45 protein-coding genes are annotated in these 53,864 nt (G+C 36.2%); 23 read left to right on the top strand and 22 right to left on the bottom strand.

Features of this window, described 5'->3' with window-relative positions:
* Positions 1-157: 157 nt before the first annotated feature.
* The 3 genes from J8281_RS18240 to J8281_RS18230 form a co-directional block, all read right to left on the bottom strand.
* Positions 158-343 (bottom strand): hypothetical protein, encoded by a 186-nt coding sequence (locus J8281_RS18240; RefSeq protein ID WP_210199101.1) that lies wholly within the window; start codon positions 341-343, stop codon positions 158-160.
* Between the two features lie 14 nt (positions 344-357).
* Positions 358-582: an endonuclease domain-containing protein gene (locus J8281_RS18235; protein ID WP_210199100.1), complete on the bottom strand. Its 225-nt coding sequence runs from the start codon at positions 580-582 to the stop codon at positions 358-360.
* Positions 583-658: 76 nt separating this feature from the next.
* The gene (locus tag J8281_RS18230) at positions 659-2,161 is read right to left on the bottom strand and encodes a carboxypeptidase-like regulatory domain-containing protein (RefSeq protein ID WP_210199099.1); all 1,503 of its coding nucleotides are present in this window, start codon (positions 2,159-2,161) and stop codon (positions 659-661) included.
* A 217-nt stretch (positions 2,162-2,378) separates the two neighbouring features.
* Between J8281_RS18230 and hemB the strand changes: the two genes are divergently transcribed.
* The 6 genes from hemB (at position 2,379) to J8281_RS18200 (ending at position 7,486) form a co-directional block, all read left to right on the top strand.
* The gene (gene hemB, locus J8281_RS18225) at positions 2,379-3,353 is read left to right on the top strand and encodes a porphobilinogen synthase (protein WP_210199098.1); all 975 of its coding nucleotides are present in this window, start codon (positions 2,379-2,381) and stop codon (positions 3,351-3,353) included.
* Between the two features lie 52 nt (positions 3,354-3,405).
* Positions 3,406-3,795 carry a c-type cytochrome gene (locus J8281_RS18220; protein ID WP_210199097.1) on the top strand — a complete coding sequence of 130 codons (390 nt, stop codon included), beginning with the start codon at positions 3,406-3,408 and terminating at the stop codon, positions 3,793-3,795.
* Between the two features lie 51 nt (positions 3,796-3,846).
* Entirely contained in the window at positions 3,847-4,935 is a 1,089-nt protein-coding gene (locus J8281_RS18215; RefSeq protein ID WP_210199096.1) for a CNNM domain-containing protein, read from the top strand.
* Positions 4,916-5,407, top strand: coding sequence for a methylated-DNA--[protein]-cysteine S-methyltransferase (locus J8281_RS18210; protein ID WP_246849161.1), 492 nt, complete (start codon positions 4,916-4,918; stop codon positions 5,405-5,407). Before J8281_RS18215 ends, J8281_RS18210 begins: the two co-directional genes overlap by 20 nt.
* Before the next feature lie 236 nt (positions 5,408-5,643).
* On the top strand, positions 5,644-6,783 hold the full coding sequence (locus J8281_RS18205; RefSeq protein WP_371812635.1) for a serine hydrolase domain-containing protein: 1,140 nt from the start codon (positions 5,644-5,646) through the stop codon (positions 6,781-6,783).
* Positions 6,773-7,486, top strand: a complete 714-nt coding sequence (locus tag J8281_RS18200; protein WP_210199094.1) for a 3'-5' exonuclease — start codon at positions 6,773-6,775, stop codon at positions 7,484-7,486. Before J8281_RS18205 ends, J8281_RS18200 begins: the two co-directional genes overlap by 11 nt.
* A 4-nt stretch (positions 7,487-7,490) precedes the next feature.
* Here J8281_RS18200 and J8281_RS18195 read toward each other — a convergent pair whose 3' ends face one another.
* The 11 genes from J8281_RS18195 to J8281_RS18145 all read right to left on the bottom strand — a co-directional run bounded on the left by J8281_RS18195 (position 7,491) and on the right by J8281_RS18145 (position 21,911).
* Entirely contained in the window at positions 7,491-8,120 is a 630-nt protein-coding gene (locus tag J8281_RS18195; protein WP_210199093.1) for a hypothetical protein, read from the bottom strand.
* 451 nt (positions 8,121-8,571) lie between these two features.
* Complete coding sequence (locus J8281_RS18190; protein WP_210199092.1) at positions 8,572-9,447, bottom strand: sulfate/molybdate ABC transporter ATP-binding protein; 876 nt, start codon at positions 9,445-9,447, stop codon at positions 8,572-8,574.
* The gene (gene modB, locus J8281_RS18185; RefSeq protein ID WP_210199103.1) at positions 9,444-10,115 is read right to left on the bottom strand and encodes a molybdate ABC transporter permease subunit; all 672 of its coding nucleotides are present in this window, start codon (positions 10,113-10,115) and stop codon (positions 9,444-9,446) included. Before modB ends, J8281_RS18190 begins: the two co-directional genes overlap by 4 nt.
* 183 nt (positions 10,116-10,298) lie before the next feature.
* Complete coding sequence (gene modA / locus J8281_RS18180; protein ID WP_210199091.1) at positions 10,299-11,060, bottom strand: molybdate ABC transporter substrate-binding protein; 762 nt, start codon at positions 11,058-11,060, stop codon at positions 10,299-10,301.
* Between the two features lie 12 nt (positions 11,061-11,072).
* Complete coding sequence (locus J8281_RS18175; RefSeq protein WP_210199090.1) at positions 11,073-11,420, bottom strand: DUF2834 domain-containing protein; 348 nt, start codon at positions 11,418-11,420, stop codon at positions 11,073-11,075.
* A gap of 453 nt (positions 11,421-11,873) precedes the next feature.
* Entirely contained in the window at positions 11,874-12,296 is a 423-nt protein-coding gene (locus tag J8281_RS18170) for a hypothetical protein (protein ID WP_210199089.1), read from the bottom strand.
* 122 nt (positions 12,297-12,418) lie between these two features.
* Entirely contained in the window at positions 12,419-14,554 is a 2,136-nt protein-coding gene (locus J8281_RS18165) for a M1 family metallopeptidase (protein WP_210199088.1), read from the bottom strand.
* Between the two features lie 188 nt (positions 14,555-14,742).
* Positions 14,743-18,375 (bottom strand): S8 family serine peptidase, encoded by a 3,633-nt coding sequence (locus J8281_RS18160; protein ID WP_210199087.1) that lies wholly within the window; start codon positions 18,373-18,375, stop codon positions 14,743-14,745.
* A 186-nt stretch (positions 18,376-18,561) separates the two neighbouring features.
* Positions 18,562-19,533 (bottom strand): YheT family hydrolase, encoded by a 972-nt coding sequence (locus J8281_RS18155; RefSeq protein ID WP_210199086.1) that lies wholly within the window; start codon positions 19,531-19,533, stop codon positions 18,562-18,564.
* The gene (locus J8281_RS18150) at positions 19,533-20,534 is read right to left on the bottom strand and encodes a bestrophin family protein (protein ID WP_210199085.1); all 1,002 of its coding nucleotides are present in this window, start codon (positions 20,532-20,534) and stop codon (positions 19,533-19,535) included. Before J8281_RS18150 ends, J8281_RS18155 begins: the two co-directional genes overlap by 1 nt.
* A 267-nt stretch (positions 20,535-20,801) precedes the next feature.
* Entirely contained in the window at positions 20,802-21,911 is a 1,110-nt protein-coding gene (locus tag J8281_RS18145; RefSeq protein ID WP_210199084.1) for an aldo/keto reductase, read from the bottom strand.
* A gap of 162 nt (positions 21,912-22,073) precedes the next feature.
* On the opposite strand from J8281_RS18145, the gene J8281_RS18140 reads away from it, so the two are divergent.
* On the top strand, positions 22,074-22,550 hold the full coding sequence (locus J8281_RS18140; RefSeq protein ID WP_210199083.1) for a thioesterase family protein: 477 nt from the start codon (positions 22,074-22,076) through the stop codon (positions 22,548-22,550).
* Here J8281_RS18140 and J8281_RS18135 read toward each other — a convergent pair.
* Positions 22,542-23,435, bottom strand: a complete 894-nt coding sequence (locus tag J8281_RS18135) for a DMT family transporter (RefSeq protein ID WP_210199082.1) — start codon at positions 23,433-23,435, stop codon at positions 22,542-22,544. The genes J8281_RS18140 and J8281_RS18135 overlap by 9 nt on opposite strands.
* A 3-nt stretch (positions 23,436-23,438) precedes the next feature.
* Complete coding sequence (locus J8281_RS18130) at positions 23,439-23,786, bottom strand: arsenate reductase family protein (RefSeq protein WP_210199081.1); 348 nt, start codon at positions 23,784-23,786, stop codon at positions 23,439-23,441.
* Between the two features lie 225 nt (positions 23,787-24,011).
* Here J8281_RS18130 and J8281_RS18125 point away from each other — a divergent pair, with 225 nt between their 5' ends.
* A complete protein-coding gene (locus tag J8281_RS18125) occupies positions 24,012-24,467 on the top strand; it encodes a DinB family protein (protein WP_210199080.1) in 456 nt (151 codons plus the stop codon).
* Positions 24,468-24,589: 122 nt separating this feature from the next.
* Positions 24,590-26,089 (top strand): serine hydrolase, encoded by a 1,500-nt coding sequence (locus J8281_RS18120; protein ID WP_210199079.1) that lies wholly within the window; start codon positions 24,590-24,592, stop codon positions 26,087-26,089.
* Between the two features lie 28 nt (positions 26,090-26,117).
* On the opposite strand, the gene J8281_RS18115 is transcribed toward J8281_RS18120, so the two are convergent.
* Positions 26,118-26,897, bottom strand: a complete 780-nt coding sequence (locus J8281_RS18115; protein ID WP_210199078.1) for a DUF3298 and DUF4163 domain-containing protein — start codon at positions 26,895-26,897, stop codon at positions 26,118-26,120.
* 112 nt (positions 26,898-27,009) lie between these two features.
* Between J8281_RS18115 and J8281_RS18110 the strand changes: the two genes are divergently transcribed.
* The 7 genes from J8281_RS18110 (at position 27,010) to J8281_RS18080 (ending at position 34,906) form a co-directional block, all read left to right on the top strand.
* Positions 27,010-28,149 (top strand): cystathionine gamma-synthase, encoded by a 1,140-nt coding sequence (locus J8281_RS18110; RefSeq protein WP_210199077.1) that lies wholly within the window; start codon positions 27,010-27,012, stop codon positions 28,147-28,149.
* Between the two features lie 102 nt (positions 28,150-28,251).
* On the top strand, positions 28,252-29,595 hold the full coding sequence (gdhA, locus tag J8281_RS18105; protein WP_210199076.1) for an NADP-specific glutamate dehydrogenase: 1,344 nt from the start codon (positions 28,252-28,254) through the stop codon (positions 29,593-29,595).
* A gap of 377 nt (positions 29,596-29,972) precedes the next feature.
* A complete protein-coding gene (locus J8281_RS18100; protein WP_210199075.1) occupies positions 29,973-30,500 on the top strand; it encodes a DUF4136 domain-containing protein in 528 nt (175 codons plus the stop codon).
* A complete protein-coding gene (locus J8281_RS18095) occupies positions 30,500-31,069 on the top strand; it encodes a GNAT family acetyltransferase (protein ID WP_210199074.1) in 570 nt (189 codons plus the stop codon). Before J8281_RS18100 ends, J8281_RS18095 begins: the two co-directional genes overlap by 1 nt.
* A gap of 37 nt (positions 31,070-31,106) precedes the next feature.
* Entirely contained in the window at positions 31,107-31,826 is a 720-nt protein-coding gene (recO, locus tag J8281_RS18090; RefSeq protein WP_210199073.1) for a DNA repair protein RecO, read from the top strand.
* Between the two features lie 4 nt (positions 31,827-31,830).
* Entirely contained in the window at positions 31,831-34,242 is a 2,412-nt protein-coding gene (locus J8281_RS18085) for a TonB-dependent siderophore receptor (RefSeq protein ID WP_210199072.1), read from the top strand.
* Positions 34,243-34,252: 10 nt separating this feature from the next.
* Positions 34,253-34,906 carry an HAD family hydrolase gene (locus J8281_RS18080; protein ID WP_210199071.1) on the top strand — a complete coding sequence of 218 codons (654 nt, stop codon included), beginning with the start codon at positions 34,253-34,255 and terminating at the stop codon, positions 34,904-34,906.
* Here J8281_RS18080 and J8281_RS18075 read toward each other — a convergent pair.
* Both J8281_RS18075 and J8281_RS18070 read right to left on the bottom strand, forming a co-directional pair.
* Entirely contained in the window at positions 34,903-35,397 is a 495-nt protein-coding gene (locus J8281_RS18075) for a nuclear transport factor 2 family protein (protein WP_210199070.1), read from the bottom strand. The genes J8281_RS18080 and J8281_RS18075 overlap by 4 nt on opposite strands.
* A gap of 19 nt (positions 35,398-35,416) precedes the next feature.
* Positions 35,417-35,950 carry a hypothetical protein gene (locus J8281_RS18070; RefSeq protein WP_210199069.1) on the bottom strand — a complete coding sequence of 178 codons (534 nt, stop codon included), beginning with the start codon at positions 35,948-35,950 and terminating at the stop codon, positions 35,417-35,419.
* Positions 35,951-36,813: 863 nt separating this feature from the next.
* On the opposite strand from J8281_RS18070, the gene J8281_RS18065 reads away from it, so the two are divergent.
* The 5 genes from J8281_RS18065 to J8281_RS18045 all read left to right on the top strand — a co-directional run bounded on the left by J8281_RS18065 (position 36,814) and on the right by J8281_RS18045 (position 45,513).
* A complete protein-coding gene (locus J8281_RS18065) occupies positions 36,814-38,424 on the top strand; it encodes a solute:sodium symporter family transporter (protein ID WP_246849159.1) in 1,611 nt (536 codons plus the stop codon).
* A gap of 193 nt (positions 38,425-38,617) precedes the next feature.
* Positions 38,618-40,903 carry an N-acetylmuramoyl-L-alanine amidase gene (locus J8281_RS18060; RefSeq protein ID WP_210199068.1) on the top strand — a complete coding sequence of 762 codons (2,286 nt, stop codon included), beginning with the start codon at positions 38,618-38,620 and terminating at the stop codon, positions 40,901-40,903.
* A 240-nt stretch (positions 40,904-41,143) separates the two neighbouring features.
* Positions 41,144-42,355, top strand: a complete 1,212-nt coding sequence (locus J8281_RS18055) for a lanthionine synthetase C family protein (RefSeq protein ID WP_210199067.1) — start codon at positions 41,144-41,146, stop codon at positions 42,353-42,355.
* A 31-nt stretch (positions 42,356-42,386) separates the two neighbouring features.
* Entirely contained in the window at positions 42,387-44,627 is a 2,241-nt protein-coding gene (locus J8281_RS18050) for a lantibiotic dehydratase family protein (protein WP_210199066.1), read from the top strand.
* Positions 44,620-45,513: a thiopeptide-type bacteriocin biosynthesis protein gene (locus J8281_RS18045; protein ID WP_210199065.1), complete on the top strand. Its 894-nt coding sequence runs from the start codon at positions 44,620-44,622 to the stop codon at positions 45,511-45,513. The genes J8281_RS18050 and J8281_RS18045 overlap by 8 nt, the downstream gene beginning before the upstream one ends.
* A 153-nt stretch (positions 45,514-45,666) precedes the next feature.
* On the opposite strand, the gene J8281_RS18040 is transcribed toward J8281_RS18045, so the two are convergent.
* The 3 genes from J8281_RS18040 to J8281_RS18030 form a co-directional block, all read right to left on the bottom strand.
* On the bottom strand, positions 45,667-46,656 hold the full coding sequence (locus J8281_RS18040) for a type IX secretion system membrane protein PorP/SprF (protein ID WP_210199064.1): 990 nt from the start codon (positions 46,654-46,656) through the stop codon (positions 45,667-45,669).
* A gap of 45 nt (positions 46,657-46,701) precedes the next feature.
* Positions 46,702-49,059 carry a gliding motility-associated C-terminal domain-containing protein gene (locus J8281_RS20005; RefSeq protein WP_210199063.1) on the bottom strand — a complete coding sequence of 786 codons (2,358 nt, stop codon included), beginning with the start codon at positions 49,057-49,059 and terminating at the stop codon, positions 46,702-46,704.
* Between the two features lie 1,371 nt (positions 49,060-50,430).
* A complete protein-coding gene (locus J8281_RS18030; RefSeq protein ID WP_210199062.1) occupies positions 50,431-52,212 on the bottom strand; it encodes a tetratricopeptide repeat protein in 1,782 nt (593 codons plus the stop codon).
* 799 nt (positions 52,213-53,011) lie between these two features.
* Between J8281_RS18030 and J8281_RS18025 the strand changes: the two genes are divergently transcribed.
* Both J8281_RS18025 and J8281_RS18020 read left to right on the top strand, forming a co-directional pair.
* Positions 53,012-53,173: a DUF1737 domain-containing protein gene (locus J8281_RS18025; protein WP_210199061.1), complete on the top strand. Its 162-nt coding sequence runs from the start codon at positions 53,012-53,014 to the stop codon at positions 53,171-53,173.
* Positions 53,174-53,260: 87 nt separating this feature from the next.
* A complete protein-coding gene (locus J8281_RS18020; RefSeq protein WP_210199060.1) occupies positions 53,261-53,434 on the top strand; it encodes a hypothetical protein in 174 nt (57 codons plus the stop codon).
* Positions 53,435-53,864: the final 430 nt, after the last annotated feature.

The following is a 53,864-nucleotide window of genomic DNA, read 5'->3' as shown; positions in this document are numbered from 1 at the left end:
TTGCTAACTCTAATAGTCCTAACTTTGGTTTGATGATTTTTTCTTCTGTGTTCATCTGACAAATATTTAAATTGATTTAAACTAAATTACTAAAATTGTCAGATTAAGTATTAACTATTACAAATAAGCTCCTTCCCCTCTTACGGGGAAAAGGAGCTTATTCGTGAGAATATCCATCTACTTCAATACCTAGCATGAGTTCATGACAAAAAAAGTCTAGGATACCTGTTGTGTATTTATTTTTTTTAAATCCGTCAATTCGAGTGCTTCGACCCGAGGAAGAAGTGTATCGAGAATAGGATTTTGGATCCGAAAAGCTATTCTCGATACAATTTTTCTTCATTTTATTACGAAAAATCACTTGAGTTGACGCTTTTCTCTACTGTTTCTTTCATAATGCACAACGAGTTCTAGAATATAATTATCTATAGGTTTTTGTCTATGAAAATCATAGCCATACATTTGTTCTCCTTTCAACTTTAACCAAAGAATAACCTCTGCTTTTGTGCTATTATTCCTTAATTGCCTTGCTAGCTCTTTTAATTTTGGATTATATGGGATTATCTTTCTTTTCTTGCTCATTTTACACATCCCAGCCCCTCTCGAGAGGAGAGTTAGTATTAATTCAATTGTTCAAATCTTTGCACTAGTATAACATCTACTCCGTTTCCGGAGCCACTGTAAATTGTCGTATAGCGGCGTTGGGCTCTATAATAGTATATCCTTGCCAGAATTGCGGATCGTATTGGGATAAATACTGTGGTTTGATTGATTTGTTTTCTTTACTGTTTTTGTAATCAGTTTCTGATAATTGTTTCGAATTAAAAACCACAATCTCATATTTACTCACAGTATTGAAACCAGCATCGATATCTAATGATAACTCATTTTGTTTTCGAGGACCTTTTACATGTTTGTTTTTTTCGATTACTTTTAAGGGGCGATCAACTCCAAAATAACTACCACGATACATTTCAAGGTATTTCAGATCGTATTTTTGGTTAGCTCCTTTGTTGAATAACATCTTTGCTTTATATAGGTTGTCTTGATATTGAAGCCCTAAGAGCTTGAAATTTTTAAGATTTCTCACATTTTGATAATCCACTCGAACTACCGCAAAATCTTCTGTATTTACATAGAGGGTTCCTTTAAAATCTTCTTTTCTTTTCGGTGAAAAATTGATGATGTAAACGCTATAATCATCAATACTTGTATAGTCCACAAGCTCAAAAGCATATCGGTTTGATTTGTTTAGGAAATTAGACATCACATCTTCATTGAAAAAAAGACTGGACATAAGGGTTTTAAGTCCAGATTTTCGATGTTTCAAAAAGTCACTTTTGTCTTCTTTATTGTCCTTGATTTCATCTTTGACTGCAGTTGCTTCGCTATTGTTTTCAAGAATCGAATCTACCTGCACCTTGGTTCCAAAAATTCCTGATTTTATTTTTAGGTAAGAATCGGGTTTTACATTTTTCATAAAAATGTCTTCCATACGTTTAGACATAGCCTCCATAGATACTTCATTGTTTTTATCGTATAATTCGGCTGCTTTAATAATATGTAGCTTTCTTTTCTCAAAATCCCCGTAGAGATCGCATAAGGTCTCTGTGTAATATTGCGACTTTCTCGGAATAATAGACACCACACTATCGATAAGTTGTTTATTGAGCTCTTCGATAGTTGATTTCTTGAAATCAACATGTAGTTTTTTAATAGTATTAAATTCGGATTCTCTAAAAAATAGACGTTTTTGGGATAGCCCAAAATTATAGTTCTGATCTAGACGGTTCTTCACGTTTTCTATAATCTCATCAATAGTCAAATTCTTGTTCGATACATAAACACTATTTAATTCTATAGCCTTAGGAGCCAAATAAATAATACTATCGGTAGGCTGATGTACTGCTATTCCTACTTTTTCATATCCCATGGATGAAATATAGATTGAATCAGGTTGAGATTCATTGTTTTCGAGAGTAACATTAAATCGCCCTTCTTCATTAGTTATAATTCCCTGATTTTCTGATAGCTGTATGGTTGCATAAGGGATAGGCTCGTTAGTTTTTTTATCTACTACTTTAGAAGTTATGGTTTGAGCGGATGCTACTGTAGCAAAAGAAAAAAATAAAAGAGTTACCCTGATATTTTTGTATGTCATGATTTGAAATTTGATTTAAACTACTATTCATTATTTTAAGACGTTTTTTTGATACAAAAAGTTGCCTGCTTCCTATTAAAAATAAGACTGAATAGGGAAAAATTTGTTACACGGGACCTTCATTAAAACAAAAATCTTATGATGATTTCCAGTCGAGTAACGATCGTTTATTATGAGATATATCAGTATCTTTACCCTATAAAATTTATTCTTAAGAATGCAATTATTTCGAAGAAACAGACGACTTAGAACCAATGATGCCATTCGTTCTTTGGTTAGAGAAAATTATATCACACCACACGATTTTTTAGTCCCTCTTTTTGTAGTAGAAGGTAAGTGTGTGAAAGAAGAAATTTCTTCAATGCCGGGATATTATCGGTACAGTTTAGATTTACTCCAAAATGAAGTCAAAGAACTTTGGTCTTTAGGGTTAAAATCGGTGTTGCTTTTTGTAAAAGTTCCTGATGCGCTTAAAGATAACGAAGGTAATGAAGCATTAAATGATGACGGATTGATGCAAAGGGCTATTAAGACCGTAAAAGACGCAGTTCCCGAAATGCTGGTGATGACAGATGTTGCCCTGGATCCCTATTCGTCATACGGTCATGATGGGATAGTCGAAGATGGAGCTATCGTAAATGATAAAACTTGTGAAGTGTTGGCACAAATGTCTTTATCTCATGCTCGAGCAGGAGCAGATTTTGTAGCGCCCAGTGATATGATGGATGGCCGCATTATGGCCATTCGAGAGTTGCTAGAAAAAGAGAACTTTAAAAATACAGGAATACTAAGCTATAGCGCCAAATATGCCTCTTCTTTTTACGGACCTTTTCGAGATGCTTTAGATTCGGCGCCGGGGTTTGGAGATAAAAAAACCTATCAAATGGACTTTGCAAATCGAAGTGAAGCGCTTAAAGAAACCTTAATGGATATAGAAGAAGGTGCCGATATCGTGATGGTAAAACCAGGATTAGCGTATCTTGATTTGGTCAAAGAGATTAAGGATTATGTAGATGTTCCTGTAGCTGTATATCAAGTAAGCGGTGAATATGCGATGTTAAAAGCTGCTGCAGAAAAAGGATGGCTTGATCATGATGCAGTAATGCTGGAACAATTAGTGGCCTTTAAAAGAGCTGGGGCACAGATTATAGCGAGTTATTTTGCCAAAGATGCCGTAAAGCTTTTAAGTTAAATCATTAATGTTTAGTCAGCTGAGTTACTAACTTTCGAATACAACCTTTTACATGCAAACAAGTAGAATCGCACTTATTATTTTAAGCATCATTGCCATAAGTTGCCAATCTGAAAAAAAACAAAAAGAAACTATAAAAATTGGTAATCAGCAAAAGGAAATTTCTGCTTTTGATACCGGCAAGAAGATTTTTAAGGGTAAAGGAAAATGTTATACCTGTCACAAAATAGATAAAAATTCTATTGGCCCGAGTATACACAAAATTGTTGAGATTTATAAAGAACAGGATGCAGATTTAATTGCTTTTTTAAAACAGCAGGCAGAACCTATTGTCGATCCTGAAACTTATGCTGTTATGAAGACAAATTTTGCTATTATTAAAACATTTTCTGAAGAAGAACTAAAAGCTTTAGAAGTTTATATGACAGAAGTACAGAAATAATAGCAGCGTTACTCATCAAAATCCGTATTTTCGTAGTATACCTAATAAAACATGACCTTACTTATATTATACGCCGTTGTTTCCATTTTTTTTTCGTTTCTATGTTCAATTTTAGAGGCCGTATTGCTTAGTGTGACCCCGACCTTTATCAACCTTAAAAAAAAGGAAGAAAAACCCTATGCAACTACCTTAGAAAATCTTAAAAAAGATGTAGATCAGCCTTTGATCGCCATTTTAACCCTGAATACTATTGCGCATACTGTTGGTGCTATATTAGTTGGGGTACAGGCCGAAAAATTACCGTATTCTTTTGAGATACTCGGAGTTAATGTCGTAGGTGTGGTATCGGCGATTATGACCATATTAATCCTGGTAGTTTCTGAAATTATTCCCAAAACTATAGGGGCTACATTTTGGAAGCAGTTGGCTAATTTCACATCAAAAGCGTTGATCATCTTAATCGCTCCGCTAAAATATACTGGAATATTATGGTTACTTCAGCTAACTACGAAACTAATAGGGGGTAAGGGGCATCACGGTTCTGTATTGAGTAGAGAAGATTTTAGGGCAATGGCAGATATCGCTGAAGAAGAAGGAGTATTCGAAGAGTCTGAATCCAAAGTAATCAAAAACTTGCTTACCTTTAAAGAGGTATTAACAAAGGATGTCATGACTCCCAGGACGGTTATGAAAATCGCTTCAGAAGAAACCACTATAGAAGCATTTTTTAAAGAAAATCAAAATCTTCGTTTTTCTCGAATACCAGTCTACAAAGACAGAGCCGATAATATCACAGGGCAGGTGCTAAAGGATGAAGTTTTTAAAGAAATGGCCAATCAAAATGGGCAAAAAACACTTGCTGAAATTAAAAGGCCCATCTTATTTACCCCAAGAAATTTACCAATACCTGATTTGTTTAACGATCTTGTACAATCCAAAAATCATGTAGCATTGGTAGTCGACGAATATGGATCTGTAAACGGTCTGGTTTCTATGGAAGATGTTATAGAAACCCTTTTAGGATTAGAGATCGTAGACGAAAGTGATACGGAAACCGATATGCAGGTCTTGGCCAGAAAAAATTGGGAGAACAGAGCAAGAAAATTGGGTATTCTACAAGATGAAGAAGAAAATGAGTGATGTTGCCTATATAGAGACTCCGCTTGGCATAACTGCGATAACCGGAGATCAAGAAGGGATATCAAAAATTTCTATTAAGGAAGAGTCTAAACGAACAGTCTCAAATACCATTCCTTATCACTTACAAGAAGCAGTGGTACAGTTTAAAGAGTATTTTGAGGGTAAACGTACCGATTTTGATGTAAAACTTAATCCGTCAGGCACCGATTTTCAGAAAAGAGTATGGAAAGAACTGCTTCACATTCCTTATGGTCACACCACGACTTATTTGGATATTGCAAAAAGACTCGGGGATCCAAAATGCATACGTGCAGCGGCTTCTGCCAATGGTAAAAATCCGTTATGGATCATGATTCCCTGCCATCGTGTAATTGGTAGTGATGGTTCACTTACAGGCTACGCCGGTGGTTTATGGAGAAAAAAATGGTTATTAGACCATGAAAATCCGGTAAAACAACAGACTTTATTTTGAAATTTTTGATTGGTTTCAAAAAATGAAACTGATATAGTGTAGTATTGCAGGTGTAAGCGTTCAATTTTTTAAGTAAATTGAAAAAGTATAAATTCAGATTATGTATTAAACCCGAATTATGTATTAAAATTTCATACTGAAGGTATTTTAAGCCGTAATAGATTTTATAATGCAAATCATTTCATTTTATAAAGTTATATCTAGTAAATCATCGTATGCGTATTCTTAAAAAAATTTTGAAAGTATTCTTAGCAATTATTATTTTATGTGTTCTCCTATTGTATGTTTTTGATAGTGAGTATATCCTGAAAGGTGTACGAGTGGTATACATGACAGGGCATACTACAGCGTACATCGATGATTACCATCATTTTGATAATCATACTATTGAAAATGGTTCTTCTACCATACCATGGGCACTTCACGACAACTATAACACTGTATTGCCCACGCATCGATTACAGGAAATTAATGAGAAGTTAGGAACAGTAGCGTATTTAATTATTAAAAACGACAGTATCTGGTATGAAAAATATGCCGATGGGTATGGCACAGATTCTAAAACCAATTCTTTTTCTATGGCAAAAAGTATAGTTACCGCCTTACTGGGGAAAGCTATAATGCAAGGACATATAAAAAGTCTCGAGCAGCCTGTAGGTGATTTTTTTCCTGAATTTTCTAATGGTTTAGCGGCAAAAACAACGGTAGGAGACCTTTCTTCTATGTCATCTGGACTCAATTGGGAAGAAAGCTATAAAAGTCCGTTTTCTATAACAGCCAAAGCCTATTATGATACCGATATCAGGGAAGTGTTATTGGGATTAGAGGTAGTTGAGACCCCAGGAGAAACCTTTAAGTACCTAAGCGGAAATACGCAATTGTTAGGGATGGTGATCGAAAAAGCAACAGGAAAAACAGTATCATCATATTTAAGTGAAAATTTTTGGAAACCCATGGGAATGACTCATAGTGCATTATGGCAACTTGATAGTGAAGAAAGCGGAATGGAAAAAGCGTACTGTTGCATAGCTAGCAACGCAAGAGACTTTGCACGGTTTGGCGTATTGTTTAAAAATGAAGGTGTTTTTGCTGGGAAACGAATTTTACCAGAGCGCTTTACCAAGCTAGCGACTCAAAAACGATTTAAAAACGATGATATGTATGGTTATGGTTTTTGGCTATCTGATCATTTGGGTAAAGAAATTTTTGCGATGCGCGGTATTTTGGGACAATATGTAATTTGTATTCCCGAAGATGATGTGATTATTGTACGATTAGGGCATCAACGTGGTAAAAAGGCAAAAGGAACATCCTTTACCAACGATTTTTATATTTTTATTGAAGAGGCTTATAAAATGCTTGGTAATGCTGCATAAAATACGTCTTGAGCATATTTTATTTCTGGATATAGAAACGGTGCCAGAGCACTATGATTTTGAAGAGTTAAGTGATGAAATGAAATTGCTCTGGGCAGATAAAACCAAGTATCAGCGTAAAGACGAATTTTCTCCTGAAGCTTTTTATGATCGCGCAGGGATCTGGGCCGAGTTCGGTAAGATTATATGTATTTCTGTAGGCTATTTTACGTTGAAAGGCGAGATGAGATCTTTTAGGATTACCTCTTTTCACGGTGAAGAAAAGCAACTGTTATACGATTTTAAGAATCTTATAGAAATGCATTTTAGCAGTCCATACCACGTACTTTGTGCCCACAATGGTAAAGAATTTGATTTTCCTTTTATTGCCCGGCGAATGATAATAAATGGTATTGCGCTACCTTTTAAACTTAATCTTTTTGGTAAAAAACCTTGGGAAATACCACATTTGGATACGTTGGATCTTTGGAAATTTGGAGATTATAAACATTATACATCGCTAAAGCTATTAACCGAAATTCTCAAAGTCCCTTCACCAAAGGATGATATTGATGGTAGTCAGGTAAGAAACGTATATTATGAGGATCGGGATATCGATCGAATCATTGCCTATTGCGAAAAAGACACTGTTGCAGTAGCACAGATTATACTTCGTTTACGGCAAGAGAATGTTCTGGATAGCGATGAAATTATTTCAGTTTAGTACATTATCTGGGCATAAATCGGCTATGATCTTCTTTGTTTATTAGTGGTTTGTCTTCAGATAGTGTCCTTGTATTTTCTGGACTTTGATCTGTAGGTACAGTCGAAACTGGTGGTGATGCTTTATGTAGAGTTTGTTTGGGTTTTTGTTCTTCACCTCTAAACTTTAAAATAAGTGATAATATAGAGAATACTGCTAAGAATCCCCACAAAATCCCCCAATACAAGTCAGCGTTAGATGTTCCTTTTTCCTGCTCAATTTCAAGATCTTTGTAGGGATCTAACGAGATGATATTAGGATTATCTTTTAAATAGTATATTTTTATACGTGTATCCTCTGGAAGCTTTTGAAGATCTAAAGTTCCGGTATAAGGGATATCTTGTACAGTAAAAATATAGTTAAATTCATAGGTCTTCACTGGAACTTTGAGAATTTTTATGGTTCTTTCGGTATATTCATTTGATAATTCTGCCTCTATAACCGATTGATCTATTATCATGGTTTGATAGCGTTCAATTTTGGTATCGCTAGCTCCTTCATAATGGTCACTCACACACATATTACAAAGCGTGATAAAAATCCCGATCCAAATTATATTAAAAACAATAGCTCTGAGCTGAAGAAATACTTTCATTCCAATTAATTTTTAGGATAAAAAATTTCCCTCTCCAATTTGAAGAGGGAATTGTGCGTAATTATATACCAGTCGTGTCCCCCAACAAACTCGAACTGTTACATTCAAGTCGATTCCCTTCGATATAATTACAAAGCAAGCAGGGTAGAAAATAAATAAAAACCCTACAAATTTTTTTGAGTATACTGTATTGAATTAACAGCTAATTTGAATAAGCTATAGTATTGTGTGAAGCGTTTAACGTTACAAATATAGGGATAATTATTAACACTATTGAGTATTAATTAACATTTTTTTAAGTTTTATATAGTTTTTCTTATGCTCCGTTAACTGTAAAGCTCTTTCATTATTGGGACCGCCGAAGGGTACGATACCCCCTGAGGCTTGCCTCGAAACTTAAAATTATATTCAGTAAATAAATACCTCATGAGTTTTCCCTGAGATAGTTTACTTAGAGGATTTTTTGAATGATGGGATCAAACGAGTTTGAAATAACTTGTACCATATCTCCTATTCGAATGTTCACAATATCTGATTTTTTAACGAACATTTGTGTTAGATTCGCCCCTTGTAGTATGGTGATTTTACAAGATACCTGTTCATATGCGATATCTACGATTTCACCAGTACAATAAAATTTTGTATCCATATGTCGAGGTGTAAAAATATCGGTGGGGGTTCCGGATTTTATTATTTTCCCTTGATCTAATACATACATATAGTCAGATAGTTTCATAACTTCACCCATATCATGACTCACTAATATCGTAGTAAGGTCGAACCGTTTGTGTATTGTCAACATATAATTTTGTAATTGTTGTCTCATATTAGTATCCAAGGCTGATAAGGGTTCGTCTAGTAATAGTATTTTTGGTTTTTGTACCAAAGCTCTGGCCAAGGCAACTCGCTGCCGTTGTCCGCCCGAGAGTGTATCGGGTTTAACATGTTGCAGTTCTTTCAATCCTACAAGATCTATAAGTTCTTCTACAATCGCAGGGTCTTGATTTTTACCTAGCGCATAAGCTATGTTTTTTCGTACTGTCATGTTCGGGAATAATGCATATTCCTGAAAGACAAAACCTACATTACGTTGCTGAGCTGATAGATTAATTTTATTAACAGAATCAAACCAGGTTTTATGATTGCCAATAATTTTACCATGATCTGGTGTAAACAATCCCGAAATCATTCGTAGAATTGAGGTTTTACCGGCTCCTGATGCACCGTATAATGTAATGAATTGGCCTGGTTCGATAGTGATCTCTATATCCAATGGCATTGATCCTTGAGCAGCATGTAAGATCTTATAAAGTGATACGGTAATCATCTCTTAATGTTTTTGAGATACCCACCATTAACGAGGTATGTAGTTAAAAGAATACAAAACGTGATCCCTAGTAAAATGAGCGAATAGATGTTCGCGGTGTCATATTGTAAGGCTTCGACTTCATCATAAATAGCTATCGAGGCAACCTTGGTTTTCCCTGGAATATTACCTCCTATCATTAAAACCACACCAAACTCTCCAATAGTATGCGCAAACGAAAGTACGACACCTGTTAATAAAGCAGGTTTACTATTAGGTAGTAACACATGTATAAGAGTAACCCATTTTGATTTGCCCAACACATATGAAGCTTCTCTGTAGCTTTTAGGTAAACCCGCCAAACCAGACTGCACAGGTTGAACCATAAAGGGTAAACTATAGAGTATAGAGCCTAGTACCAATCCTTCAAACGAGAAGATTAGTCGAAGTCCAAACCATTCATTAATCCAGGTCCCAAAGGCATTGTTTGGGCTAAAAGCGACTAACATGTAAAACCCTAATACAGTGGGCGGTAACACTAATGGCAAACTTACGAGTGTCTCGACTACGGGTTTTAGTTTCGATGTTGAAAACGCCAACCAAGAAGCAAGAGGAATGCCAATAATCAAAAGAAGCCCGGTCGTAAGTAAAGCGAGCTTAAGGGTAAGTATAAGGGGTTCCCAATCTATCATAGGTTCGCTCGAATTTTATTGGCTGTTTATATTCATTTTGTATTCGTATGTTATTCTGACTACTGAAATGAGTTCGGCATAGGTGTGTTTCAGGGGTTCAGTACGCAAAATACTTAAAACATTTGATTATAAGATGTTGAAATAGATTCAACATGACGTCGGGAAAGAATTATTTTTAAATCATAGTTCTTCTGAAGAGGCAAGGTACCCATAATTTTCTAGAATTTTCTGGGAAGTCGTAGAGAATAAAAACGAATAAAAAGCGAGTGCATTTTTGTTCAACTTATCTTTTTTCAGCAGTACTGATGCCTGGGCGATAGGTGTGTATAACGTGCTGTCTACGGCGATCCAGTACCCTTTATCCTGCATTTGGGGGGATAGTACTACCGATTTGGCAGTAAAGCCTATTTGAGCGGCTCCTGAAATGATAAACTGATTGGTTTGTGCAATACTTTCTCCATAAACCAGTTTCTTAACCACCTGAGAATATATTCCCGATTTTCTTAAAGCGTTTACTGCAGCATCTCCGTAGGGAGCTATTTTGGGATTTGCAATGGCGATATGGTTAATCGTGTCACTTGTTAGCCGTTTAAAATGAATTGGTTTATCGGCTGTGGCAGACCAAAGTACTAATGTACCATATCCGTATATTTTGGGTGAATCGACAGTTAAGTTTTTATCATAAAGTACGGCAGGGTAATGCGTATCAGCCGAAATAAAAACGTCATAAGGAGCCCCTTCTTGTATTTGCGTAGTTAATTTACCCGAAGAACTAACAACAATAGTACAATGGATACCCGTTTGCTTGGTAAAAGCTGATGCAATCTCCTTAACTGTATATTGCGTATTAGCGGCAGTGGCTATGACCACATCTGCAGTATCTTGTTGAGTACAACCCCAAACAACACTGATACACAATCCTAATAGAAACGTCTTAATCATAAAATAATCTTGTTAGGCAGACGGCTTTTGACGAAGTTGTAATGCATCTAATTTAATTTGTCGCACATATAAAAACAAGGGAAATGCAAAGGCAATAGCCACCAAGAAAGTTAAGGGAATAAAGACCCACCAATGCTTTATTTTAAGTTGAATAGCCTCCGGAATGTACCAAGCAAAAAATGTGATGACGACTATCATAAGGTCGGCACTAAGGGATCGTGCAGGAAAAGTTGTTTTGGTTTGCGCAATAAAGTTGAGTAACGATGTATCTTCTGCAGTTAAATAAAACTGAATATTAAAATACCAGGTATAGCAAACGCCAATAACAGCCAAGAGAAGGAAGATGTATTTTAGTTTCATCTGTTTATATTTTTTTGCTTTTTTAGTAGTTAGATGGAATCGCCATATCATCATTTCGGTGGGTATCATCCTTATTGTTATGGCTTATTTCGTCTTAAAAGTTTTTCAGCTAAAGTTACTCTTTTAAAGTCATTTTTTATGAATATCCGTAATTTAACCGAAACGGTTTGCGTCAAGCTGAATACTGAAACGAGTTAAGCAAAGGCTTGTTTCAGCTTCTCATCTAAATTTATTGAAAATAAACATAATGAGATCCTGAAATGAATTCAGGATGACTTCTTAGTTAAATTTTAGGTATAATACCGGACAATCAATTTATTGGCATCGCCAAAGGGTATCATACCCCGAGGCTTGCCTCGAAATCGAAAAATTGTTTACAACGAATGCCTCGTGTGCTTGCCCCGAGATAGTTTACTCTTGAAAAAAAGTAACATGCACTTTAAGAGTTACGATTTAATACTCATAAAGGATGAGATCCTCAAAATCATCGACACTTAAAACAACTTGGTCGCCACTAACTCTTAAATTACGAATATCAAAAGTACGTTCTTTGGTAATAAATGCCTCGCAGGCCTCATCGTTTTTTAAGGACAATCGAAGATTTCGTTGCGGAGGTAACGAAAGAGCTACAATTTCTGAATCAATAAGGTTTACCTCCCAACTATTACCATCACAACCGCTGGAACTAAAGTTAATTGAAAGACAATCTCCAATAATAGCTACGCTATTTATAAAAAGCTGATCTTTTGGAGCATTTTCGTATTGCTCTGCGCTAACAATGGTTTGTTGATCGCAGATACTGGTGTTTGTATCGTCATCGCTATTGCAACCTGAAATTGTAAATGCTATACATAATACGAGTATCACATTCTTCATTTTGATATCTTCTTTTTAAAGTAGATAGCAAAGATGAGAATAGGTTGTGTTAAGATTGGTTAATTTCCATAATATATTAAATTATTAGTTTCAAATTTTTTCTATTGGATCAGTCACTTAATTTATTTTTTTAAGGCTGTTAAAGTAAAATCATACATAATAAAATACAGTTCAACTTTTTCTGCTTCATTTTCATGTTTTGTGAATTTTACCGTCAACGTTTTATCAAGGGATATAAATTTGTTCTTATTCGTAGGTGTAAGATAGGTTTCAAATTCAGAAGCTGGGATAGTCAGTTTTAAAATATTATTTTCTTTTGATACTATTATTTTCACATTAGAATATTCCTCTTCTAAATATTGACCTAATATACCTTCATCTAGAGTGGAATAATCATACTGATCAGAAAGTTTAGGGAAATAATTGTTGAGTCTATTAAAATCAGGAAAATCTGGATTTATTTCAATAGCACTTACCTTGTTGGCAGAAGGAATTTTTATTGAAAATTGTCGATTATTATCTTTCCATACTGATGCATCGATAACCGTATGAAATGGTTCTTGATTGTCTTTATATTTGACAGCAATACTGACAGGAAGTAACCGATCTCCTAATCGTTCAATTTCCAGACTATTTTTTTTAAATGATTTAATTGCCAGATCAGGATATCCCATTTTAAAATACCATGAATTCCAAAGCCAACTTAGATCTTTACCACTTATGTCTTCAAACGTATAGAAAAAATCATAAGGTGTAGGAGATTTTTTTGCCCAACGTTGCACATAAATTTTAAAACACTCAATAAATTTTTCTTCTCCTAAATATTGATATAGCAGGGCATATGTTAATGAAGGAAGGGAATATGAATGATAGCCATAATTATTTTCCAGATAATTTGAGGGCGTAATGGCAGGCAAATCACCTATTCGCCCGATGTTTCCATCGACCCAAGATGTAAGTTTGGCATATAGAGATAAATTATTAGTTTCGTCTTTAAAGTATTTATGCATTAATAAGGTGGTAAAAAAATCTGCCCAGCCTTCATCCATCCATGCAAACTTACTTTCATTTATTCTTACATACATAGGGAAATATGTATGAAATAATTCATGTATTGCTGTCTCGGCACTATTATCAGCATTATTAGCCATCATTGGGAACTCCATGCCACCTCTTTTAAGACCTATGAATGTCGTAAAATTAGGGTAAGGATAAGAAATTCCTGGAATGGAAGCCGAAAAATGATGCATAGCCTTCTGAACAACTTTCGTAATCTCTGTATATTCCTGGGCCTTTTGTTCAGGAAATGCAGTACTAATCATTACATTTTTGCCAGAAACTTTTTGAGATAGGGCATCCCAGAGGTAATGATCACTCATGGCAAAGGCAAAATCTGTTACTTCTTTTGCTTTGAAATTCCATCGGTTACTTTTTAATTTTAGATTTTTTAAGTCATCTGGTTGGATAATATGAACTAATGTATCTGATAATTTGGCTTTTTCATATTTTTTATAAACATGATCTGGAAATATGATATCACTATTTTGTAGTTCTCCGGTCGCCCATACTATAAAATTATCTGGAGCTGTAATATTTACATCATAATTAGCCAAATTGTTATAGAATTCTGTTTGAAATGTATAATTGCTTTCATCCCACCCAAAAATATCATCATAAACAGATACCTGCGGATACCAATAACCAACAAAAAAAGATGTACTATCTATCGCTCCGGTGCGCTCCAATGTAAGCGGAACTTTTTGCTGCCATTCAAATTGCAGTGTAACTTGTTCTCCTGATTTCAATGGAGTTGGTAATTTTATATATAAATTAGTACCCCGTCTTCGTATTTGATCCCTATTTGAGATGTTAAAAGGGGTTTGATTCACTATTATTTTTTTGATATCAACGCCTTTACCGATATCATTTTCATTGACTTTTTGTGCTCTTTGGTTGCCTGTCTTAAATACATCATAATAGAGTCTAATTACTATTTGTGACAGTTCGTCTGGGCTGCTATTTTTATAAATTACTGTTTCCTTTCCATCAATCAATCTTTTTTCTGGAGTAACAGATACATCTATTTTGTAGTCAACTGTATTTTGCCAATATTTTTCCCCAGGCATTCCATCTTTTGATCGTGTTTCTTCATGATATGCTTTTTGTATTTCTTTAAAGATATAGAGATCACTTTGAGAATATGACGTATACATTATAAAAGCAACAATAAACAGAGGGAATTTGGTTTTGAATTTCATGTGCGATAATTGTAGTTCGTTGTTTATGTTCTTATATCGTTTCTAATATAGAAACCGGGTTTAATTGACAAAAATAAATCATCTCAGTTTCATTTTTTGAAACTCGGATAATTTTATGAATGTGACAAAAAAACAAACCCCCGAAACGGATGTTTCGAGGGTCGTAAAAACGTGTTTATTTTTGAACGTTACTGCTTTACGAAACGATGATTTTCTCTTCCATCAATGGTAAGCATATATATTCCATTTTCTAAGTTTTTGGTCTCAATTTTGTCAGTAAAGGTTCCTTTACCCACTACATGACCAAGCAAACTATAAATTATATAAGAATGCGCTTTGTTATCTTGCATGGTTATAAATAGATCTGCTTGTGTAGGGTTAGGATAGATGTTAATTTTTGAATCCAGTATCGGTGGTCCGACCGCATCACTTGCTACTGCAAACAGTGAGGTCGTATCGCATGGACCTAAATTTGTCCATCCGGTAGCGGTTCTTTCATAAAGTGTACCTTGATAAACAACACGATCTCCTGCTTGATAGTTTTGCGTACTGCTCCATGCAGGAACACCTGAACATTGATCTGTAGATCCCCCACCAGAATTGTTACGTAAGGCTACGTTATCTATCGCTATATCGGCTTGCCAAGTAGCCCCTGTAATTCTGTTAAATCGTAGTTGTATACCACCACCTATATAGGCAGCAAGATCGATATCAGCATTTTGCCAAGAGTTTCCTTTGTTTCCTGTTTGGCTCCATATGCTAGTCCAGGTTACACCTTCATCTGTACTAGCTTCTACAGCTATACTTCCCATATCAGCAGCGCCATACATGTGATAGTCAAAGGTGAAATTAGCCTGAGTAAGACCAGATAAGTCAAAACATGGAGATGTTAAAATCGCCTGCTTATCAGGGAACCCGGTTCCTGTTCCAGAAGCTTCAACATAAATATAATAGGTACCTTGATTAGCGCTAGAAGGTCCGGTTCCATTCGACGGAGTTCTACCAGTGTCTACTGTCCAGTTAATATCATCGGTAGTAGACTGCGTCCAAGCCCCAAGTGTATTTTCAAATCCTTCATTATAGGGGAAAGCCGTAATACCAGCAGTACATCCGGTTCCGCCGCCACCTCCGGCAGTAGTTACGTTTATAGTAGTACTTGCTTCAGATTCGTTGCCTGCAGCATCTTTAGCAACTACGTTAAACTGGTATGTGGTATTTGCTGTTAAACCAGTGATATTGGCTGTGGTAGTGGTTACAGTCTCGATAACAGTATTTCCTTGATATACTTCATATCCAGTCACTCCAACATTATCGGTAGAAGCGGTCCAGTTTAGCGTTAATGTATTTTCAGTAACATTAGAAACAGCCAATCCTGCTGGTGCAGTTGGTGCCTGTGTATCAGGAGCTGTTCCTCCAATCACTAAGGTATAGTCTTCAACTTCACCATATTGAAAAGATTCACAAGAAGTCGGAACTCCATTATATTTCATAGATACACGCATTCTTGTAGTTCCCTCTAATGCTCCGGCAGGAATGGTAAATGTTCCAGTTGCCGGTGTGGTTTGCGAGGGAGCCTGTGACCAAACTTGTTCACCCGCATCTGTAAAGTCTCCATTTTGATTATAATCGATCCAAACGCCATATCCTTCATTATAGGCAGTACCTGTCCAGGTGGGTGTAACAAATATGGTATATTCGTTATCTTTTGCAAGTGTAGTAGTGATTGAAGTAAAATCGCTATACCCTCCAGAACCTGCACCAGAGGCATTATTAATTGTTTCTAGTTGAACATTTCCTATATATTCATCTGCAGTACTTTGCCCGTTCGAATCACAATACACTAATCGGAACTCTGTTGTGCTAAAGGTAGCAACGCTACTGTAGGCCGATGAGGTTCCGTCATCACATTTACTTCTTATTTGTACTTCATAAGATGTCAACTCTGTCAGACCTGTTAGATTGAATAAAGCACCGTTGATATCAGATTCATTGATCCAGGATGAAGTTCCCGCAACTCTATATCGTAAATCGTATGTTGCCGCAGGTACCGCTGTCCAATTTATTGTTGTCGTGTCAAAACCAATATTTGCAGCAGTCACTCCGGTGGGAACAGTAGCATTACATACCACAGGAGTTCCGGATAATCCGGTTACAATTAGAGAAAAATTTTGACTGCCACCGGTTAAATTGCCTTTGTGAGTAACGGTAATAGTGTAGGTGCCAGCAGCATTGGCTACATCTACTCTCTCATAGGGATCTACGGTATTATCACCTGTGCTATTTGTGGTAATACTGGTTAATTTATAAGGGTTAAATGTGGTAGAACCTTTAGCTACTCGTATATCCAGATCGTTAATTAAGACAGCTGTAGTAGAATTGGTTGCTGTAGTAGCAGTTCCCGGTCTATCTGTCCATGATATAGACGCCATAAGAGGTTGCACACCATCAGACTCTACAGTAATACTATAGGTTTGACCATTAGATAACAATAGTTCTTCAACTTTGGTATCGCCACTACTCACCTCAGAAATTACTTGGGCAGCAGCTTTAGCATTAAGTAAACCCCAACCGTATACGGCATCGGGACCTGTGGGACCAGCATCATCGGCAGTATGCAGTGCTAATCCTTTTAGGGTTGCAGCTTTCATGAAACTTCCGTTTAGATTATCATAATGCTGTTGCAATAGTAAAAGAGATCCAGTTACGTTGGGCGAGGCCATAGAAGTACCTGTAATACTGGCGTAGGCCGTATCACTACTTTCATAAGTCGAATATACGCCTGTACCATTACCTGTGATATCAGGTTTAATTCTGTAATCATCTGTGGGTCCCTCGCTACTAGAACTGTTGATAGCCACACTTACCAAAGTACCATCATCACTTACATTGGCATCTTGTGCATTAGCTACCACCAAATTATTTTTTGAAGTTGAATGCCCCGTTAGCTTATCGTATGATGAGTCCCCGTCTAGAGGAGTTCCATTATAATTATTTTGATTACCATCGTTACCGGCGGCAACAACCATGAGATAAAAGGGTGCATTAAACATTACCTCATCCCAGCTTCTCGATTCATCGATATATGCACCAAAATACTGATCGGGTACCAGGTCACTTCTAAAACCGTAAGAATGATTGGATAATAGCATTCCATTTGCGGCAGCTGTGGTTGCCTCTGCAATGTCATTATTCCATTTATATCCCTTTGCTTTTGCTTGCGAAGCCATACCTTTTGCGTTAGCCCGTACTCCCGAAGCTACAATCGTTCCTGTAACATGAGCCGCATGAAAATTGAGATCCAAACCTCCTTCAGAAGTGGCATCTTCTACAGAAACACGATTAGTACCGCCAGCTCCATCATATTCTTGATGAGAAACCCTAGCATGACCTCCATCCCAAACATAGGCTGTCATATTTTGACCATCTAAGTTGAGACCAAGAGAACCGCCTGCATTTAAATGATTGGCTCGTGTTGATCTTGCTGCATCAACATTGTATGTAGTATAGTAAATGGGAGCTCCATTGTCTACTTTTTGCAGTTCGGAAAAACTGCCATCTTGAGCAGTCATTGTTACTTGCCATCCATTAAGTTGGGCAGCTTTAACAGCGGCTTTCTTTTCTAGTGTAGCTTTTTTAGAAAAATCAGTTTGTAGCTGATTGAGTTTTTGTACGTTACTCTGCTGAGCTATTTTTGCTTTTTGTGATGGAGTTTGTGCAAAAACGCTAATGGATAAGCATAGCATCGTAAAAAAGACCAACTGATTCCGTTTGTTTTGAGCCAAGCTCGAGGACAGAATAAGATTTCTGTAGCTTTTTTTCATATTCATTAAATTTAAGTTAGTGTTTGTTTACTTCCTTTGAAAAATTTCAAGAAAACACTCAAAACTCTTAAATTATTAGTAATAAAAAAAAGATTTTCGATGAAGCGAGAAAATAAACTTTATACAACCTTAACATAGTGTTAACAATCGATTAATCTAAAAACTAAGTAGGAAAACCCCTTCTTTTTATTTGTTTTCACTTATTTTTTCAAAAAATTCGAGTACACGAGCCTCATGATAGTATGTTTGTCCTCTTTGATAAAATCCAACATGACCACCATATTCTGGAATTTCTAAAAACACATTTGAATTTGCTTTGGCTTCTTCGATTGGATAGCATTCCTCTCCTAAAAAGGTATCATTTTTTGCATTAAGGATTAGGGTCGGAATCTTAATATTTTTTAAGAATTGCTTGCTACTACATTGGGTGTAGTATGTTATTGCATTTTTGTAGCCATGAGCAATACTGGTATATACATTATCAATATCTATTAGTGAAGAACAAGCCTTTACTTCTGATGCAGTGAGACGATCAGGAAATGCCTTTTGACGATCATATAATTTAGCTTTCAAATTTCGCAAAAATCGTTGCTGATAGATATAATTTTTGGGTTTGTTTATTTCTAATAATGAATTATATAGATCACAGGGTACCGAAATTACAACGGCAGATTTGACGTGAATGGGGATATTTTGACCTTCACCTAAATATTTGAGAATAATATTACCACCCAAGCTAAATCCGCATAATGATACATAAGTATATACATCCTTCGAGAGTACATGTTGGACTATAAGCGCTATATCATCACTTGCTCCGGCATTATAAGATTGGTAAAGTCTATTTACCGTTCCACTGCAATTTCGAAGGTTAACACATACCGTATCCCAATGATGTTTATTAAGATGTCTTGCAAGACCTTGCATATATGGGCGTTGCGCATTTCCTTCTAGCCCATGGATGATTATGGCTACTTTTTGAGTGGTTTCTTTTGCGTAACTCCAATCTAAATCGATAAAATCACCATCATCTAACTCCAAACGTTCCCGATGTTGGTGCACATCGTTTATTTTTCTAAATAAGTTTGGGTAAATTGTTGAAAAGTGACTATTCTTAAAAACAGCTATAGGAGTATATAATGATGGGAGTATTGGCATTAATACAATATATTATCTTTAGGTTTTATTTTTACTGGTAGCTCATGCTCATCTAACATATCGCGTAGATCTATTTCTATAGTTCTACAGAGTGCGGTCATGGGCACATCATTTACACGACCTTCAAAAGGATCTTCACTATTGCTTCCGATTTTCTCCATAGTATAAAATATCCAACCCAACAAAACAGAGAGCGGCACCATCAAAAAGATAAACCAGGGATGTAATTCATCGGCTATTTTATGAAGTTCATTTTCAAAAATATTAAGCAACCCCAGGGGTAATAGTAACATAAAGATCCAGGTGAAAACAGTGCTAAAATATGCATATTGTCTAGGGAAAGGCGTATTTTTTATACGCTCACATTTTCCTTGCAAATTATAGAATTCTTCTAAGGTAGCATGAAAAAGTACCTTATCAAATTCTGTAATTTTTTTTAAATCACATAGCTTTTGAAGGTGGAGTCCTTGATTTTTTACTAAGTGCGTGGCAGGATTTTTTCGATTTTGCAAATCAAGGTACTCTTCTTTAGCTATAAATTCTTTGGTAGCATCGCAAGCTGGATTATTTTCTCCGTGTTTTGTAAAAAGTTTTTCTACTGAAGCACTTTCTTTAATTGAGAAAGAAGTAGGTTGCCGCAATTGAATTCTAAGTGCGTTAAGCCAAGCGATATGGCGATGTATAAGTATAGTTTTTGTAGCATGGTCATCTTTTACCAGACATAGTACTTGATTAGCCCAAGTTCTAGAGTAGTTTACAATACCACCCCATATTTTTCGTGCTTCCCAAAAACGATCATAACTCTGACTGTTTTTAAAACCGATATAAAAAGCCACTGCTATACCAATTACGGTTAAGGGTTGAAAAGGAATATCAATAAATTTCCAATCCAAAAAATGATATACCAGAAAAATTGTTAAAGCATACAGGGAGAAAAAAATAAGATATTTCCAGCCATACCTTAGAATAAGACCCCATCCTATGTTTCGTTTAATATACATATGTAAATTTTGTTCTAAAATAAGAAGACCCTCAAGGTTTTCAAAACCTTGAGGGTCTAAATATCTAGAGTCACTTTTTATAAAAATGTACCATCTGGTACTTCTATACCTTGACCATTGATCTGCCTTACATCTTCACTCGTTAAAAAAGTAACGACACCACCAACTATCTTTTAGAACATTAATGCTACTTAGAGCCGTTATATCATTACTGAACCTTTGCCAAAACAATAAAGAATGGTATATTTTTGATTTCGTTCATCTATTTTAAATACCGGCAGGCTTTGCTTCAATGCTTACTTCGCTCCAATAGCTTTGTGGTTTATGGCCAACTTTGGCACCACCAGTAAGCATAGCTTGCATTTCTGGTTCAAAAAAGGAATACGGAAACTCGGTAGTGGGATCGCTGGCCTCTTTTAGTTTTTGTTTTAAATCGTGTGGGATATCAAAATCCAGTGCCTTTAGGTTTTCTTCTAATTGATGCATTTTGGTGGCACCAATAATAACACTTGAAATTCCGGGTCGATTAGCTACCCAATTTAAAGCAACACTGGCCATAGGCTGGTCTATTTCTTTGGCAACCTCTTCTAGAGTGGCTACAATATTCCAGTTTCTTTCTGTATTTTTGTCAAAGGCCTTATTGTTACTACCTTCCATGGTTTTTAGTCTTCCTTCTCCGTCAATTCCACCTTCAGAAGGCTTGTATTTACCTGATAATAAACCACTTGCCAAAGGACTCCATACCATAGTACCAATACCCATTTCTTGACCTAGAGGGATAAATTCTTTTTCAATATTTCGCTCTACCAAAGAGTATTCCAGTTGCATTGTCGACACCGGTTCATACCCCCTAAACTCTGCCAAAGTCTGCGCTCTACTTACATACCATGCCGGGATATCGCTCAGGCCGACATGTAGTATTTTACCTTGTTTTACCAGATCATCGAGTGTACGCATTACTTCTTCGGGTTTGGTAAGCATGTCCCAGGTATGTAAAAAATATAAGTCGATATAATCTGTACCTAATCGCTTTAAAGAATTTTCTACGGCATGCGTGATATGTTTTCGGCTATTTCCTCCTGCATTAGGGTTTCCCGGATCATTATTGTAGCTAAATTTTGTAGCAATTACTACTTTTTCACGAAGATTGCGATCACTTACAAATTCTCCTACCATTTCTTCACTGTTGCCGTTGGTATATAAATCTGCGGTATCAATAAAATTACCTCCTTCGTCTACATAGCGATCAAAAATCTCTTTGGCCGCTTTTTTCTCGCTACCCCAGCCCCAATCCTCGCCAAATGTCATGGTTCCTAGTGCTAATCTACTTACTCTTAATCCTGTCTTTCCTAATGTGTAATACTTTTCTAAACTCATTGTGTAAATTTTTCTTTTAAGATACTGGCTTAATTATTTGATTGCAAGAATGTTGGTGTTACATTAAAGTTAATTAGGAATACCTTAAGAAACAGAGATGTATTTTTATTATGCTTGCATACTAAAATCTTTCGTAATTTTGCATGACTAAAACAGGAGCTTATGTACATCAAGGATTTTGAAGTTCGGTGGAACGATATAGATGCCAATCGTCATTTGGCAAATAAATCCTATATAGAATTTGCGGCACATACGCGCATGTCATTTTTATCTGAAAATGGATTTGATCAACGACTGTTGGGAACTTTTAATATTGGCCCTGTTGTATTTTATGAGCATATTTATTATTTCAAAGAAGTTTTTTACGGCCGACCGGTACAAGTTTCTTTAGAAATTTCTGGATTAAGTGAAGATGGGATGTTTTATGAATTCAGGCATTATTTTTATGATCATAAGGGTAGAAATTTTGCACAATGCGAAATGATGGGTGCTTGGCTTGATCTAGGTACTAGAAAGCTCATTCCTTTACCCCAGGAGATGCGAGAAATTTTGGATAAAATAGAACGCCCCAAAGATTTTAAAATACTGACCAAAGAAGATACGCGCAGATTTAGCAAAAAACCTGTAGATTTAACGTAACTGTTTTGGTTTTTTAGTGACTAAATATACTCCGACAAAAATAAATAGCGTAGCTATTATTTTTATACTATCTAAGGTATCTTTTCCTAGCGCAATTGCAAATATTGAAGCCAACATAGGCTGTAAATAAATAAAAACAGCAACGGTTGTTGGTTTGAGTTCTCTAATGGCAAAAATATTAAGGATATAGGTTCCAAAAGTGGCAAAAACAATAACATATCCAATTTTCAAATAGCCTTTTACAGGAATTAGATCGGGTTGGATTTCTAATAATTGAGAAAAACCAAAAGGAAGTACAATTAAAAATCCAAAACCATACATCCATTTAATAAATGTGAATGGATGATATTTTTGCGTTATTTTTTTTACCACAATAAGGTAGCACGCGTATGAAGAGGCATTTACAAAAATTAAAAAGTTGCCTAACACAGGATTTGAAGCTGAAGCTGAATTTCCTGTTCCATAGAGGATCATTAACAATGTTCCCAATAATCCCGTTAATACACCGATAATTTTTAAAGCTCTCACTTTTTCATTAAGAAATAGCACAGCTAATAATAGTACAATGATCGGTGTAGTAACCATTAGAACCGAAGCATTAATAGGTGTAGTAAGATACAACCCCTCAAAAAAGGCTAACATATTGATACCAACACCGAATAAGGAAGCCAAAGCGATCTGAGCCAAATCTTTGCGCTCTATACGTTCTTTAGGGCCAAAGAAACTAATCCCCCAAAATAATACAAATGCACCGGCGACTCGTAGCACTATAAATCCGAAAGGTTGCACATAGTGCGGCATCACATCTTTTGCGATGGTATAATTAGCGCCATAGAAAATAGCTACAAAGCTCGCGGCTATGAGTGCAAGGGTTCTTTTACCCATAGACTATAGTGCAGATTTTGCTGCTTCAACGACTTTTTTGCTATTCCCGATAAAAACTTGATCGTTGATCATAATGACAGGTCTTTTTAAAAACGTATAGTGCTCAAGAATCAAATTTTTGTAATCCTCTTCAGATAAATTTTGATTTTTTAAGCCACGCTCTTTATACAATCTTGCTCGTTTGCTAAATAAAGCTTCATAACTTCCTGCTAAGCGATGCATTTCTTCAAGTTGCTCCTTTGTAATCTCTTCGGTTTTAATGTCTTGTAAAACGAATGTTGAAGAAGGGTTTAACTCATTCAAGATGCGTTTACAAGTATCACAGGTAGAAAGGTGATATATTTTTTTCATTGAAAATTTTTAGTGTCTAAAAAACTAAAATGTATGTATACAGCTCACATGAACAGAACCGAAGTGTAGTAGCTCAAAAGATTTATTTTTCTCGACTACCCTCGAAATGACAGAGAAATTCGCTTTTTAGAATTTATAATTAAAAAGTTTACGTATCAAAATTCGCATAAAAGAACTTCATTTCAATAGTAAAACTCATATTTTTGGCTTAAAATTAGGAATATTATGCTACAGCCATTAGAAATTACCCGAACCAATCGTCGTTTGATGCAAAAAATCTTAGATAATCATTCGATAGCGCAATTAAATAAAGTTCCTGAAGGTTTTAAGAACAATATCATCTGGAATATTGCTCATGTAGTAGTCACACAACAACTATTAGTTTATCAATTGAGTGGTTTACCTATGATGATTGATGATGAAATGGTAAATAGCTTTAGAAAAGGAACAAGGGCAGAGGGTTTTGTCTCTCAAGAGCAAGTAGCGATTATAAAAGCGTTACTGTTTTCAACATTAGATCAAACAGAAAAAGATTGGGAAGCTAGAATTTTTAAAAATTTTAAAGAGTATCCTACAAGCACAGGTTACGTATTAAAATCACTCGACGATGCTATAAATTTTAATAATTATCACGAAGGGATTCACTTTGGATATGTATTAGCCTTGAAGAAGGCATTGTAAACTATAAAGCTACTTTTTTGAAACGAACATTAATTAAATTTTTAATGTGAGAGCGTAGCGGTTATATACGTTCTTAATTTTTTAATTAATTAGTTTTCAAAAAATTAAAAAGATTTAAACGTATGAAAACTGTATTTAGATTGGTGTTCACTTTATTGATTTTTGCTTGTAGCAAAGAAAAAGAGGTGAAAATTGACGTTGCAGATAAATTCACAAAGGATCTCAAAGAGTTAAAAGACTACTTTCAAGTTCCGGGTTTGGCTGTCTCAATCCAAAAGGATGAAAAAATTGTTTATCAAAAGTATCTGGGCTATTCTGATTTAGAATCGAAAACTAAATTAGATTCAACTGTATTATTTCCTGTGGCTTCGCTAACCAAAATTTTTTCAAGTGTTTTGCTGATGAAATTGATGGAAGAAGAGAAGCTATCCTTGGATGATCCGGTAAAAAAGTATATGCCTGATGTAGCACTTAACGATTCAATTCTTATAAAACATATATTGTCGCATACCTCTCAAGGCGAAATAGGCAAGAACTTTTATTACAGTTATCGATTTGGGGCTTTAACCAGAGTAATTAGCGAAGCTTCAAAAAAACCTTTTGATGAATACATGAATGAGGTAATTTTTGACCCTTTAGGATTAAAAAATACATATTTATTAAAAAATGCTTCACAAGTTACTCAAAATGATTTACGTATTGCAACGCCATATCTTCTTGAAGACAGTATCAGCCTTGGAAATATTGACTATGGCTTTTCAGCTTCAGCAGGAATTGTTTCTAATATAAACGATTTACATATATTTAATAAAGCGCTGGATAATAACACTCTTATTTCTGAAAAATCTAAAAAAGTTATGTTTTCTGGGCTAGATCAGCGTCTACCCTATAGCTATGGAATTTTTAACCAAAAATTTCAAGGTGAAGATTTGATATGGGGATATGGACAGTATGATTGTTATTCGAGCTTATTACTTAAAATTCCTTCGAAAAAGTTAACACTTACTATATTGGCAAATAACAATTTGATAAGTGATCCGGCCAGGTTGATTTATGGAGATGTACTGTCGTCACTATTTGCATTGAGCTTTTTAAAAAATTATATCTATTCAGAAAAGGAGATGATACTTTTTGAGAACGAAGCATCTTTACAAGACAGTAATAGGGTCTCTAATCCTGAGTTGTATCGAAAAAAACTTTTGGCTCAAGCTCTGGCATCCTCTTTTATGGCTCGTTTTGATATACAACATATAAAAACAAGCGAAAAACTTCTTACTAAAGTATTTTTTGAGTTTCCAGACTACCTAGCATACGCAGATTTGAACTTATTGCATACGCTTACCTTTTTAAAGGATGTTACTTTTTATAAAGAATTGGAAGAATTTAATCAGTTTGACAAAAAAATTGAGACTATAAGCACAAAACTACTCGAAGAAGATCCTGAAAACCCATACGTCAACGTTTATATGGGAATTTATCACAATAGAAAGGGTAATAAAGAGAAAGCTTTTTATCATTTCAAACGGATTGTTGAAGCCGATAATTTTTCTAAATTCTGGTATACTGCTGAAGCAAAAAAATGGATTAAACAGCATAAACCCGAATTTAATGCTGATCCTTGATTATATTTGTTAAAACAAAAAATCAAATTCATAATATATTATAAGCAAAATAAGACGCTACATCTTCTTTTTTGATTTTTATTTCGATAGGTCCGTCAGCATAAGAACTAATTTCATAAGGATTATAGTATAGAATAACATGTGTATTAGTACAACCGATATTTTCTGGTAGCCTGAAGGTGTTATTCTCAAAAAAGAAACCAGTACTATTAATAGATTCAATTTCCAGGATATTGAATGTAGACCTAAAAACCTTTTCTGCATAAGTCTCAAAGTCTGTATAGTTTTTAAATAAGTCATGATTTGATATTCGATTACCGGTTTTAGTTTCTATATTCAAAAATGTCATACTGCCATAACCATGGGCGCCACCAGTAAAAATATATGAATCCACAACTATCGAGACGATATCCTTACATTGAAACCCAAGCTCGGCATGTATACTTGCTTCGTAAGAAGGTGTTTCATCAGGAAATGTCGCTTTGTTATCTCTGTATAAGTTGTTAAATTCAAGAATTGCCGCCTCCAAAGTATCTTTTGAACTATTCTCACCTACATTTAAGATGGTACACGCAACTTTTTCAATTTCCGTATTAATTTTTTTACATACAGGTCTTTCATTATGAATTGTAAGCAAATTAATCCTAAATGTAGCACAAGTTTCAAATTCACAATCTAGTATAGTATTGGCCTCAAAGTTTTGTGTTTCAAAAGCAAAGGGTTCTTCACTACTACACCCATAAAAGGTGAGTAGTATTGCAACATAAAAAAAAGAGATAAAATCTACGTTAGTTTTTGTGTATATCATCTACTAAAGATATGCATTGGAATATGAATAGAACGAATTAAATCATACATTTGTTCAGTTTTTCAACATAAAAAAGCAAGATATTTTTTTCTTTTCAAAAAGTAATATTTAAATGAAATTCAATACAAAAACAATTCACGGTGGCCAAGAACATGATCCTGCTTATGGTGCAGTAATGCCTCCGATTTATCAAACCTCTACCTATGCCCAAACCACCCCTGGTGGTCATAAAGGATTTGAATACAGTAGAACACATAATCCCACCAGAAAAGCACTAGAAAATTCGCTTGCCAGTATCGAAAATGGAAATTACGGATTGGCTTTTGCATCTGGTCTTGCTGCTATCGACGCAGTCATAAAATTATTAAAACCTGGAGACGAGGTAATTTCTACCAATGATTTATACGGGGGTACATATCGATTGTTCACCAAAATTTTTGAAGGTTTTGGTATTACGTTTCATTTCATTGGTATGGAAAATGAAGACAAGGTGGCGAGCTATATAAACAAGAACACAAAATTGATTTGGGTAGAAACACCTACAAACCCAATGATGAATATTATCGATATTAAAGCGATGGCCAGAATAGCTCAAAAACATCAACTGCTACTTGCAGTAGACAATACATTTGCTACTCCCTACTTGCAAAGACCATTGGATTTGGGAGCAGATATAGTTATGCACAGTGCTACCAAATATATTGGTGGACATAGCGACTTGGTTATGGGCGCTTTAGTCATAAAAGATGAAAAAATTGCCGAACAATTATATTTTATACAAAATGCAAGTGGCGCAGTATGTGGTCCACAAGATAGTTTTTTAGCATTACGCGGAATCAAAACCCTGCATATTCGTATGCAACGTCATTGTGAAAATGGTGAAGCTATCGCCAAATACCTAAAACAACATCCTAAAATTGAAAAAGTATACTGGCCAGGTTTTGAAGATCACCCTAACCACAATATCGCCAAAGATCAAATGAATGGTTTTGGAGGGATGATTTCTTTTATTACTAAGGGAAGTAATTATGAAAAGGCCATCAAAATCGTTGAAAACCTTAAAATATTTACACTGGCAGAGTCCTTAGGAGGGGTAGAAAGCCTAGCAGGGCACCCCGCTAGCATGACACATGCTTCTATTCCCAAAGAAGAACGCGAAAAGACAGGTGTGGTAGATGCGCTAATACGATTAAGTGTAGGGATAGAAGATGTCGATGATCTTATTGCAGATCTAGAACAAGCCATAGGTTAATCTATTATTAAATTCAAAAAAATAGACTTAATTTTTTGGGAATAGCATATCTTTGAATCAAATTTTAAGTTAATACATAAGAATCTATAATCTTTTTAACATATGCAAGCAAAGATTGATGCATTTATGGAAGAAGTAAGAGCTCGTAATACGCACGAGCCCGAATTCTTACAGGCGGTACAAGAGGTAGCCGAAACTGTGATACCGTACATCGCCAAACACAAAATTTATAACGGTAAGAACATCTTACTTCGTATGGTAGAGCCAGAAAGGGCGATCATGTTTCGTGTACCCTGGGTTGATGACGATGGAGAAATTCATGTAAACAGGGGATACCGTATACAAATGAACTCGGCTATTGGTCCCTACAAAGGAGGGTTGCGTTTTCATCCTTCGGTCAATCTTAGTATTCTCAAATTTTTGGCCTTTGAGCAAGTATTCAAAAATAGTTTAACAACACTTCCTATGGGTGGAGGTAAAGGAGGTTCTGACTTTGATCCTAAAGGAAAATCAGATGATGAAATTATGCGATTTTGCCATAGCTTTATGGCCGAATTGTTTAGACATATTGGACCTAATACCGATGTTCCGGCAGGGGATATAGGTGTAGGTGCAAGAGAAATAGGGTTTTTATTTGGTAAATACCGTAAACTACGGAACGAATTTACCGGTGTGTTAACCGGTAAGGGGTTAAGCTGGGGAGGATCAGAGATTCGCCCGGAAGCCACAGGATATGGTACGGTTTATTTTGCTGAAAATATGTTAAAGACCAAAAATGATTCTTTTGATGGAAAAACAGTGGTGATTTCTGGTTCGGGTAACGTGGCTCAATTCGCAGCCGAAAAAGCAATTCAACTAGGAGCAAAAGTCGTGACACTTTCAGACTCATCTGGATATATTTATGACAAAGACGGAATTGATCAGGAAAAGTTGGAATTTGTAATGGAGTTGAAAAATGAGAAAAGAGGTAGAATTAAAGAATATCTCGACAAATTTTCTTCTGCAAAATATCACGAAGGTAAGACACCATGGGCCGAAAAATGCGACATTGCGCTGCCTTGCGCTACACAAAATGAGTTGGACGGTGATGATGCCAAAACATTAATCGATAATGGATGCGTGTGTATAAGTGAAGGCGCAAACATGCCTTGTACTTCTGAAGCTGTTTTGGCTTTTCACAAAGCAAAAGTATTCTTTGCTCCCGGAAAAGCCTCGAACGCCGGGGGAGTAGCAACATCTGGTTTAGAGATGACCCAAAATTCGTTACGTTTTAAATGGACACGAAAAGAAGTCGATGAAAAATTACAACAAATCATGAATGATATTCATGAAAAATGTGTAGAATACGGTACAGAAGATGATGGTTATATCGATTATGTAAAAGGAGCAAATATTGCCGGTTTTGTAAAAGTAGCAGATGCTATGCTAGCGCAGGGCGTGGTTTAAAATAGCTATGACATTTGGGTACAAAAACCATTTGAACTATATGTTCAAATGGTTTTTTGATTACGTAATACCAGTTTTACTTTAAAATTGCTCATATAAAAAGCAGTCATTTTTTGTTCAGATAAAAAAGAAAACTCAATCATAGACGTAGCTACGGTTGCTTTTAATTTTGAAGTATAAATGGAAAAGGGTAATTTTAAAGTGGAAGTGGTATAAGTACGATAGTTCTGTTTTCTTCCTTATTTTTATACTAAACTATCTCGAGTGTAAAATCGTGCTACATCAATATAATAAGTATTGGTGATTTTAAACCTTATTTATACAATTTGTTCACGAGCAAATCGAGTTTAATTTTGAAAATAGAATACATTATAGCTATGAAGCAACTTATTTTAGTATTAGCAGTCATACTAGTATGCTCTTGTGGTACAACAAATGTTGTATATGATTATGACGAACAACAAGATTTTTCTAAATATAAAACCTATGCTTTCTTCCCTGATATGAATTCGGGGCTTAGTGATATCGACCAAAAACGATTGATATCGGTAACAGAAGCTGCAATGAACTCTAAAGGGTTCACCAGGTCTGATATTCCTGATATTTTTCTCAATTTTGAAACCGTTTTCAGCAAACAAGCTTCAAACAATAACTTGGGCGTAGGTCTGGGTGGCGGTGGCGGCGGTGGTATTAATGTAGGAGTTGGAGGCAATATTCCTATTGGTGGGCCGCTAACCTACTTAGAACTTACTCTTGACTTTGTCGATGTAAAAAATGATGCATTAGTTTGGCAAGCCATTACCAGAAAACGGTTTTATCCCAATGCTACTCCCGAAAAAAGAAGAATGTTTTTTCAGAAAGTAATAGAAAAGGCTTTGGTTAAGTATCCTCCTCAACAAAAATAATGATCAATACACGAATTGGAAATAAATCAGATATACAAGGTGTACTACAACTGCAGGAAAAAAACTTGTATGCTAACCTTACCACCGCAGAACGACAACGCGGTTTTGTAACCACGCCTTTTACAAAAAATCAAATTGAAGATATCATCGAGCAAAACGGACTTTTTGTAGCCCAACATGATCAAAATATCGTAGCTTATACTTTTGCAGGGAGCTGGCAGTATTTTAACCAGTGGGAGATCTTTAATCACATGATTTCTTGTTTTCCTCACCTTAGGTTTATGGGAAAAAATATAACTACCGAAAATAGTTTTCAATACGGGCCGGTTTGTATTGATAGCGACTATAGAGGTAAGGGGCTGTTACCTTCGATTTTTGAAACTATGAGAGTAGTGTTTCAAAAGCACTATCCCATCAGTATCACCTTCATTAATAAAATAAATACAGTTTCAGAAAAAGCGCATACTCAAAAGTTAGGTTGGACTGTAATCGATACATTCACATTTAATAACAATCAGTATTGTACACTTGCTTTTGATATGAATAACTCAGTTCTCAAAAGTTGCTAATGAATACTATGGATTCGGCTATATCTATCTTTCATATATGAATGTAACTACAAAAGCTATAGTGGTTCACTCTTTGCGATACGGTGAAGCAGATCTTATCATTACACTTTTTACCAAAACCAGTGGATTACGGTCTTATTTACAGCGTGGCGTTTTAAAATCGAAAAAAGGAAAAATACGTTCTTCTTTTTTTCAACCGCTTATGCTTTTGGAAATTGAGGCCTTCCATAAAAATAAAGGAACTTTAGAACGCATAAAAGAAGTCAAGGTTGGTACACATTATAAAACCCTGCATACGAATTTAATCAAAAGTTCTTTGGTCTTTTTTATAGCTGATATTCTTAAAAACGCAATACAGGAGGAAGAAGAAAACACCGAATTGTTCAACTATCTTGAAACGGCAATATTATGGTTAGATTCTAATGATGGTATTGCTAATTTTCATATCACTTTTCTTATCAAATTAACGCAGTATTTAGGTTTTTTTCCAGATACTTCTACTATGGAGTATGCGTATTTTAATTTGCAAGAAGGGGTCTTTCAACCTTCTGAAACTAATTTGTATTGTCAAAGCGGATTGGCGGTTTCAAAATTAAAAGAATTTTTAGGCACAACATTTGAGGCAAGTATGACTATTGGATTGTCTAAGAGTACACGAAGTGAACTTCTATCTATGCTATTAGTTTATTTTGAACTACATTTGCACGGTTTTAAAAAGCCGAAGTCACTTTCTGTACTCAGTGAAATTTTTAAGTAAGAACATGCGTTTATTAGCTTCAGTTTTATTTACTATTCTTTTAATTCCTCTGGCAAATGCGCAACAGGTGGTTACCGTGGTCGAAAAAGACTCGAATGTCCCGATCCCCGATGTGGTAATAGAAAATAAGACCAAGTCTAAAAGAGCTGTTACCAATTTTGATGGAAAAGCCGATATAAGCGAATTTTCGAATAACGAAAAATTATTTTTTACACATACACTTCATGTACCCGTATCCATAGTAAAATCGGCGCTAATCAAATCGGGAGCCATTGTGCATCTTAAAGAAGATCAAAATCAACTTTCTGAAGTTGTGATCTCGGTTTCAAAATGGGAACAGAACAAAAAAGAGATTCCGCAAAAAATAGTAAGTATATCGGCTGAAGATATTTCACTGGCTACGCCGCAAACATCGGCAGATTTATTACAGAGTAGTGGTCAGGTATTTATTCAGAAAAGCCAATTAGGAGGAGGTAGCCCTATAATACGGGGGTTTTCGACCAATAGATTATTGATAACAGTCGATGGTGTACGAATGAATACTGCAATTTTTAGAGGAGGAAATGTACAAAATGTAATATCCATAGATCCTTTTACCGTAGCTAGAACCGAGGTAATATTAGGACCGGGCTCTGTAGTTTACGGCAGCGATGCCATCGGAGGAGTCATGAATTTTTATACAGCGCAGCCAAAGTTTGCTATACGAGATGAGAATCACATTAGCGGTACTATTCTAACGCGGTATGCCAGTGCAAGTAATGAAATGACGGGACATTTCGATTTTAATATAGGCTTAGAAAAGTGGGCATTCTTAACAAGTGTGAGTTATACCAATTTTGACGATTTGAAAATGGGAAGTCACGGTCCAGACGATTATTTGCGAACCGAATATGTGGTGCGTGAAGGTGGCGAAGATATCGTGGTGCAAAATGCTGATCCGCAAACACAGGTTTTTACCGGTTATGATCAAATCAATCTTCTACAAAAAGCACATTATACGCCAAATGAAAAATGGGATTTTAGCGTAGGTCTTATGTATTCTGAAACTTCAGATTATCCGCGATACGATCGTTTAATCAGAAGAACAGACGGAGATCTTCAATCAGCAGCGTGGTTTTATGGTCCGCAACGCTGGGGGATGGGAAATTTTCATATGTTTCATAAATCCAGAAGTACACTTTACGATAAAGTAAAGGTTACAGCAGCTTACCAGTTTTTTGAAGAAAGTCGAAATAATAGAGACTTTGGGAGTACGACACTATCAAGAACTCAAGAGCAGGTTGATGTCTATTCTTTCAATGTGGATTTTGAAAAAGAATACTCGAAGAAAACTTCGGTTTATTATGGTTTAGAATATGTATTAAATAATGTTTTTTCAAATGGATCTGAGCGTAATATCGAAACCAATGAGGTAAGCAAAGCTCCGTCAAGATATCCAGATGGATCTACCTGGCAATCTATTGCAGCCTATGCAAGCGTAAAAAATTCGATCAGTGAACAATTGAAATTTCAAGGAGGGCTTCGGTACAATAGAATTATATTGTATTCAGAATTTGATAACGAATTTTTTGACTTCCCTTTTAACGAAGCTAATATAGATACAGATGCATTAACAGGTACCGCAGGCTTTAGTTGGTTACCTAATGATAAATTACAATGGAAATTGAACTTTTCTACAGCATTTAGAGCTCCTAATATTGATGATGTCGGTAAAATTTTTGATTCAGAGCCAGGGTCGGTAGTGGTACCCAATCCCTATCTCAAACCCGAATACGCCTATAATGGAGAATTGGGGCTAACAGCTACGCTGGGTAAGAATTTCTCTGTCGATTTAGCAACATATTATACGTATTTAGACAATGCGCTTGTACGAAGGGATTTTGATCTAAATGGAGAGACACAAATTGAGTTTGGCGGAGAACCAAGTGATGTACAAGCTATTCAAAATGCAGCCAAAGCCAGAATTTATGGTTTTGAAGCCGGTTTGACCTATCAATTTACCAAATACTTAAAATTAGCTTCTCAATATACTTTTGTAGGTGGAGAAGAAGAACTGGAAAATGGTATTACCGACCCAACAAGACATGTTTCACCGCAATTCGGAAATACGCGAGTTACTTTTTCTTCTCCAAAATTAACCATAGATGCATTTGCAATTTATAATGGACAGTTTGATTTTGAAGATCTGGCATTATCACAGCGAAGTAACGATTTTCTATATGCCAAAGATGAAAATGGTAATCCGTATTCACCTTCTTGGTATACACTTAACTTAAGAACACAGTACCAAATCACAGACCATTTGCAAAGTATAGTTTCTTTAGAAAATATAACAGACCAACGGTATAGACCGTATTCGTCTGGTATTGCCGGTGCCGGTAGAAATTTTATAGTATCGCTTAAGTATTCTTTATAACGCTCAACTTTTGAAAAATACACTTTTTATTTTTGATATTGATGGCACACTTACCGATAGTGTGCCTATGTATTTAATGTCGGTCACCAATGCCATGCAAGCACTTGGAATTAACGATATCGATACCGATTATAACAACTACCAGCATCACACAGATAGTTATGCGTTACGATATAACTACAAACGTAATTTTGCTACGGTGCCTCCAGCTGGTCTATTGGATGATTTTGAAACTGATTTGGTGCGGCAGATGAATCTCTTCACCCCTGTAGAAGAAATTAACGGAGCAAAATCTCTGATAGCTTATTTTAGAGAGCAGCATATCTCATTTTGCTTTGCGACAGGAGCTTTGCCCAAACCTGCGATGATGAAGCTAGAGCAATGCAACATATGGCATGATGAGCGGCTTTTGGCAACCTCAAAAACACATGAAACAAGAGAGGGCTTTGTACTTGATGCTATAAAAAAGGCAAAAACGTACTATAATACCTCGAGTTTTGACAAGATCGTATCCCTGGGTGACGGACTTTGGGATTTAAAAACTGCACAAAATTTACATTTGGATTTTGTAGGAATAGGAGATAAAAACAAAACAAAATTACTTGCACATGGTGCTCTATACTGTTTTACAGACCTGGTAGAATTTAAAGAAAAGTACTTTTAGTCTCTGGCAGTATTAAGCTTTTTTATCAAATCAAGATCAAATTTCTTTTTAAGTGCCATGATTTCTTTTACATTTTCGTTGGGTATCGTAATAGAAAGTACATAATGTTGTATTTTCCAACCTTTTGTTGTTTTTTGTACAACTCCGCTGCCTCTACAAATACCCATTTGCGTATCTAACAACTCGTCAAACCAGGCGACTTTTTTACTATGATCCAAAAAAATATGTCTTTCCAAAGTTGTGAAGCTCCATGCTTTTCCTTTATCAAAATAAGGTTTTGCAAACGTTTTAAACGCATCGTACTGCCAATTTTCGGTGGGATCGGTGCCTATAAAAATAGCATCGTTAGTCATTAGATCAAAGTATGTCTTAAAATCGGCATTGGCTGCTGCTTTGTGCCATTTGGTAAGTATAGTATCGATTTTAGTTTCTTCCTGCGTGTAGCCAAAACTTAAACTCAATAGTAAAACGTAGATAATGTACTTTCGCATACTACAAAGTGCTTTATAGTTATTTGTTTTCTTCTTCTCTTAATAATTCTTTTTCTATAGCATCTGGAATGGCCAGAGATAGCTCGTTTAATTGTATAATTAAGCTATTGTATGCTTTTATGATTCTGGTGTTAGCTTTTAAAAAGTTTTCTGGATTAGGCTGCTTGCTTTCAGACAATAATTGCAAAAGACCAACTTCTGTATTCAAGACAGTAAGCCTGGAGTTAATCGTATTCACGTTTAAATCTTCAGATAAATTTTCTTCAAAAGTCTGAATCAGTAACGACAAACTATCTACACGTTTACGAATATAATACGGATTAGAAGCTTGTAATGTCGTAATAAGATGTTGCAGGTTTTCAAAATCTTCAAAATTCTTAAGGTCTTCTTGCGCCTGGGGAGAAGGTTGTAATAAATTTAGATTGATTTTTGCCTTAGAAAGGCTATCAAGTTTTGCAGTTTGTTCATCCTGTCCAACAGGCAATTGCTTGTTGTGGTTACAAGAACTCAAAACAAGGATTAATATAAGAATATAAAAATAGAAGTTCTTCATTAGTACATTATAAATAACAACTCAAAAATAGCGTATTTATTACAGTTTGAATCAGCTCAATGAAAAAGACCTCAGATCAAGCGTATCTGAGGTCCAACAAATGCATAGGTAATTACTGGTTAAGTTCTGGTATTCGCATTTGTGCGTGTAGTTTTACACCAAGTAAGAGGTAAGTATTGAGGGTTTACGAGAGTATTTATGTAGTTAAGCTAATTCGTCAAAGGTATGACTGGGTACAAGTGTGGTGTAAGATTTGCATTCATTTGAGTGTTGAGTTAGTGTGTTGATGTGTTTGTTTTGAAAACGTTTGTCTTGTGGATTATTATCATTTTCTAAAAAACTTAACAAATTTTAAGGATGTCTTATGATTTTTTGACTGCTATTGCTTACTGATAGAACTTTTTAATTGATTGTCCGTTATTGTACCTAAAATTTAACTGAGAAGTCATCCTGAATTCATTTCAGGATCTCATTACGTTTATTTTCAGTACATTGAGATGAGAAGCTGAAACAAGCCTGTGCTGAACTCGTTTCAGTATTCAGCTTGACGCAAACCGTTTATGTTAAATTGCGGATATTCGTAATTTTAAAAAAAAGCATATTGACATGTCTGTTAAAACAGCTGTTTTTTAGGGTAGTGTTCTCTGGTTTACTGAAACAGTTTTGGCATAAGCTATGTGATTCTTTAAAATAGTCAATCTAGTTTGACGCGACAAGCATCTGTTAACTATTTTGGCAGGGATTTAAATCATTTTTAGGTAATAATAACGTGGTAGAAAAGCATAGGATGACTATGCTATAAAAGGCAATAAAACCTTAGTTAAAATAAATCCTATATATTTAGGGCTTCAAATTAACAAATCATGGGCAGCTTTTTTACGTTTCTACTCGATCATATCGGGATTCTTTCTTTTATTGGTTTTACACTTCTTGTTGGGGTTATTGCCTATTATGCAACTCGAAAAACTGATGAAAACACTTCAGACGGTTATTTTCTTGGGGGTAGAAGCTTAACGGGTATTGTTATTGCCGGTTCGTTACTTCTTACCAATCTTTCTACAGAGCAAATTGTAGGTCTTAATGGTAGTGCATTTTCTGAAGGAATTCTAGTCATGGCCTGGGAAACACTAGCGGCTATAGCTATGGTGGTCACCGCTATATTTTTGTTGCCCCGCTATCTTAAAGGAGGAATCACTACTGTTCCTCAATTTTTAGAAAGACGATATGATACAACTACCAAAGCTATTGCCTCTGGTCTTTTTCTTACGGGATATGCCATAGTATTACTACCCATCGTTTTGTACACAGGATCTTTGGCTTTAAGTACGATGTTTGATATTCCTGAATTGCTAGGTGTTTCAAAAAATGTTTCCATTTGGTTATGTGTATTTGGGATAGGTATTGTTGGGTCGATTTATGCAATTTTTGGAGGACTTAAAGCAGTAGCAGTTTCAGATACGATTAATGCTATTGGGCTATTAATAGGAGGGATTTTGATTCCGATATTTGGTCTTTTAGAAATAGGAGATGGTAGCATAGCACAAGGCCTTAGCACCGTATTTAAAGAAAATCCTGAAAAGTTTGATGCTACCGGTGATAGTAACGCTTCTGTACCCTTTGCTACTATATTTACAGGAATGATGTTGGTACAATTATTTTATTGGGGAACCAATCAAGCAATAATTCAGAGAGCATTGGGTGCAAAAAACTTAAAAGAAGGTCAAAAAGGATTACTACTGGCTTCTTTTATCAAAATATTGGGACCTTTGATTGTTGTGCTTCCGGGGATTATTGCTTTTCATATGTTTGGAGATACTTTAGACAAAGCAGATGAGGCATATCCTATGCTCGTTAGCAAAGTACTACCACTATCGCTGGTCGGGTTTTTTGCGGCAGTTCTTTTTGGTGCAATTTTAAGTTCGTTTAATAGTGCATTAAATAGTTCTGTAACCTTATTTGGTGTAGATATTTATAAAGAATATATCAATAAAGAAGCATCTGAAAGGCAAACTGTTAAGGCAGGTAAATTATTTGGAACCGGTCTTGCGCTCTTCGCTATGATTATAGCTCCTTTTTTGCAAAGTGCAGAGAGCATTTTCAGTTATTTACAGCAGGTAAATGGATGCTATAGCATTCCTATTTTAACAATCATTGTAGTGGGATACTTAACCAAAAATGTTCCGGCAGTAGCTGCTAAAATTGCAATACTATGTGGAGCAGTGTTATACCTACTATATGTAATCTTGGATGCGACGGTACTAGATGGTTTATTTCCTCACTTTTTACATGTTATGGCTATTCTCTTTGTACTAAATGTCGCTATTATGTTGATTATAGGCAAAATACAACCCAGAGCGCATCCTTATATTCAAAAATATACACAAGAAGTAGAAATTGCGCCCTGGAAAGGAGTTAAAATCACAGGAGCACTGATATGTATGGTCGTAATTGGTATTTATATTTATTTTTCGTAACAGTTTGCATCCTACTAAAATAGTACGAATACCTCTTTGAGTCCAATGTAAATTAAGGACAGTCTGTTTTATTAACGAAAGAATTACGGTTTACCATCAAACTTTCGATAGCTGAACGCTTTTTAGTTAGGTTTCCTTTGGAAAAGAACAATTTTTTTTCAATTTTAGATAAATTAACACAAACTCAGTTATCATGAAAAACAATGTATTGCCCTTAATACTATGTTGTTTTTTTCTTATGCTCACTACTTTGGCACAAGAAAAGCGACAAACTTTTAAAGGCGAAGGTGCCGAAACCTTTGAGGTGGTATTGACCAACAGTAATGCCGTATCTACGAGCAAAGCGATTGCTTCAAATTCTAAAGGGCTTACTGCTATGCAAGAAGAGTCTCAAATTCCGGAATTTGTACTTACTCCGGTTCGTATTCAACTTAAAAAAGCTAAACCTTTTATTTCAGCTTATACAGTTTGGGAAGGAGAACAATTGGATGACCAGCAATTGGAAATCACCTACCGAACTTCCAAAAAAGACAACAAATGGTCTGGTTGGAAAAAAGCCACTCTCGATGGACATGCAGCTCAAACATCAACTCGTATTGTTTCTAAAATGGAGTTTTTGGATAAACGTACGCAGTACATTCAGTATAAGATGGTCATAAAAAACAGAACTGAAGGTTTTGTAATCTCAAAAGTGAAATTTCATCATTACAGTCCCGGGGAGACTCCAAAAAAAATTCAAAAGCAAATAAAACAAAACGTGGGAACAGCAAAAGCCACATGTGCTAAACCTGCTGTAGTAAGTAGGCGTCAATGGGGCGCTATCCCCAGAGGAGCAGCGGCAACCTCTAGTGTGTCTCACCTTATTATTCATCATGAATTTGGATCAAATACCAGTAGAGATTGGGCTGCACGTGTACGCGCTGTGCAGAATTTTCACATTAACGGAAATGGTTGGTCTGATGTTGGCTATAATTTTCTTGTAGATCCCAACGGCGTTATTTATGAAGGAAGAGCAGGAGGTGATAATGCAGTTGGAGCTCATTTTTGCGGTAGAAACCGAAATACGATGGGAGTCTGCATGCTAGGCGATTACTCTAGTGTAACGCCAACTACAGCTACACAAACCTCACTTAAACGATTATTGGCCTGGAAGGCTAATAAAGAAAATATCAATCCGCTAGGGTCATCATTTCACTACGCTGTAAATAGGTCGCTTACCCATATAGCTGGTCATCGAGACGCAGGGTGCTCTGCATGCCCGGGAAACGGAGGGTACGCAACACTAAGTAGTATACGTAGCGGAGTTAATTCGCTATTGTCTAACGGATGCTCGGGTGGGGGTACTTTACCACCTCGTGATACGACTCCTCCAACAACTTCAATTAGTGGAGGAAATATCCAAACGGGAGATTTTACGGCTATCTTTACCGATGCAGATAATGTTGGTGTAACCCGGCGATACTATCAAGTATTAGAGCAATATAGCTCTAGCTTTTTGGCAAATCGAAGGAACGGATTTTTTAACGAAAATTTTGGGCAGGATTTTGGTGTCTATGATAAAGGCGCAGGAACCTGGAGTGTAACTAATGGCAGATTACGACAAACTAATACGACATCAGATAATACGTTGTGGAGTTCATATCTACTTCAAGATTCAGGATTGCCGTATCTATATGAGTTTGCTGCCAAGGTAAACTCAACTACGGGTCCTCGTAAGTTTGGAATTCATATCATGTCATCTGATGGTACTCAAAGTCAGCGAGGAAATTCGTATTTAATTTGGTTTAGCGGAGAGGACAATAAAGTACGAATTTATGAAACCGTAAACAACATACTTTATTTTAGAGCAATAGCCGATGTAGCGCTGGATAACAATTGGGCTAAATATAGAGTTACCTACAGCCCAGCGTATGGAGTATTGCAGATTTGGAAAAATAATGAAAGCTTACTTAGCTGGACCGATGCCAGCCAAATTAGAGAGGGAGTCGCTATTTCGTTACGTACTAATAAAACGGCAGTCGAATTTGATGATCTTAAAGTATATAAATTTAGAGCAGGTACTCGTGTTGATGTTAGTGTAGGCAGCGTAAATACCGATGATTTAAGAACGACCAATGGAAAAATAAAAAGTATGGTAAGAGATGATGCCGGTAATTGGTCTGCACCGGGTAATATGGATGTGACCATCAATTCAGGTAGATTTGGAAAAGAAGCTGTTGATTCTAAGCTCACTTTATATCCTAATGAAGTTACCGATGAGGCAACGTTAGTTTGGCAACAGCCTGAGTTTGGATCGGTACAGATCGGAATATTCGACATCAAAGGAAGAGTAATTGCACAAATGCCGAAAGAATACATGGATAAGGGGAAAAGCGTTTTGAATATTTCTTGGCTTACCAATACGCTTCCTTCAGGGCTATATATGCTTACCCTTACATCTGGATCGTATCTGGAAACCATTAGATTATTGAAGAGGTAATACCCATTTTTTGAACTGATTTTATTGGCACCGCCAAAGGGTATGATATCCCGAGGCTTGTCTCGAAATTGAAAAATTGTTTTCAACGAATGCCTTGTGGGCTTGCCCCAAGGTAGTTTACTTGTGTATTAAAATTTTATAGATAACTTTTCATTTTGCACCATTCTGTCATATATTGTAGGTTAAAATATAAAGGGTACTAATATAATGTAAACCTTGATGTATAGCGACTCTAGAACTATGAATAATAAAGCTTTACTAGAAAGTAAATTGAAAGATATTTATGATGTACTTAAAAATTCTGGTACTAACGAAAAACATCATGGGGTGCTATCTGGTTCGTCTGGAATTTCTTTATTTCAATTCTATTATTCTCGATTGATAGATGCAGAAGAGCCTGCAGACCTCGGGGTAACTACACTATCAAAAATTATTAATGAAATCAATAATGGCTATACATATCCTACCTTTTGTACAGGAATCGCAGGTGCCGGATGGGTGCTCGAGCTGTTGAACGAAGAAGAATTTATTGATATCGATAGTGACGAACTATTGTCTGATTTAGATGAATATTTATTTGTCTCAATGAAAGCTAACACCGACGAGGGGTATTATGATTTTTTACACGGTGCTATTGGTTATGGGTGTTACTTCTTAAAGCGGTATCAAAATACACAGAATACGCAGTTAAAAACCAGGTATAAAGACTATCTTCATTATCTGGTTACAGCCCTTAAAAAATCAGCATTACAAGACCAAGCCGGAACCTACTGGAAAACAATGCTAGATCACGAGAAGAAGATGGTAGGGGTAAATTTGAGTTTATCACATGGACTTGCAAGTATTATTAATTTTTTAAGCCGCATCTATGCCTTTGATGATTTTAAGGATGAAGTAAAAGAGGTATTAATCCAAACGGTAGAATATATACAACATCAGAAATGTTATGATTCCAGTTCGACGTCTATGTTTCCTACCTGGATTTATGAAGGAATGGATAAAGTGCCAAAAGCAAGGCTTGCCTGGTGTTATGGAGATTTGGGTCTGGGACTTTCTTTATGGAAGGCAGGAAAAGCGTTAGACAATAGTAGTTATAAAAAGGAAGCGCTTACTATTCTTAGAAATGCGGCAACCCGAAAAGATAGGATAGAAGCAGGAGTGAAAGATGTAGGGCTTTGTCATGGGTCTTGCGGTATTGCGCATATTTTCCACTTTATGTACAAAGAAACTCAAGAACCTATCTTTAAAGTAGTCGCTCATCATTGGATGGATCAGGCTGTAACTATGGCTACTCATAATGGTAACGCAGGGTATATGCAATGGGGTGGTGAGAAAGAGCAATGGAAAGAAGAAACGAATCTGTTAGAAGGCATTGCGGGCATAGGACTGGCCATGATATCCTTTTTGGCCGATTTTGAAACCAAATGGGATGAATGTTTATTAATACACTAGTTCGAAGCATATAAATTGTCACTACACACTCATGGCTTATCAACCTTTTTCAAAATATGTTTTACGCGCTCCTTTATTTTCTTTCACTTTTTATAAAAAGCTAACTCAAAATGATGAGCTTGAAAAAGAATTAAAAAAAATATGTAGCGATCCCATCATCAAAGAAGCTATTTTTCTGGCATCACCTGCCTTATTTTCAGAATTCGAAAAATGGCTATCAGGCGCTATCACAGATAAGAATAAGTCTGATAAAATGATGTATGCCGTGTTGAAATATATCAGCCGTATGTCATCCAGATGTACTCCTTTTGGACTTTTTGCAGGAACAGCAGTAGGTGCATTCGCAAATGAAACTCAAATAGAACTGCATGATTCATTCAATTACAAGAGGCACACCAGGCTAGACATGAATTATCTTGTGGCCCTATCACAAGAGATTGTTACAAATGAAAATATACGTAGCCAGTTACTCTTTTATCCCAATACAAGCATCTATACAACCGGCCATCAATTAAGATATGTAGAGTATACCTATGTGAACAGCAAAAGAATACACCATATTGTAGGGGTAGAACAGTCTGAGTATCTCGAAAAAGTTATTCAAAAAGCACAGCATGGAGCCTTATTAAAAGATCTGGCGATGCTGTTGGTAGATGATGAGATTACCATAGATGATGCTCAGGATTTTATCAATCAACTAGTAGATAGCCAATTATTGATTAGTGAGTTAGAACCTTCAGTTTCAGGGCCAGAATTTTTGGATCAAATTCTTCCGGTATTAAAAAAGTTGCGACATACAACACACCTGGTTTCTGTATTAGAAAACACGCAAACAACACTAGAAAAACTCGACGAGCGCATAGGCAATACAACCGAAACATATATCAATTTGGGCAAGTCTCTCGAAAAACTAGATGTAGGTTTTCAACTCAAATATATGTTTCAGACCGATATGTTGCTTTCTACGGCATCTAATGTTCTAGACAAAAAGTGGATCCATAAAGTACGACAGGCAATCACTTTTCTTAATAAACTATCTTTACCGCCAAAAGACACACCATTGTCTGCATTTAAGGCTGCTTTTTATGAGCGCTACGAAGAGCGTGAAGTCCCCTTATCAAAAGCGCTTGATGTAGAATTAGGCGTTGGTTTTCTTCAAAATCAGGGTTTGGGTGATGTAAGTGCTATAGTAGACGATATTATTCTTCCGCAGAAAAATGAGGATAACATTGCAAAAGACATCAAATGGTCTCCTGTAGTTACTATTCTTCAGAAAAAATTAATAGAAAGCATTGCGCAACATGAGCATTGTATCGTGCTGAGCGATGCCGATTTTGAAGGTTTTGAAGCCAACTGGGACGATCTACCCGATACGATTTCTTCAATGATAGAGATTGTAACTCATCACGGTGAAGAAAAAGTCGTACTATCTAGTGCTGGTGGGTCGAGTGCTGCCAATTTGTTAGGGCGTTTTTGCCATGGGGATCCCGAATTATATGATTATACCCAAGAAATACTACAGGTAGAACAACAACAAAATCCAGACAAAATTCTGGCAGAAATAGTACACTTGCCAGAATCGAGGGTAGGTAACATCTTGATGCGACCGGCTTTTAGATCTTATGAGATCCCTTACCTGGCAAAATCTATTCTCGATGTATCACATCAACTTACTTTGGATGATCTCATGATTTCTACTACGGCATATGGTCCTATCACATTAAGATCAAAAAAGTACGATAAAGAGGTATTGCCACACCTTACCAATGCACACAACTATTCGGCCAATGCATTGCCTATTTATCAGTTTTTGGCCAATTTGCAAACTCAAAATCAGCGATCGGGAATAGGATTTAACTGGGGACCGCTAGTACACGAATATGACTTTTTACCCAGGGTCGAATATAAAGAAATTATCATATCCTCTGCTACCTGGAATATTAAACAGAAAGAAATCAAATCATTGGTAGAAGCTCGAAAAAATAATGAAATCTTTAAAGCAGAAGTTCAAAAGTTTGTAGCATCAAAAAAAATACCACAATATGTTCTTTTGATAGATGGGGATAACGAACTTTTAATAAATACAGCGAATATAGCTTCTATGCTCATGTTATTGGATACGATTAAAAACAGATCGGCTTTTCAAATCAAAGAGTTTTTGCATGTTGAAAATAGTATAGTTACTAAAGATAAAGAACATTTTACCAATCAGTTGATTATTTCTTTTTATAACGATAAAAAACTGAAAAATAGCAAAACGCAGTATGAGTAGGATCCAAAGATCATTTGTAATTGGTGGGGAGTGGCTGTATTATAAAATCTATACGGGTCCCAAAACTTCAGATTTGGTACTTACCAACATTATCAAACCTGTAACGACTTCATTATTAAAAAACAAAAGCATCGATTCTTGGTTTTTTATACGATATAGTGATCCAAAACCGCATATTCGTGTGCGATTTCTTTATACCTATCCGGCTCAGGTGGGTGATATTATTAACGCGTTGTATCTGCCTATTAAAAATTATGTTGATGAAGATTTAATTTGGAAGGTGCAAATAGATACTTATCAAAGGGAAATAGAGCGGTACGGTGAAAGCACCATGCAACCCTCAGAAATTATATTCTTTCATGACAGTACATTGATTATCAATTTTCTTGATATGGTAGAAGGTGACGAAGGAGAAGAGCTTCGGTGGTTGTTGGGCGTACGAGCGATAGACACCTTGTTAAACGATTTTAAGTATGACGACGATAGAAAACTGAAGTTATTAGAAGGGTTGAAAACCGGATTTGGAGCTGAATTTCACAGGAACAAATTCCTTACAAAACAGTTGGATAAAAAATTTAGAGATGAAAAAGATAAAATCGATAATTTTTTAAATTTCGAAAAAGAAGATCATCCCGATTACGCCCCAATTCTTGATATTCTTGAAGAGAGAAGTATACAAAGCAAAGCAGCTGTTACAGCAATTTTGTCAGCAGTCACTACCGAATCAGAACTTGATAGCCTAATGCGGAGTCATATTCATATGCACATGAACCGGTTGTTTAGATCAAAAAACCGATTGCATGAAATGGTAATTTATGACTTACTTTATAGAACGTATAAGGTAGCATGGGGAATCCGAAAGTTTAACAAGAAGGCTAAGAATTAAAAATTCATTTGCAATTAATAAAGTGTTTAGTTGTAGTCTAGTTCGATTCTTTTCTATGCATTGCTGAAAGAAGTTAGGAAGTGCAATACCATTTATATTTTTAGATACTGTAAGCCAAAAGTTTTCGACTAGAATACTAAAGTCCTGAAGCTATCATAAGGAATTTACTGCACATCCACAATTATTACCTTTGCCAAAAACCTTGTAACTGATGACAATCTCGTGGGATCCGGATTGGTTACTTCTCAGCTCAGAGATGGGGTAATCATAGGAGTAGCTGATCGATAGGCTGTTCCACAATCGGAAGCCCGCCAGAGCATAAACAGATTCTTTGTTTCTGTATGAGATACCACCCCATAATCTGTTTTGATACTCGGCCTTTACGTTCATATCCCATTGTACAGGAGCATTAATTACAGTCTTGAGTACCCCTGCCGGTATTAAGGTCCAGTCCCGGTCTATTTCTACCCGGCTGCCAATCAGAACATTGTAATTCCTGTTCAGCTTGCCACTGGTCAGCACCCCGTTTTGTATATTATAAGAGATCTCGTTGTCTAATAGCTGGTTTGCAGCCATCCCCATAAACAGGTGCTTTGAGTAAATATAGAGCCCAGCACTAATATCCAGGCTGGTGGTACTAAAGTTTTGTACCAGGATATCATTAGGATTGTCGATCAGTATCTCGTCACTTTCATCAAAGCGGAACTGGTTGCCTCCTACAAAAGTGCCTAGCGACACATACCATTCTTCAGAAGCTTTCAGGTGATAGGCATACCCTAAATAATAGCCAGATCGGTTGATGGGCCCTGTATCATCGGTATAGATAAATGCCCCGATCCCAGAGTGGGATTTGTCGATATTTGACTTTCCTGAAAAAAGTAATGCTGTAGGGCTTTGAAATGATAGTGTAGCAGTTCTGGGGGCACCTTGAAAACCTGTCCATTGGTTACGGTACCCAAGGGTAAAATCTGTAATGTCCTCTGCCCCTATAATAGCAGGATTTAGTACTAATGGGTTTTGAAGGTACTGCGAAAACTGCGGATTTTGCTGTGCTAAGCCCGTAATACCTATAAAAACTATAAACAGGAATGCTACTGTTTTATTTCGTATGATTTTACTTTCTATTGTATGAGATAAGTTCATTATTGGGGTTTATTTTAAAGAATGTGAACAGGTTTCAACTTTTGTTTATCTGATAATAGTGATCGCTCCTTTAAAGACCTGTCTATCTAGGTCATTAAGTTCCAATACATAATAGTAGGTTGCTATAGGCAGGGGACGTCCCTGATAGTTGCCAAACCAATCATTGTTGTAACTGGAAGCTTCATACACTTTATTGCCCCAGCGGTTGAAGATATAGAGCCGGTTATTAGGGTAGTTTTCCAGTCCGCGAATCATAAACATATCATTGCTGCCATCTCCATTGGGAGTCATCACCGTGGCGATTTGTATACTGGATGTAATTGGGTTTTCACAGTTATCAAGCTCGTCAATGGAAAAAGGACCGATAGTCGTAATACAGGCCCCAATTTCTACACTTAGTGAATAACTACCGGATCCTCTTCCAATAAGATTTATGTCAGTGCCTACTTGTACTCCTGATGCGTCTATCCAACTATAGGTTTCAGTACCAGAGTTTCCGGTAACGGTGATCCCTTCTATGCTACCGTTAATTTGACCGCAATCTGCACTTTGTATTTGTATGTAGGTATCATCTAACAAAAGAGTACAACCGCCATTAACAAATATTGTCACCTGGTCAGTTGCGGTGCACCCTCCACCAAAATCAGCAGTTACGGAATAGGTGGTAGTTTGGGTAGGCGAAACCGTAGGGCTTTGTATGATTTCCTGTCCTAATAGTGATGGATCTGCAGGATTGACTGTCCAGATATATGTAGGTGTGTCTGCACTTGGAGTTGCAATTATAGTTACACTATCTCCTTGATTAATGGTCTGGTCTGTACCAGCGTCGACTATATTACTATAAGTTATATCTCTTACAACAATGTCATCGATGTACATATAGATAAGTTCTCTAATATTTGAGGAAGTATTCGTTTGATTCTCTTCAGCAAAATTTCCCAGCATGATAAATTTTTCTCCCCCGGTAGCCGTATAACTCATAGTAAAGGTTTGCCAGCCATTAGTATCTGAAATAAATTGACCACTAGGTGTTTCTAATTGTGGTACTATTCCCGTAGGGGCAGGATTAGTTGTTGATCCTGCATTACTAGTAAATTTAGAATTTAAGAATGCAACACCAAATTCGTCCATGCTTCCTGTGCTCACTTCAGCTAAACTTAATTTAAAACTTACTTCGTAGGTTGTACCCGCAACTAAACCGGAAAGAAGTTCAATACCTAGATATTCTCTGTAGTAATACTGAGGAAGTGATCCATAAAGGCCCGCAAAGGCTTCACCCGTAGCAGGAGCTTGAGCACCAGTTATTGCATTAAATGGATTTACTTGATTAGTATTACACGTATTAAAATAATCAGATGTAGCCAGTGTTGGCACATACCAGTCATCTAGCCAATCTGAAAAAAATCTATTAGCCGCATGATTGTGAACCCCTGTAGGACAGGCAATATAATTCTCAAAACTAGGATTGGGAACAAGGTTAGCGCTACCACAGGTTACAAGAGGGTTTACTCTAATAGTCACGCTATCACTAGACATACATCCACTGCCAAAATCTGCTTCTACTGTATAGGTTGTGGTTACCGTAGGTGAAACGGTGGGATCTTGTATGTTCTCCTGTCCTGAAAGGGAAGGATCTGACGGACTAGCTGTCCAGGTGTAGATAGGCGTTCCGCTGCTGGGAGTTGCCGTAACAGTTGCGCTATCTCCAGCATTTATAGTTTGGTCAGGGCCTGCATCTACTACTTCGGTACACGAACTTGCATTTACAGTAATGGTAACCGAGTCTTGCTCGTAACAACCACCAAAATCTACTAGAACTTTAAAAGTATACGAACCAGCTGTCGAAGGGTTGAAAATAGGATTTTGGGCGGTGGCATCGTTGAGTCCCGTTGTAGGTGTCCAAGAATAACCTACAGGCGAAGGCCCAGTGCTGGTTGTATTTAATGTAGCAACTTGCCCCATGCTGATGGTCTGGTCTGGTCCGGCATTTATAGTTGGCGTATTGCCCCTCGAGTATACATACACATCGTCAACATAGATGACTGAAAATCCGCTCCCACTGCCGATGTCGTCATAGTTGGTGGTGACATTGTCGCGAAAGTTACCGACCGTAAGGTACTCCTCACCCCCAGTGGCTTTGTAAGTCCATGTGAAGGTCCGCCAAGTTTGTCTGTTGTCGATGTAGTCGCCCACCGGCGTTTCTAGTTGCGCTGCGACCGGCAGGACCTGATTGTCTTTAGAGGATACTGGCCCCGGCGAGAGATGAATTCCTAACCGGTCGATAGCGTAGCGGCTGCCCATCTGCAAGCTCGCTTCCAAGCTCACGTCGTAAATCTCGCCAGCCATCATAGGCTCGTCAAGACGTACTTGTGCGTACTCGCGCAGCCCCCCGGGGTACCACACGTGCATGCGGATGTAACCCGCATCGGGGTAATCGGGTGGACCGAGTAGTAGGTTGCCGGGATTACAGAAGTTTACGTAGTCGGTACTGCCTGTGGTAGGTGAATACCATTCCTTTACTTGGTTTCCAAGTGTATTGCCGTTGTTCGCCTGTCCTGACGGGCAGTTCTTGTACTCCTCGAAATCGGGATTGGGGACGAGATTGACTGGTCCGCATGGGTACTCACAGCCAGTTTCCCCGACGGTGTAGCGCTCAGGAACTAGCTCTACGCAACCGGCATCATCGATGCGGAGTTCGTAGTCTCCCGGGGGCAGACCTGTCGCATCACGCGTGGTGGCGACAATATTGCCGCTGCTGTCGATCCACTCGTAGGCGTATGTGCCGCTACCGCCGCTAACCGTCAAGCCGCTAACCGACCCGTCACTGTTGCCGCAGCTAGCATTACCGATTGTGGGTGTGGAAACAGTTAATGCAGATGTTACGTCGACGACAGATACGTCGTCGATGTACACGTAGCAGCCGAAGAAACCAGGCGACGTGCGTACGTTCGTGCTCGCATTGTCGAAAAAGTTGCCGATCGTTAACCATTCCTCGCCTCCCCCAACGTTAGTGAAGGTCATGATAAACTCGGTCCAGCGGTTCTCGTTGGCAATAAACTGCCCTGCGGGCGTGGTAACCTGCGGTGTAACCTCAAGCACGGATCTTGTTGGAGATGCAGGCAGTTCATTTACCGAGAAGTGCGCTCCAATACGGTCGATCTCCTTATTGGTGCGATTGCGGTCGGCTAACTTAAATTTCACCTCGTATGTATGTCCTGCGCAAAGGGGCGCTTTCAACCGGACTTGAATGTACTCTCGATACTGTGCGCTTCCGTCTTTGTATGGAATAAAGCCCATAAACGCCGCCCCCGTTGCAGGCGGGATCGAAGCTTGGTAACTAGGCGAGCAGTAGTGTACATAGTCGCTCGATGCGTGATAAACGTCGGTGGTGGAAGGCGGATCCTGCCAATTGCGAATGAACTCGTGCACCCGCGGTGGAGTGGTATGATTCATCGTCGACGAAGGCGGGCAAACGTCAAATTCTTCAAAACTTGGATTAGGAACTAAGTTTTGAGCGTAAAAATGAGTATAGCCAATTAAAAAAATAAACAGAGGTAAAATTTGTTTCATAGTATCCCGGTAAGTAGGTGTTTTATAATTTAAACTTAACGGCAATACTATTTTAATAATATATTAATAGGCTTAACTAAGGCTTACAAGACCTTAACAAAAGCTTACATGCTTTCAAACATCAGTAATATTAAAGGATTTCATAGTTCGTATTTTTTGAATTCTTAGTTGAATTAAGACCAATATTTACAATATATTACATTTTTAGACTGAAAATGAATGTAAAAAATCGAATACACTTTGTTCTTTTGGAAGGTCAAACTTCTTTTTTAATCTATGAACAGTTACATGTAGACTGCTTTGAGTAATATTTATTAGTTGTCCGATTTCTTTATAAGATAAGTTCATCCTTAGAAAAGCGCAGAGGCGTAATTCATTCATGGAAAGATTATAATTATCCTTAAGACGTTCTATATACTGTGGATGAACTTTTTCGAAATGCGTAAAAAATGTATCCCACATTTTATCCAGTTCCAAATTATCATTGATATGATCTTGTGCATATCTGATCGTATTTTTATCTCCTTCAGAAACATTTTTTTCTGCTAAACGTTCTAATAATTCATCAATTTTATATAATAAATCATTTTTGATAGCCAACTGAGCAGATGATGTGGTGATTTGTCTGTTTAGGTAATCTCGTTGCTCTTCGGCATCATTAAGATCAGTGACTAGTTTATTTTCTTTTTCATGCAGTTTCGTAATTTTCTTTTTCTTTTTGAAATAAATTATGAATGAAATTATTAAAATGATAACCACAAGAATTGCAGAACCTAAAAGTAAAAGATTACGCTTATTTAGTTCATCAAAAAAGTTTTTTTCCTTTTCAATTAATTTATTTCTCTCACTAGCCAATAAAACTTCAGTAGTTTTAGGGATATTTTTAGATCGCTCTAAACTATCTTTTAATAGTTGAGATTTCTTAAAATATGTAAGTGATAAAAGAGAATCCCCTTTTTTCTCTAATGCTTTAGATTTAATATCATTAGCGAGCATTTCTAACTCTATATTTTGAAGTAAACCAGTGTTAATCGCTTCTAGTACTTGATCTACATAAACAATTGTACTATCTGGTTGCGAAGTAAGAAGATAATTTTCGCTAATCTGTATATAAACCGACGATAACGAACTTATTTTTGTAGAAATGTCTCTTTCATCTTTTTTATATAAATCAAGTGCTCTATGGTAATAAATCAAAGCCTTGTCGTATAGCTTTTTGGCTTTATGAACTTCACCCAAAAGTATTGTTATCTGAATCAATGATTTAATATTTGATTTATCACACTCTTCGTAGGCTTTGGTATAAATCATTAATGCTTTTTCATAGTCTTTTATATAGTAATGATTTATGTAACCTAAGTTTACCAATGATGAACTAATCAGATTATAGTACTGAGGCATTTTTGTATTTTTAAATATATCATAGGCACGTTGATGATTTATTAAAGAAGAGTCAATCAATTTCAAACTAAGGTAGATATCTCCAATTCTCGCATAGGCCTGACCTAGTTCAATCTGATTATGCTCAGATCTAGGTGCTTTTTGATGTAGATTAATATTTTCAATGGCATACTTAGCTGCTTTAGGGTAGTCTCCCTGCCTAGAATATAGAATGCTTAAATTATTTAAAGCACCACTAATCATTTTTGAATCTTCCAACCTTTCAGAAATTAATAGCTCTGATTTTTGTAGTGTAATAGCCTTTTCTAGATTTTCTTTTCCGCCTCTCAAATAAGTTATAATAGCTCTTAATTTATAAATATTTGCTTCCCATCGTTCATTGTTGTATAAATTATTTATTTGTTCGGCGTCGTTTAAGAATTTTTCTGCTTTATTTTGATTAGTGCTACGATAGAATTTTACAGAATCTAGTAATTGTTGATATAAAATGGAATCGCTTACAAACTTTTGATTTTGTAAATTCTGTTGTGAATAGGAGTAAGTTAGTAAAGTTAATAAAAAAGATAGGGTAAAAATGTGTTTCATTGGGATTTCATGATTTTAAATACATATATAGCCACAAACATCTAGAGTAAAGTTATTTAAAGGGTATATAATAATAATTCTATTTTTTAACATAATTATTTCAATATTGACTGTAATTTAACAATTTAATTTTATCAATTAATGCCGAGTTACTAAATCTAAGCTTTTATGATTTAAAAATTAGAGAAAATTATACTTATAAATAGCGAAATCCAGTTATGCCTAAGCAAATAAAAAGATTATATCATATATATCACATCATGTTGGTTACTGCTAGTTTTCTAAATACGTATTTTTTTGTGCTAAATTTTTAAAAATCACTAGTGCCACGCGATTACATTGGTATTAGTCACTTTAAAACGGATATTCAAATTCTGGAATGACGTAATTCGCATGATTAGATATAGGATCATACTTTCTTGAAGTATGAAATAGCTTTCTTGGGTTTATTTAAACTATTGCTGATAAGTACTTTGCTTAATCTACTTTTTTTCCATATCCTAAATTTACAGTTATTTTCTAATTCTAACTGTAGCGGATTTTAAGGTTACTTATAAAGAGGAGATATCCCATATTTCGAAGTCAATTCTTCTTCGAGAGATCTTATAACAGAAAATGGAACAATTAGAGATTTTTTTGAACTAAGCTGCGTTGAAAATATTGAAAGAAAGCTTAAAAAGCTTTCACCTGGAGATTTAGAATATCAAAAAAGATTAGTAATTAAAAGCATGCAAGGCTAGCGATTATCAAGAAAAATAAGTTAATTTATACAAAAAAATAAATTGTTAAAAGATAAAAAATGAAATATACAATAATCGAACAAAAAACTAAAACAAATTTAGAAAAAGAAGTACAATCTCTCATTGATAAAGGCTGGAAACCATTAGGTGGAGTTTGTGTCGATGCCGTAGGTACTGGGTCTTCAAGATTTTTTCAGGCACTAATCCTAAATGGAGCATAATTTTTTTGTCCAATTTTTCTGATAATATTTCTTCAAGGCATACTTTTGAGAATTTTAGAGACATTAGAATAAAATTTTCACTTTATTATGAAAAACTCATTTCAGTTTGTCTTCCTTATACTAGGGATTGTATTAGTAACTTTAGGTATAGTTATTTCGAATAACGTAGAAGAAAATTACGGTTTAATCGTTATCGTTTTTGGGGCTGTAATGCTAATTGCCAGTATTGCAATATTTTTTGTAAAGAAAAATAAAAAATGATTTTCAAATGTATAAAGATGCCTAAATAACATCCAACTAATCAATTACAACTTCGAATAAGACTTTTGATGAACTGGCATTTTAAGGATTAGATGTCAACTTAGACAAATAAGAAGTTTTACTATAAATGAAAAAAGAATACCAACAACTTTATAAGATCAGTAAGAACTTTATAATTCCCCCAATGTTTAGGACAGAATATTAAAAAAATAAGATGTTAATGATGTTGAAAGAGGGGGGTCTGGGGGGAGACTCATAACTTCTTTTTTTTGTTAACAACTCCACTTTCTTTTATTTTTCATTACGCTGCTGGTTTTAGGTTTTGTTTATAAACCGCTATTGGATGTTCATTATCCAAATTTTGATGTCTACGTTCTTTGTTGTAATAGTTAAACCAGGTTTTTATTCCTTGATAACATTGTATCCCATC

The sequence above is a fragment of the Aquimarina sp. U1-2 genome, from assembly GCF_017897595.1.
Classification (GTDB): Bacteria; Bacteroidota; Bacteroidia; order Flavobacteriales; family Flavobacteriaceae; genus Aquimarina.
Note: the sequence above shows the minus strand (reverse complement) of the source record. Positions and strands in the feature narration are given on the sequence as shown.

Excerpts from the sequence above, each read along its gene's own strand:
- J8281_RS18075 (WP_210199070.1), bottom strand. The coding sequence starts at position 35,397 with ATGCGAAAGTACATTATCTACGTTTTACTATTGAGTTTAAGTTTTGGC.
- J8281_RS18190 (WP_210199092.1), bottom strand. The coding sequence starts at position 9,447 with ATGATTACCGTATCACTTTATAAGATCTTACATGCTGCTCAAGGATCA.
- J8281_RS18060 (WP_210199068.1), top strand. The coding sequence starts at position 38,618 with ATGAAAAACAATGTATTGCCCTTAATACTATGTTGTTTTTTTCTTATG.
- J8281_RS18210 (WP_246849161.1), top strand. The coding sequence starts at position 4,916 with ATGAAGAAGAAAATGAGTGATGTTGCCTATATAGAGACTCCGCTTGGC.
- J8281_RS18020 (WP_210199060.1), top strand. The coding sequence starts at position 53,261 with ATGAAAAACTCATTTCAGTTTGTCTTCCTTATACTAGGGATTGTATTA.
- gdhA (WP_210199076.1), top strand. The coding sequence starts at position 28,252 with ATGCAAGCAAAGATTGATGCATTTATGGAAGAAGTAAGAGCTCGTAAT.
- modA (WP_210199091.1), bottom strand. The coding sequence starts at position 11,060 with ATGATTAAGACGTTTCTATTAGGATTGTGTATCAGTGTTGTTTGGGGT.
- J8281_RS18030 (WP_210199062.1), bottom strand. The coding sequence starts at position 52,212 with ATGAAACACATTTTTACCCTATCTTTTTTATTAACTTTACTAACTTAC.
- J8281_RS18175 (WP_210199090.1), bottom strand. The coding sequence starts at position 11,420 with ATGAAACTAAAATACATCTTCCTTCTCTTGGCTGTTATTGGCGTTTGC.
- J8281_RS18220 (WP_210199097.1), top strand. The coding sequence starts at position 3,406 with ATGCAAACAAGTAGAATCGCACTTATTATTTTAAGCATCATTGCCATA.
- J8281_RS18160 (WP_210199087.1), bottom strand. The coding sequence starts at position 18,375 with ATGAAAAAAAGCTACAGAAATCTTATTCTGTCCTCGAGCTTGGCTCAA.
- J8281_RS18130 (WP_210199081.1), bottom strand. The coding sequence starts at position 23,786 with ATGAAAAAAATATATCACCTTTCTACCTGTGATACTTGTAAACGCATC.
- J8281_RS18045 (WP_210199065.1), top strand. The coding sequence starts at position 44,620 with ATGAGTAGGATCCAAAGATCATTTGTAATTGGTGGGGAGTGGCTGTAT.
- J8281_RS18095 (WP_210199074.1), top strand. The coding sequence starts at position 30,500 with ATGATCAATACACGAATTGGAAATAAATCAGATATACAAGGTGTACTA.
- J8281_RS18135 (WP_210199082.1), bottom strand. The coding sequence starts at position 23,435 with ATGGGTAAAAGAACCCTTGCACTCATAGCCGCGAGCTTTGTAGCTATT.
- J8281_RS18165 (WP_210199088.1), bottom strand. The coding sequence starts at position 14,554 with ATGAAATTCAAAACCAAATTCCCTCTGTTTATTGTTGCTTTTATAATG.
- J8281_RS18120 (WP_210199079.1), top strand. The coding sequence starts at position 24,590 with ATGAAAACTGTATTTAGATTGGTGTTCACTTTATTGATTTTTGCTTGT.
- J8281_RS18040 (WP_210199064.1), bottom strand. The coding sequence starts at position 46,656 with ATGAACTTATCTCATACAATAGAAAGTAAAATCATACGAAATAAAACA.
- recO (WP_210199073.1), top strand. The coding sequence starts at position 31,107 with ATGAATGTAACTACAAAAGCTATAGTGGTTCACTCTTTGCGATACGGT.
- J8281_RS18200 (WP_210199094.1), top strand. The coding sequence starts at position 6,773 with ATGCTGCATAAAATACGTCTTGAGCATATTTTATTTCTGGATATAGAA.
- J8281_RS18235 (WP_210199100.1), bottom strand. The coding sequence starts at position 582 with ATGAGCAAGAAAAGAAAGATAATCCCATATAATCCAAAATTAAAAGAG.
- J8281_RS18215 (WP_210199096.1), top strand. The coding sequence starts at position 3,847 with ATGACCTTACTTATATTATACGCCGTTGTTTCCATTTTTTTTTCGTTT.
- J8281_RS18100 (WP_210199075.1), top strand. The coding sequence starts at position 29,973 with ATGAAGCAACTTATTTTAGTATTAGCAGTCATACTAGTATGCTCTTGT.
- J8281_RS18050 (WP_210199066.1), top strand. The coding sequence starts at position 42,387 with ATGGCTTATCAACCTTTTTCAAAATATGTTTTACGCGCTCCTTTATTT.
- J8281_RS18230 (WP_210199099.1), bottom strand. The coding sequence starts at position 2,161 with ATGACATACAAAAATATCAGGGTAACTCTTTTATTTTTTTCTTTTGCT.
- J8281_RS18110 (WP_210199077.1), top strand. The coding sequence starts at position 27,010 with ATGAAATTCAATACAAAAACAATTCACGGTGGCCAAGAACATGATCCT.
- J8281_RS18070 (WP_210199069.1), bottom strand. The coding sequence starts at position 35,950 with ATGAAGAACTTCTATTTTTATATTCTTATATTAATCCTTGTTTTGAGT.
- J8281_RS18145 (WP_210199084.1), bottom strand. The coding sequence starts at position 21,911 with ATGAGTTTAGAAAAGTATTACACATTAGGAAAGACAGGATTAAGAGTA.
- J8281_RS18125 (WP_210199080.1), top strand. The coding sequence starts at position 24,012 with ATGCTACAGCCATTAGAAATTACCCGAACCAATCGTCGTTTGATGCAA.
- J8281_RS18025 (WP_210199061.1), top strand. The coding sequence starts at position 53,012 with ATGAAATATACAATAATCGAACAAAAAACTAAAACAAATTTAGAAAAA.
- J8281_RS18065 (WP_246849159.1), top strand. The coding sequence starts at position 36,814 with ATGGGCAGCTTTTTTACGTTTCTACTCGATCATATCGGGATTCTTTCT.
- J8281_RS18195 (WP_210199093.1), bottom strand. The coding sequence starts at position 8,120 with ATGAAAGTATTTCTTCAGCTCAGAGCTATTGTTTTTAATATAATTTGG.
- hemB (WP_210199098.1), top strand. The coding sequence starts at position 2,379 with ATGCAATTATTTCGAAGAAACAGACGACTTAGAACCAATGATGCCATT.
- J8281_RS18085 (WP_210199072.1), top strand. The coding sequence starts at position 31,831 with ATGCGTTTATTAGCTTCAGTTTTATTTACTATTCTTTTAATTCCTCTG.
- J8281_RS18055 (WP_210199067.1), top strand. The coding sequence starts at position 41,144 with ATGAATAATAAAGCTTTACTAGAAAGTAAATTGAAAGATATTTATGAT.
- J8281_RS18170 (WP_210199089.1), bottom strand. The coding sequence starts at position 12,296 with ATGAAGAATGTGATACTCGTATTATGTATAGCATTTACAATTTCAGGT.
- J8281_RS18115 (WP_210199078.1), bottom strand. The coding sequence starts at position 26,897 with ATGATATACACAAAAACTAACGTAGATTTTATCTCTTTTTTTTATGTT.
- J8281_RS18240 (WP_210199101.1), bottom strand. The coding sequence starts at position 343 with ATGAAGAAAAATTGTATCGAGAATAGCTTTTCGGATCCAAAATCCTAT.
- J8281_RS18155 (WP_210199086.1), bottom strand. The coding sequence starts at position 19,533 with ATGCCAATACTCCCATCATTATATACTCCTATAGCTGTTTTTAAGAAT.
- J8281_RS18140 (WP_210199083.1), top strand. The coding sequence starts at position 22,074 with ATGTACATCAAGGATTTTGAAGTTCGGTGGAACGATATAGATGCCAAT.
- J8281_RS18150 (WP_210199085.1), bottom strand. The coding sequence starts at position 20,534 with ATGTATATTAAACGAAACATAGGATGGGGTCTTATTCTAAGGTATGGC.